Source organism: Streptomyces phaeoluteigriseus, from assembly GCF_001896135.2.
Taxonomy (GTDB): Bacteria; Actinomycetota; Actinomycetes; order Streptomycetales; family Streptomycetaceae; genus Streptomyces; species Streptomyces phaeoluteigriseus.
In genome coordinates, this window is sequence record NZ_MPOH02000009.1 from 652,423 (window position 1) to 710,093 (window position 57,671).

The window sequence follows — 57,671 nt, forward strand, 5'->3', positions numbered from 1 at the left end:
ACAACCGCCGCCCTGCCCGCCCCCACCGGGCCCGCCGCTCGGCATGCCGGAGGAAACACCGGTCGGCACACCCGTCGCGGCGCCGGTGAGGGCACCCGTCGGAGCCCCCGCGGCCGCGGACCCCGTAGGCGCACCGGACGGCACTGCGCTCGGTCGCCCGCCAGGCGTCCCGCTCGGTGCCCCGCTCGGCGGCCGGCACGCCTCCTGCCCGGTCGTGCCCCCGCTCGACGACGCCGAGTCGCCCGAACCGCAGGCCGCAAGGGCGAGCGGCGTGAGCACCAGCAGGGCGGCCGCGGGAAGGAGACGTACCGGCATCGTCGGCGCACGCTTCATGAGAGACAGCTCCAGAAAGGATGAGGAAGGTCTGAGACCGCCACCCAACCAACGCCCCTTGAGCCTTCCTTGGGACCGCTCTGTCCGCCGCCTGTCAATCAGGCAAAGCGCGCTTCAAGTGACCGCGCCGAACCGGTGGTTGACGGACGGTCGTCAGGCCCGCCGTACGCGCGCCAGTTGGCGCGACTGTGCCACCAGCCGGTCCTGGCTGTCCCACACCTCGCCGTCCTCCTCCAGGAAACCGCCCGCGAGGTTGCGGGTGGTGAGGGAGACGCGCACCGGGCCGGGGGCCGGGCGGCAGCGGACGTGGACGGTCAGCTCGATCGTCGGGACCCAGCCGGCGATGCCGAGGTCGAAGGCGGTGGGCGGCAGGGCGTCCACCGCGAGCAGCAGGGAGAGCGGGTCGGCGTCGCGGCCGTCGGCGAGCCCGAACCAGGCCCGCATCTCGCCCTTGCCGGAGGGCTGTCCGAGGGCCCAGCCGACGGTGGACGGATCGAGCTTGAGCATCAGCCGCTCGGCGATGGGCTGTTGGTCGGCGTCGGGGGCGGGCCCGTCCTCGGGCCCGAAGCACTGGCCGATCGGCGCGAAGGCGGGCGGTCTGGCGGCGGTGCGGACGTCGTCGGGGAGGGCGTCGAGGTCGCCGTAGGAGGCGAGGACGCGGATCCGCTCGACCTCGCGGCCCTCGTCGTCGTACTGGAAGAGGGAGGCCTGGCCGGTGGAGAGGGTGCGGCCGGCGCGGACGGTCTCGGTGCGGACGACCGCCGGGCCGGGGCGCGAGGCGCTCAGGTAGTGCGCGGTGACGGTGAACGGGTCGCTGTGCGGCAGGGCGTCGGCGAGCGCACGGCCGAGCACGGCGAGCAGGTAGCCGCCGTTGACGGCACCGAAGACGGTCCAGCCGGCCGAGAGGTCTGTGTCGTACACGCCGGGCTCGCGGAGGGTGACGGCGGTGTCCCGGTCGAACTCGCTGTCGCCGAGGGCGGCGGGGGCGATGGCTGCTTCAGACATGCATGAACGGTACAACAGGCAATTACTAAGCGGTAGCTTTTCCGATCGCGCTGTACGTCTCCGGTCAGCCACACGGAGGGCACGAGGCGGCTCCGGCCCTCCGGCGGGCGGCGAAGACCCGGGCGGCCGGGCACCCCGTCCACGCCCCGGAGAACACGGGCGGCCACGACATGGCGCTGTGGCGGACACAGGTGGCGCCCGCCTTCCTCCGGCTGACCACCCAGCTCGACCAGCGGGCTCGGCCCGCGGGCTCGACCAGCGGGCTCGACCAGCGGGCTCGACCAGCGGGCTCGACCAGCGGGCTCGACCAGCGGGCTCGGCCCGCGGCGCTACTCCTCCCGCACCGTCGAGCGACGGTTCCACGCACGCGGCGCTCGCCAGTGGAACCGCATCGCGAGCAGCCGCAGGACGAAGGCCGTGAGCGCGGCCATGCCGCTGGCCAGCGGGGTGAGGACGTCGTAGCGGAGGCAGATCGCCACCATCGTGGCGCCGACGATCGCCGGTACCGCGTAGAGATCGCGGTCCCAGCGCAGCAGTGAGGGCACCTCATTGGCGAGGACGTCGCGGAGGACACCGCCACCGACGGCGGTCGCCAGGCCCAGGGCCGCCGAGGCGGTGAGGCCCAGGCCGTGGTCGTACGCCTTCACCGTGCCCGAGACGCAGAACAGGCCGAGGCCGGCCGCGTCGAAGACGTTCACGCCGGACTGGATGCGCTCCACGTGCGGGTGCAGGAAGACGACCAGGAGGGCGGCGAGCAGGGGGGTGACGAAGTAGCCCAGGTCCGTGAAGGCCGCGGGCGGCACGGCCCCGATGATCACGTCCCGGAAGATGCCGCCGCCCAGCGCGGTGACCTCGGCGAGCACGGCGATGCCGAAGACGTCGAAGTTCTTCCGCACCGCCAGCAGCGCGCCGGAGATCGCGAAGACGAAGATGCCGATCAGGTCGAGCGTGTGCTGGACGGATGGGCTGAAGAGTTGCTGGAGCACCCTACTATTCTCACCCAGCACAGAGCCCCTGCCTTACATTGCAAGGCAGGGGCTCGTTCGCTTCTTACTTCTCCTTGGCAGGAGGCTCCTCTTCGGAGACAGCGGCCTTGGGGGCAACGGCCTCGGGAGACTCGGAGGCCTCGGGGCTCTCGGCGGCCTCGGGAGACTCGGCGACCTCGGGGGCCTCCTGCGACTCGACGGCCTCGGAAGACTCCGGAGCCGCGGGCTTCGCCTCGACGTCCGCCTCGGCCTCCGCCTCGACCTCCGCCGCCACGGCCGCCGACGTCTGCGCCGACTCGGCGAGCACCTCGTCGGCCACCAGCGCCGCCGCCTCCTTCGCGGCCGTCAGCAGGACGGTGTCCTGCGGAGCCTGGTCCGCGAAGTTCTCCGGGTGGTGGCAGGCGACCTGCTGGCCCGGCCTCAGCTCGACGAGCTTCGGCTCGGCCGTCCGGCAGATCTCCGTCGCCTTCCAGCACCGGGTGTGGAACCGGCAGCCGGTGGGCGGCGAGATCGGCGAGGGCACGTCGCCCTTGAGCAGGATGCGCTCGCTCTTGGCGTTCTTCCGCCGCGGGTCCGGGATCGGCACCGCCGACATCAGCGCCTTGGTGTACGGGTGCATCGGCGCCTTGTACAGCAGGTCGCGGTCGGCCAGCTCGACGATCTTGCCGAGGTACATCACCGCGATCCGGTCCGAGACGTGCCGGACGACCGAGAGGTCGTGCGCGATGATCACGTACGTCAGGCCCAGTTCCTGCTGGAGGTCGTCGAGCAGGTTCACCACCTGGGCCTGGATCGACACGTCCAGCGCGGAGACCGGCTCGTCCGCCACGACCAGCTTCGGGTTCAGCGCGAGCGCGCGGGCGATGCCGATGCGCTGGCGCTGACCGCCGGAGAACTCGTGCGGGTACCGGTTGTAGTGCTCGGGGTTGAGGCCCACGACCGACAGCAGCCGCTGCACTTCCTTCTTGATGCCGCCCTCGGGCGTGACGCCCTGGAGCTTGAAGGGAGCGCCGATGATCGTGCCGATGGTGTGGCGCGGGTTCAGCGACGAGTACGGGTCCTGGAAGATCATCTGCACGTCGCGGCGCAGCGGACGCATGCCGGCGACACCGAGGTGCGTGATGTCCTTGCCCTGGAACTCGACCGTGCCGCCGGTCGGTTCGAGCAGCCGGGTGATCAGCCGGCCCATCGTGGACTTGCCACAGCCGGACTCGCCCACGACGCCGAGGGTCTCGCCGGAGCGGACCTCGAAGTCGATGCCGTCCACCGCGTGCACGGCGCCGACCTGCCGCTGGAGCAGGCCCTTCTTGATCGGGAAGTGCTTCTTCAGCCCGGTCACCTTCAGCAGGACCTCGCCGGGGGCGGCGTCCTTGGTGAGGGTGGCGGCGCCGCTGCTCGGCTCGCCGGTGGTCTGCGCGGGGATGGTCACCGCTTTCTCGTCACTCACAGCTTCGGCGCAATCTCTTCGGTCCAGATACGCTCCCGCTGCTCCTTGCCCAGGTGGCAGGCGGCCCAGTGCCGGCTGCCGACCTCGGCCAGCTCCGGGCGGACCGTGCGGGTGACGTTGTCCTTCGGGAGGTCCGCGTACGGGCAACGCGGGTTGAAGGCGCAGCCGGACGGGATGTTGATCAGGGAGGGCGGGGAGCCCTTGACCGGGATCAGGCGCTCCTGCTGGTCGCGGTCGAGTCGCGGCATCGACCCGAGCAGACCCCAGGTGTAGGGGTGGCGGGGCTCGTAGAACACCTTCTCCGCGGGGCCGCGCTCGACGCACCGGCCGCCGTACATCACCAGGAGGTCGTCGGCCAGTTCGGCGACGACGCCCAGGTCGTGGGTGATGACGATGACCGCGGAGCCGAACTCCTTCTGGAGGTCGCGGATCAGGTCGAGGATCTGCGCCTGGACGGTCACGTCCAGGGCGGTCGTCGGCTCGTCCGCGATCAGCAGCTCGGGGTTGTTCACCAGCGACATCGCGATCATCGCGCGCTGGCGCATGCCGCCGGAGAACTCGTGCGGGTAGTTGTCCACCCGCTTGTCCGGCTGCGGGATGCCCACCCGGTCGAGCATCTCCACCGCGCGGCGCTTGGCGGTCTTCTTGTCGACGTCGTGGTGGATGCGGTACGCCTCCACGATCTGCTGACCGATCGTGTAGTACGGGTGCAGTGCGGACAGCGGATCCTGGAAGATCATCGCCATCTGACGGCCGCGCAGCTTGCGTACGTGGTCCGGGTCGGCGGACAGCAGCTCGGTGCCGTCCAGCCAGATCTCACCGGAGATCTGGGCCTTGCGCTTGCCGTACTGGCCGGCGGTGTGCAGGCCCATGATGCCGAGCGAGGTCACGGACTTGCCGGAGCCCGACTCGCCCACGATGCCGAGGGTCTTGCCCTTCTCCAGCTGGAAGCTGAGCCCGTCGACGGACTTGACCAGGCCGTCGTCGGTCGGGAAGTGCACTTTCAGGTCGCGCACTTCGAGGAAGGCGCTCGGCGCGGGCGAGGCGGCGGTGGGTTCGCCCACGGCCGCTCCGCTCTTGCTGAGGTCGGTCATGTGAGCCTCACTCGGGGGTCGATCACGGCGTACAGGATGTCCACCACGAGGTTGGCGACGAGCACCGCGAGGGAAGTGATCAGGGTGACACCCAGGATGATGGGCAGGTCCTGGTTCTTGATGGCGTTGAGCACCGCCTGGCCGAGGCCGGGCAGGTTGAACGCCGTCTCGGTCAGGATCGCGCCGCCGATCAGGGCACCCAGGTCCATGCCCAGCATGGTCAGCAGCGGCGTCATCGTGGAGCGCATGGCGTGCTTGCCGATGACGGTCCGCTCCTTGAGGCCCTTGGCCCGGGCGGTGCGGATGTAGTCCTCGCCGAGGATCTCCAGCATGGTGGCCCTGGTGATGCGTGCGTACATCGCCGCGTACAGGAACGCCAGGGTGATCCACGGCAGGATCATTCCGCCGAACCAGGCCGAGAAGCTCTCGTCCAGGGGTACGAACTGGCCGTCGAAGAGGTCCAGTCCGTACACGAAGATCGACAGCGCGACCATGCCGGTGAAGTAGATCGGGAGGGAGACGCCCGAGAGCGCGATCACCATCGCGCCGCGGTCCCACAGGCTGCCCCGCTTGAGCGCGGAGAGCACACCCGCCGAGACACCGAGGAGCAGCCACAGCACGGCGGCGCCGAGCGCGAGGGCCAGGGTGACCGGGAAGCGGTCGGTCAGCACCGGCCAGACGGCCTGCTCGCTGCGGAAGGAGTAGCCGAAGCACGGCGCGGCGCAGTGGATGGAATCGCCACCGCCCGTGTAGGTGCGGCCGGCGAAGATCCCCTTGAAGAACTCCCAGACCTGGGCGTAGATCGGGTCGCCCAGACCCAGCTTCTCGCGCACACCCTCGACCGCGGCCGGGTCGGCCTGCTTGCCCACGAAGCTCAGGGCGATGTCGACGCCCGCCCACTTGGGGATGAGGAAGAAGATGCCGAAGACCACCATGACGATGACCACAAGCATCACTACGGCGGCGAACAGCCGCCTGATGAGGTAAGCGAGCACAGCTCTCGGCCCGCCGCGGACCGCGGGCCACCGGAGGTCCTCCGGTGGCCCGCGCTCCCGCTGCGCCGGCCTTCACCTGCCTTTCGTGCCGTTCGGCGGGTGTGCCGGGACTACTTCTTCGGGTTCTTCAGACCGAGGTTGACGAAGTCGTACTGACCGCTGTAACCGTCGGTGGTGTAGACGTTCGCCAGGTTGTCCGAGCGCCAGTTGATGAACCGCTCGAAGACGAAGGGCAGGTAGTACGCGCCCTCCATCACCTTGTGGTTGATCTCCGTGGCGATCTTGGTCTTGCCGGCGTCGTCCAGGGTGGTGACGTACTGGGCGAACAGGCCGTCGATCGCCTTGTCCTTGATGAGCGCGTAGTTGTTGTTACCGCTCTCCGAGATGTACTTGCTGCTCCACAGCGGCAGACCGAAGCCCTGGACGGACGGGAAGTCCGGACCCCAGCCCATGATGATGATGCCGTAGCCCTTCTTCTTCACGTTCGAGGGGCTGCCGATGATGCCGGCGGTCTGCGAGCCGTCGTACTGGTCGATCTCGACGGTGATGCCGATCTTCTTCAGCGAGGCCTGGAGGGACTGGGCCGTGGCCACCTCGACCGGCTTGTTGTTGCGGACCGCGATGGTGGTCTTGAAGCCGTTCGGCTGACCGCAGGCCTTCAGGGCCGCCTTGGCCTCGGCGACGTTGCCGCTCTTGTTGGCACCGGCGAGCTTGTAGGGGTCGTACTTCTGACCCTCGGCGCCCGGGACGGACGGCGGCAGCATGTTGGTGCCGATGTCGCCACCGGCGATCGGGCCACCACGGGCGGTCTGGAGCGACACGTGGTCGGCACCGAGGATGACGGCCTTGCGGCACTCGATGTTGTTGAACGGCGCGACGCTCTGCGGGAAGACCGCGTAACGGACGTAGCCGGAGACCGGGTTGTCCAGGTTGGCCTTGTGCTGCTTGAGGGCGGTGGTGCGGCCCTGCGGCGACATGCCGGTCTGGTTCAGGTCGAGGTCCAGGTCACCGCTGAGCAGGCGCTGGTCGAGCTGGTTGGCGTCCGAGAAGAACTGGATCGTGATCTCGTCCGGGTAGGCCTTGCGGACCGGGTCCGAGGCCTGCTTCCACTCGGTGTTGCGGACCAGCTTCAGGTCCTTGCCGGGGCTGTAGGACGCGAACTTGTACGGACCCGAGGAGAACGGCTTGAGGCCGTACTTGGACTTGGTGTCCTTGTCCTGGCGGACCGGCGAGGCCGAGACCAGGGCGAGCATCTCCTCGAAGTCCGAGTTGGCCACGGGGAGCTTGAAGACGATGGTCTTGTCGTCCGGCGTCTCGATGGCCTTCAGACCGAGCTTGTCGGCGGAGGTGTCCTTGTAGGGACCCTTGTACTCGCCCTTGGGGTCGAGGACGTCCTTCAGGTACGTCGGACCGCCGGACAGCACGTCCTGCGCCCACACGCGCTCGATGCCGTACTTCACGTCCTTGGACGTGATCGGCTTGCCGTCCTCCCACGTGATGCCGTCACGCAGGGTGTACGTGTAGGTCTTGCCGTCGTCCGTGACCTTGGCGGTCTCGGTGGCGAGGTCCGGAGTGATCTCGGCACCCGCGGCGCCCGGCTCGGCCTTGTTCGTGACCAGCTGGCGGCTGTAGTAGCGGGCGAAGTTCCACATCATGCCGTAGTAGCCGCGCGTGGTGTCCCACGAGTCGGCGTCCTGCGCGGCACCGAACTTCAGCGTGCCGCCCTTCTTGGCCAGGTCGGCCTGGGCGACCTTGTTGTTCGCGGCGTCGAAGCCGGCGGCACCGGTCTTCGAACCGTTGTCGCCGTCGTCCGAACCGCCGCCGCACGCCGCCGTGGTCAGCAGCGCGGCGACCGCGGCAGCAGCGGCAAATGCCTGCTTCCGCCGCCCTGAGGTGCGTTGGGTAGTCACGATCTCGGATCCTCCGGATAGATGAGAGACCCCGTGTAGATGCCACGGGAGGCTTGGGTGCGGCTCAGCGGGATGCCTTCGGGTCCAGCGCGTCCCGGACGCCGTCGCCGAAGAGGTTGAAGGCGAGAACGGTGATGAAGATCGCCAGGCCCGGGACCACCATGTACATGGGGTCGGACTCGTAGTAGTCGATCGCGCTCGAGAGCATCTGCCCCCACGAGGCCGTGGGCGGCTTGACGCCCACACCCAGGAAGCTGAGTGCCGCCTCGGTGAGGATGTTGGTGGGGATCATCATCGTGGTGTAGACGACGATCGGGGCCACGAGGTTGGGCAGCAGTTCCTTGAACAGGATGTACAGCCGCCCGGCGCCCAGCGATCGGGCGGCCTCCACGTACTCGCGCTCTCGCAGGGAGAGGGTCTGACCGCGCACCACACGCCCGATGTAGGGCCAGCCGAAGAAGCCGATGACCAGGATCATCACGAAGACCCGCACGTTGGAGCCGGTGAGGCCCAGCAGGTCGCTCGGCATGACGGAGACCAGCGCGATGATGAACAGCAGCTGGGGGAAGGCGAGCAGACCGTCCATGACCCGGCTGACGACCGAGTCGACCCAGCCGCCGAAGAAGCCGGCGAGGATGCCCAGGACGGTTCCGAGGATCACGGCGACGACGGCGGACAGGAAGCCGACCAGCAGGGAGATGCGGGCGCCGTAGAGGATGCGGGCGAAGATGTCGCGCCCGTTGACCGGCTCGACGCCCAGCAGGTGCTCGCCGCTGATGCCCCCGAGGGAGCCCGTGGGAGTGCCGAACAGCGGGTCGATGAGGTTCTCGTGATACTCGTTCGGGTCCTGGCCGAGGATCGAGGTGATCACGGGAGCCAGCAGCGCGACCAGGACGAGGAGGAGCACCACGACGCCGCCGGTCAGGGCGAGTTTGTCCCGCTTCAGGCGCTCCCAGGCGATCCGACCCAGGGAACGGCCCTGTACGGCCTTCGCGTCGGCGGTGGCCACCGCCGCTTCCTCGGCCGGGCTCGGGGCCGCTTCCGCGGTCGGCTCGTGCAATGGTGCCGTCATCTGGCAGGGACCCCTCTCAACCGGCGGTAGCCGGCCCGCACTTGCCGCTGTAGCGGCGTGATCAGTCCGTCGTACACAGGGGCGAAAGCACCCCTGATGCGGGAGTCTTCAACGCTTTGGCGATCTGTAGCCAGACTTGACGGGGAAAGGATGCGCAAACGTGATGCTCTCAGGAGGATTCCGTTATCCGGACGGCGGGTAACGAGGGGCGGACGCACACGAGTTGGGACATAAGACCCTAAAAAGGGACTTAACGCCCTGATCTACGCGCGAAGACTCACTGCGCCGACCCGGAGGGACGCGCGGCTGTGCGCATCAGAAGCGACCGGTCGGCGGGAAGCCGTAACCGCCCGCCGGAGCCTGGGCGGCCGGGGGCGCGGGAGCGTGCGCCTCCCGGTCGTAGAAGGGGCGGGCGTGGGCGCGCATCCACAGGACGACCGGGTCGTAGTCGTCGCTCATGGTGACCGTGGACACCGGCAGTCCGTCCGGCACCGCGCCGATGGACTGCTGCATCATCCCCCGCACCGCGTCCACGGCCTGCGGCGAGGTGTCGTAGACGTCGAGCCCGAGGGCGAGGTAGGGCGCGCCGACGGCCGGCTGGACCCAGGCGCGGCGCAGCGAGCGCAGGGCGGGGGTGCGGTGCGCGTTCTGCGCGAGCAGGGCGTAGAACTGCGGGATCTCGATGGCCGGCTCGGACAGCCGCAGCGGCCCGGCCGGCTGACGGTCCAGGCCGGTGGCGATCCGCCGCAGGTCGAGCCAGGGGATGCCGACGCCGCCACCGGGGGCGTGCGGGTTCAGCCAGAGGCCGTAGTGGTCGGGGTAGAGGGTGCGGGCCACGTCCAGCCCGTCGACCACCTCGTACGACCGGTTCCAGCCGCTCGCGGACAGCTCCTGGGCGGAGGTGACACAGGGGGCGTAGCCGTGTCCCTCGACCTCCATCGTGCCGTACTGGGCGTCGGGGGAGCCGGCCTGACCTTGCCACAGCAGCATCCACACCTGGCCGGTGCCCGGGGCGGCGAGGGCGCGCAGGAGGGCCTCGTAGGCGTCGTAGCGCCCGGGGGTCACCTGGCGCAGCATGTGCTCGACCTGCCCGGCCGCGATGCCGCTGGCGCTCACCTGTACCGCCCCTTCGATAAGTTGCCCCGCTTTCGGGAGACCAGCTTAGGTCTCTTCACCGACAACGGGTGCCCCGGAGGGGACGGGTCGTCCGCCGCCTCCGGGACCGGACCGAGGACGGGTCGTCCGCCGCCTCCGGAGCCGGACCGGGGACGGCCCGCCGCGCCCTCGCGACCCCGCCGCACACCGGTACGGACCGCCCCCGCACGGGGTGCGTTCAGCCGACCCTGGAGTAGAAGGGCCGGACGTGTTCCTTGAGCCAGCGGGCCACCGGGTCCTCCGTCATGTCGAGCAGGACGAGGTTGACCGGCCAGGGCGCCTGGGCCCGGGCGAGTGCCTTGCCCAGGGCCTCCAGGGGAAGCGCCCGCAGATCGCCCTCCCACCGGGACAGTTCGACGCCGACGAACATCACCGGGTCGGCCGTCTCGACCGCGGCGAGGCAGCGGCGCGCGGTGAGGACGACGCCGATCGCCTCGAACTCGGCGGAGGCGGCGGACAGGAAGTCCACCGGGTCGTGCTGCCAGTCGGGCTCGTGGAGTCGGACGCGGCCGCCGCTCGCCGGGCCGTCCAGCGCGGTGCGCCCGGTCCGGCACAGCTCGGCCACGGCCACCGGGGGCAGCGGGATGCCGACCGTGCCGTCCGGGTTCACCAGGATGCCGACCTGCGGCGGCAGGCCGCGGGCGAACTCGACGGCCGGGGCGATCGTGAACGACATGTGCGCGCCGACGACCTGCCGGAACTGTTCCTCGGAGCTGAACACGGGCACGTACGCCTGCCCCTCCAGCTCCAGCGTGGGCAGGTCCAGGGGGCCGCTGTGCGGGCCGCCGCCGCCGGGCAGCGGCACCCAGACGAAGCTGCGGCCGAGCACCTCCACGATGCGTCCGCCGGCCCCTTGCACGCCGAGGGAGGCGGAGAGCACCTCCTCCAGCTCGTTGCCGGGCCATCCGCCGTGCGGGTGGGGGTGCGCCTGTGCCGGGAAGTCCGCGGGGAAGTCCGCCGGGGGGAAGTCCATCTGCCTACCGCCTGCTGGGAGCCACTGGATGTGGCTCAAAAGGCTATCGGGTGCGGCGGCGCGCCCTCGGCCACGGGCAACCGGACCGGTGGCGTGGGCGGTGGGCGCTGGGCGCTGGGCGGTCAGCCGGTGAAGCCGATACGGCGGAGGGTGTCGGCCGCGGCCCGGTCCAGGAGGACCGTCGAACCGCAGCCCTTGGGGAGGCGGCCCTTCTCCGCCGCGCGCAGCAGGTGGGAGGCGGCCCGGCGGTGACGCCGGAACGCGTACCGGGACACGCCCCGGCCGCGCTCGCGCTGGCCCTCCAGGGCGGTGTCCACCGTGACGTCGAGCAGCACCATGTGCAGCGTGCCGCCACGGCGGCGGGCCTCGCGGGCCAGCCAGGCGCGCACCCAGGCCTGCGTACCGCAGTCGTGGACGACGACGCCCTCGCCGGAGCGCAGGGCACGACGCAGACCGGCGTAGTGCGCGAGGCGGACGAGGGGACGGTAGAGGGCGTACGGCAGGGCGCGCGGCACGCGGGCGTCCCAGCGGTCGCGGGTGTCCTGGGAGTCGATGCGGGTGCCCGTCACCGCGCGCTTCATCAGCGTCGACTTGCCGCTGCCCGGCAGCCCGGTGACCACGACCAGGTCCCGGGGGCCGAACAGCAGGCCGTGCGGGCTGTGGCCGGCGCGGTCGCGCAGGTCGCGGACGACCGGGGCGGGCGCCGCGCCGCATGCCTCCCGGCCCGGGACCTGCGGCTGTGCGGGCAGTCCGAGCGCCGGGCCGGCCGCGAGTGCCGAGCCGGTCGCGAGTGCCGTGGTCCTGTTCACCGTGTTCGTCCTCCCCTGGGGTCAGACAAGTCTTCTCCCCGTCGAGCGTAAAGAGAAGGTAATGCGCACTGTCTTGCGTTTTCATGCGCTTACCGCCACAGGCCGGTTACAGATGCGGCCTGCCGTGATCGGGCCTGGCGTGCGATGATGGCCGCGCCAACTGCATACCGGCCGTTTGAATCCGCGCGGGAGAGTCCCCACCGACAGTTTCGCTGGGGCGCCGAAGGAGCAAGTCCCTCCCTTGAATCTCTCAGGCACCGTTACCGCGCGGGCGAGGCACATCTGAAAAGCGAGTCACCCCGCGGTGGCTCCACCCAAGGTGCAACCCGTGACCGACCCTCTCGCGGACGGTCATGGCGAACCTCTCAGGTTCCGATGACAGATGGGGAGGAACGACCTCGCCGTCATGCCCTGGGAGACGAACGCCCGATGAGCAGTACCCCGCTCCGCCACACCGCCCTCGACGCCCTGCACCGTTCGCTCGGCGCGACCATGACCGACTTCGCCGGCTGGGACATGCCCCTGCGCTACGGCTCCGAGCGTGACGAGCACAACGCCGTACGCACCCGGGCCGGTCTCTTCGACCTCTCGCACATGGGCGAGATCACCGTCACCGGACCGCAGGCCGGCGCTCTGCTGAACTTCGCCCTGGTCGGCAACATCGCGGCCGTGGGCGTGGGCCGCGCCCGCTACACCATGATCTGCGACGCCGACGGCGGCATCCTCGACGACCTCATCGTCTACCGGCTCGCCGACTCCGAGTTCATGGTCGTCGCCAACGCCTCCAACGCCCAGGTCGTCCTGGACGCGCTCACCGCGCGCGCCGAGGGCTTCGACGCCGAGGTCCGCGACGACCGCGACGCCTACGCGCTCCTCGCCGTCCAGGGCCCCGAGTCCCCCGGCATCCTGAAGTCGCTCACCGACGCCGACCTCGACGGCCTGAAGTACTACGCCGGCCTGCCCGGCACCGTCGCCGGCGTCCCCGCGCTCATCGCCCGCACGGGTTACACCGGCGAGGACGGCTTCGAGCTGTTCGTGAAGCCCGAGCACGCCGTCGAGCTGTGGCAGGCCCTGACGAAGGCCGGCGAGGGCGTCGGCCTGATCGCCTGCGGCCTGTCCTGCCGGGACACGCTCCGCCTGGAGGCGGGCATGCCGCTGTACGGCCACGAGCTGTCGACCGCGCTGACCCCCTTCGACGCCGGCCTCGGCCGGGTCGTGAAGTTCGACAAGGACGGCGACTTCGTGGGCCGCGAGGCCCTCGCGCGGGCCGCCGAGCGCGCCGCCACGAACCCGCCGCGCGTGCTGGTCGGCCTGGTCGCCGAGGGCCGCCGCGTCCCGCGTGCCGGGTACGCCGTGGTCGCGGGCGGCCAGGTGATCGGCGAGGTCACCTCCGGCGCCCCCTCCCCCACACTGGGCAGGCCGATCGCGATGGCCTACGTCGACGCCGCCCACGCGGCCCCGGGCACGCCGGGTGTCGGCGTGGACATCCGGGGCAGCCACGAGCCGTACGAGGTCGTGGCCCTGCCGTTCTACAAGCGCCAGAAGTAGAGACTGACGTACGGCCCGACAGGCCGGGCCGAGGTCCCCGCGCGTGACCCTGCGCACATGCGCGCCGCTCACGTGCGGTTCCAGCAGTCCCCCATTCACCAGCACTCCCCCGCGTACAGGAGAATTCAGGCCATGAGCAACCCCCAGCAGCTGCGCTACAGCAAGGAGCACGAATGGCTGTCGGGCGCCGAGAACGGCGTCTCGACGGTCGGCATCACGGAGCACGCGGCCAACGCGCTCGGCGACGTGGTCTTCGTCCAGCTCCCCGAGGCCGGTGCCACCGTGACCGCGGGCGAGTCCTGCGGCGAGCTCGAGTCGACCAAGTCGGTCAGTGAGCTGTACGCACCGGTCACCGGCGAGATCGTCGAGGTCAACCAGGACGTCGTGGACGACCCGGCACTGGTGAACTCCGCCCCCTTCGAGGGGGGATGGCTGTTCAAGGTGCGCGTCACCGACGAGCCGGACGAGCTGCTCTCCGCCGACGAGTACACCGCCTACACGGCCGGCTGAGAGGTCGAACGACGTATGTCTGTCCTGAACACGCCCCTGCACCAGCTCGACCCGGAGATCGCCGCGACGCTCGACGGCGAGCTGCGCCGCCAGCAGTCCACGCTCGAGATGATCGCCTCGGAGAACTTCGCTCCGCTCGCCGTCATGGAGGCGCAGGGCTCGGTCCTGACCAACAAGTACGCCGAGGGCTACCCCGGCCGCCGCTACTACGGCGGCTGCGAGCACGTCGACGTCGCCGAGCAGATCGCGATCGACCGGGTCAAGGAGCTGTTCGGCGCCGAGTACGCCAACGTCCAGCCGCACTCGGGCGCCTCCGCCAACCAGGCCGCCCTGTTCGCGCTGGCCCAGCCCGGCGACACCATCCTGGGCCTGGACCTGGCGCACGGCGGTCACCTCACCCACGGGATGCGGCTGAACTTCTCCGGCAAGCAGTTCGACGTGGTCGCCTACCACGTGGACGAGGCCGGACTGGTCGACATGGCCGAGGTGGAGCGGCTCGCCAAGGAGCACCGCCCGAAGGTGATCATCGCCGGCTGGTCGGCGTACCCGCGGCAGCTGGACTTCGCCGCGTTCCGCCGGATCGCCGACGAGGTCGAGGCGTACCTGTGGGTGGACATGGCGCACTTCGCCGGTCTGGTCGCGGCGGGCCTGCACCCGAACCCCGTCGAGTACGCGGACGTGGTCACCTCCACGACCCACAAGACGCTGGGCGGCCCGCGCGGCGGCATCATCCTGGCGAGGAAGGCCTTCGCGAAGAAGCTGAACTCGTCCGTGTTCCCGGGCTTCCAGGGCGGTCCCCTGGAGCATGTGATCGCGGCGAAGGCGGTCTCCTTCAAGGTCGCCGCCTCGGACGACTTCAAGGAGCGCCAGCGCCGTACGGTCGAGGGCGCGCGGATCCTCGCCGAGCGGCTGACGGCGCCGGACGCCCGCGAGGCCGGGATCAACGTCCTGTCCGGCGGCACCGACGTGCACCTGATCCTTGTCGACCTGCGCGATTCCGCGCTGGACGGGCAGCAGGCCGAGGACCGTCTCCACGAGGTCGGCATCACGGTCAACCGCAACGCGGTCCCGAACGACCCGCGGCCCCCGATGGTCACCTCGGGCCTGCGGATCGGCACGCCCGCGCTGGCCACCCGCGGCTTCACGGCCGAGGACTTCGCCGAGGTCGCGGACGTGATCGCGGAGGCGCTCAAGCCGGTCTACGAGGTGGAAGCCCTCAAGGCCCGGGTCGTCGCCCTCGCGGAGAAGCACCCGCTGTACCCCGGTCTGAACAAGTAGTTCCCGTTTTCCGAGGGGTTTTCGGGGGGTGTCCCGCACACTGGTCAGTGGCCGGGCACCCCACCGGAAACCTTCTGCACCATCCGTATTGAGGAGTCCCCCGTGGCCATCTCGGTCTTCGACCTGTTCTCGATCGGCATCGGCCCGTCCAGCTCCCACACGGTCGGTCCGATGCGCGCGGCCCGCATCTTCGCTCGGCGGCTGCGCAACGAGGACCTGCTGGGCTCCGTCGCGTCCGTGCGCGCGGAGCTGTACGGCTCCCTCGGCGCGACCGGCCACGGCCACGGCACGCCGAAGGCCGTCCTCCTCGGCCTGGAGGGCGACTCGCCGCGCACGGTGGACGTGGAGACGGCGGACGCACGGGTGGAGCGGATCAAGGACTCCGGCCGCATCCGGCTGCTCGGCGAGCACGAGGTCCCGTTCTCCTTCGACGACGACCTCGTCCTGCACCGCCGCAAGACCCTGGACTACCACGCGAACGGCATGACGCTCTGGGCGTACGACGCCGGGGGCGCGGAGCTGCTGTCGAAGACGTACTACTCGGTGGGCGGCGGGTTCGTCGTCGACGAGGACGCGGTCGGAGCGGACCGGATCAAGCTGGACGACACGGTCCTGAAGTACCCCTTCCGCACGGGAGACGAGCTGCTGCGTCTGACGCAGGAGACGGGTCTGTCGATCTCCTCGCTGATGCTGGAGAACGAGCGGGCCTGGCGCACCGAGGAGGAGATCCACGAGGGCCTGCTGGAGATCTGGCGGGTGATGCAGGCCTGCACGGCCCGCGGCATGTCCCGCGAGGGCATCCTGCCGGGTGGCCTGCGGGTCCGCCGCCGCGCCGCCATGACGCCCGTCAACTCCGGGCCGAGGGAGACCCGTTGGCCCACTCCATGGAGTGGATCACGCTGTACGCGATGGCCGTGAACGAGGAGAACGCGGCCGGCGGCAGGGTGGTCACCGCCCCCACCAACGGCGCGGCGGGCATCATCCCCGCGGTCCTGCACTACTACGTCAACTTCGTCCCCGGAGCCGACGAGGAGGGTGTCGTCCGCTTCCTCCTCGCCGCCGGCGCGATCGGCATGCTCTTCAAGGAGAACGCCTCCATCTCCGGCGCCGAGGTCGGTTGCCAGGGCGAGGTCGGCTCGGCCTGCTCGATGGCGGCGGGCGCGCTCGCGGAGGTCCTCGGCGGCTCCCCCGAACAGGTCGAGAACGCCGCGGAGATCGGCATGGAACACAACCTCGGCCTCACCTGCGACCCCGTGGGCGGCCTGGTCCAGATCCCCTGCATCGAACGCAACGGCATGGCCGCGGTGAAGGCGGTCACGGCGGCCCGCATGGCCATGCGGGGCGACGGCACGCACAAGGTGTCCCTCGACAAGGTCATCAAGACGATGAAGGAGACCGGCGCGGACATGTCGGTCAAGTACAAGGAGACGGCCCGGGGCGGGCTGGCGGTGAACATCATCGAGTGCTGAACGCCCGGCGCCGCACGGGAGAATGGAAGCGGAGGTTCCGCCGCCGGCGTGTCGGGGCATAAAGCAACTCCCGTCCGTTCTCCTGCACTTCCGGGAGTTGCCCCATGCTCCGTGGTGTCGACGTCAGCGCGTATCAGTCCTCCAGCTACTCCACGGCAGGTCTCTCCTTCGTCTTCGTCAAGGCGACGGAGGGCCGTACCTACGTCAACCCGAAGCTCGCCGCCCAGACGAAGCGGGCTCGTGACGCCGGCCTGGTCGTCGGCTTCTACCACTTCCTGTGGCCCGGCAACCTCAGCGCCCAGGCGGAGTACTTCCTCGCCAAGGCCCCGGACCGTCCCGGCGACATCCTCGCCGTCGACTGGGAGACGACCGGCGAGGGAAGCCACGCGAGCAACGCGGAGAAGGACCGCTTCATCCGGAAGGTGAAGGAGCTGCGGCCGAAGAACCGGGTCGTCCTGTACTGCAACAGGAACTACTGGCTGAACGTCGACGACACCTCCTACGCCGGCGACGGGCTCTGGATCGCCGACTACGTCACCGCGGGCAAGCCCCGCATCAAGGCGAAGTGGCGGTTCCACCAGTACACCGACGAGCCCCTCGACACGAACGTGGCGAACTTCGCGAGCCGGGCGGCGCTGCGGGCGTGGGCGACGGTGGACTGAGCGGTCTCAGCCGCTGAACTCCGGCTTGCGCTCCGGGCTCGCTCCGGCCAGGGCGCGGGTGACCTCGTCGACCCCGCCCCGCAGGCCGTAGACCGGGGTGTCGGGCTGCTGGCGCCAGGAGTCGTCGATGCCGCCCGCGTCGACGGTGTCGAAGCCGAGTTCGTCGATCAGGGCCCGGACCTTCGCCTTGGCCGCCTCGTCGTCGCCCGCGACGGGCAGGGCCACGCGGTCGGGGGCGCCGGCCGGGAGCGGGCGGTCCAGGATGTCCTGCGCGTAGGTGCCGTTGAACGCCTTGATCACCGGGTGGCCGAGCTGGCGTTCCGTCCAGCGGCTCTCCGTGATGCCCTCGTCCTCGATGGCGTCGATCCGGCCGTCGCGCTGCTGCGGGTAGTAGTTGCCCGTGTCGATGACGGCGACACCCTCGGCGGCCTCGTCGAACAGGCCCTCGGGGAGGTCCGGGACCGCCTTCAGCGGGATGGTGACCACCACGATCTCGGCCCCGCGGGCCGCCTCCTCGACCCGTACGGGGGTCGCGCCCGTCTCCTCGGCCAGCTCCTTGAGCGTGTGCGGGCCACGGGAGTTGGCCACGGAGACGTCGTGGCCGAGGGCGGCGAGCCGCCGGGTGAGGTTGCCGCCGATGTTGCCCGCCCCGATGATGCCGATCTTCATGACACACCCTTCTCAGGTGACGTTGATACATGCATGCGCATGCGACTGACGATCGGGGTCAACCTCGCCGGAGGACTGGCTATTCCTCGGGGGCGCTCGGGTGAGGCGGGGGCGCTCGGGTGGGGCGGGACCGTCCCGCACCGGCCTCGACCAGGGCCGTGCGGATCCCGTCGACGTGGTTGCGACCTCGGCCGCACGGCGTTCTCCGGCACCCGCCGGAACGCGTCAGCGAGGGCTCGGCCCAGCATTCCCGTAGGGCGGCCCGGGGAGCGTGCGGATCGAGCGGCGCGCGCGTGGCCCGCGGGTGAGGGGCCGGGAACGAGAAGGGGCGCCCCGGCGGACCGGGGCGCCCCTGCGGCCTCACGTGCCGAGGCGGACCCTCGTCACTTGCTCAGGTGGCCCCAGAACTCGTCGAACGACAGAACCTTGTCGCCGTCCAGGTCGCGGCTCTTGATGAGGGCTTCGGCGACCGTCTCGGTGACGTTCCAGTCGCCCCCCTGGGCCAGGGCGGTCTTGAACTCGGCCGCGGTGATGAAACCGTCACCGTCCGTGTCGATCCGCTGGAACTGCTTGCGTGCTTCTTCGATGTCCGCCACCGGTCCGCCCCTCTTCGTCATACCTTGCGGTGCTGCGTTTCCTTCGTACTGACGCAGGTCAGATTAACGGTCCGGGTGAGCGCGCAGTGCGGCCACCACCCAGGCGAACTCCCGCTCGTGGCCCGCGGCGGGTTCCAGACCGTTCAGGACGGCCGACAACTCGCGGTAGCGGGCGACCCGGACATCGGCCGCCGCGGTGAGCCGGTCCAGTACGGCGGCCCGGTCGGCGTCCCCGAGGAGACCGCGCAGGACGCCGTCGGCCGCCGGGGAGTCGGGGGCGGTGCCGGCGCGAAGGGCCTCACCGGCGAGCTGGATCAGCCGGCTCATGAACCACAGGGAGGTGCCGGCGGGGACCTCGGGCCCGCGGTCGGCCGCGTTGAACTCGACCATCGCGCGCATCAGGGTGCGGAAGTCCGGGTCCTGGATCAGCTCCGCCAGCTCCACCCAGGCGTCGACCTGTTCGGGGGTGGGGTCGTCGGGCAGGTGGGCGGTGTGGAAGCGCAGCCGGGTACGGATGTCGGGGTCGGCCGTGTCGAGGCCGTCGAAGACCTCGGCCAGGAACTCCTCGACGATCCGCCTGCGCTCGGCGGCGGACAGTCGTGCCAGCTTGTTCATCAGGGTCGTCTCCTCGGCGGTCGAGCCGCGTCGCGCCACGGTCGACAGCACCGCACGGGTCACCTTCAGCGAGCTGATCTGCGCGTCCAGGGCGCTCACGTGGGCCGCGGCGACCTGCGCGACCGTCGTCTCGCCCGCCAGCACCCGGCGCACGGCGTCCAGGCCGAGGCCCAGCTCGCGCAGGGTGCGGATCAGCTCCAGGCGGGCGACGGACTCGGCGTCGTAGAGCCGGTAGCCGCCCGCGCTGCGGGTGACCGGGGTCAGGACGCCCTCGTCGGACCAGTAGCGGATGGTGCGCACGGTCAGGCCGGTGGTCCTGGCCAGCTCGCCGATGGTGAGAAGTGCGGTGCCGTCGTCGATCACGTGTGTGAGTGTGGGCCTTCCAGTGGGTGGAGACTCAAGGAGCGGCACGAAGTGGCGAGGGGCGCTGTGGAGACGTTGCGGGACATTCTCGACGCGGCGGCGCGGGGCGTCTTCCCGCCCGCGGACGGCCGTACGACGATCGTGCCCCAGGCGTGCCGGCGGGACGCGGGCGTGCTGTCCTTCACCGCGCACTCGGTCGTGTTCACCGACGAGGACCCTGAGTGGGTGCGGGCGGCGCTGCGCGCGACCGGCTGCGACGCTCTGGCGGCGACGCTGAACGCCCGCTTCCTGACGGCGTTCATGGACCGCACGGGCCGCCGGTCCGACACGGTCGACGCGATGGTGGTGGGCTCCCCGCTCACGGGCCGCCGGCCGTGGAACTGACGGAGATCGACGATCCGGACCATCCCCGGGTGACCAGTTCGCGCAGGCGGCGCGACGACGTGCGGGTGTGGGCGGCGGACGGCGGGGTGCTGGTCCTGGGCCGCGGGATCGCCGGACGGCTGGAGGCCGCGGTCGAGGTCGACGCGGACGTACGGCACCGGGGGCTGGGGCGGGCCCTGGTGACGGCGGCCCGGCATCTGGCCGGGGGCGAGCCGGTGTGGGCGCAGATCTCGCCGGGGAACGCCCGCAGCATGCGGGCGTTCCAGGCGGCGGGGTACGTGCCGGTGGGGGCGGAGGCGCTGCTCACCCCCCGCTAGCCGGTGGCGGGACGGATCAGTGCCAGGCCTCGTAGTGCGGGTTGCTCTCGCAGCCGCTCATGTTCTCGACCTTGGTGGTCTTGTTCACCGGGCAGACGCCGATGATGTACTTCCGGTCGACGCCGCCGGGGAAGGCGACCTCTACCTGGTCGGCCCATTTGTGGGTGTCGCCGATCGTCCTGTTGACGTCGATGCCGCCGGGGGCGTCGATGTAGTAGTTGTAGCCGGACTTCCACCACGTCTTGTAGAGGTCGTGGTCGTACGTCGTGGACACGTAGGGGGAGGGCTGGTTGACCAGGACGTACTTCTCGATGTCGTACTGCCCGTTCACCACGTCCCTGGGGTGGAAGCCCTCCTTGAAGACGATCTCCGGGCCGCGGCCGTCGCTGCGGTAGAGGGTGCCGCAGGTGGTGCGCCAGACCGGGGCGGGGGTGATCCGGCCGAGGTCGACGTCGCGGTTGACGGCGGCCTTGAGCTTGTCGTCGAACTGGGGGCAGGCCGGCGCCGCCTTGGCCGGGGCGGCGGCCGGGGCGGTGGTGGAGGCGGTGGAAACGGTGGCCGCCGAGGTGGCGAGGACGGCGGCGAGGGAGAGGGTGGCGGCAGCGGCCCGGCGACGCAGACGAGTTGTGATCATGCGGGGCACGATCCCGCTTCCGGGGCGGCCGGTTGTGGATCATCACCCGTTGGCGGCGTGTCCGCTGACCGACCGTCAACACGGCTGCGGCCAAAGGCGGATGCCCTCAGGACGTCACCCTGAGGAGGAGCACCGAACGGGCCGGGACCGTCACCCCCGTCCCCGCCCGGTGCGTGACCGCCGGGGCGGTCGTCTGGTCCTCGCGGGAGGTGTCCACCACGACCTCGTAGCGGTCCGCCCACGGGGGGCCCGGCAGGACGAAGTCCGCCGGGCGGTCCCCCGCGTGCAGCAGGGCGAGGAAGCTGTCGTCCGTGATCGGGGTGCCGCGTTCGTCGCGGCCGGGGATGTCCCGGCCGGAGAGGTACATGCCGAGCGTCGCCGCGGGCGCGTACCAGTCCCGTTCCGTCATCTCGGTGCCGCGCGCCGTGAACCAGGCCAGGTCGCGCAGCCCGTCCACCGAGTGGGCCCGGCCGGAGAAGAACGCCCGGCGGCGCAGGACGGGGTGGCGGTGGCGCAGGGCGATCAGGCGGGCGGTCAGGTCGTACAGCGCCTTCCAGCCGGGGTCCTCCAGCAGGGTCCAGTCCAGCCAGCTGATCTCGTTGTCCTGGCAGTACGCGTTGTTGTTGCCGCCCTGGGTGCGGCCCAGTTCGTCGCCCGCGACCAGCATCGGCACGCCCGTCGACAGCAGCAGGGTGGTGGTCAGGTTGCGCAGTTGCCGCCGCCGCAGCGCGCGCACCCGCTCGTCGTCCGTCTCGCCCTCGGCGCCGCAGTTCCAGGAGCGGTTGTCGTCCGTGCCGTCCCGGTTGCCCTCGCCGTTGGCCTCGTTGTGCTTGCGCTCGTAGGAGACGAGGTCGCGCAGGGTGAAGCCGTCGTGGGCCGTGACGAAGTTGACGGAGGCGTAGGGGCGCCGGCCGCCCCAGGCGTACAGGTCGCTGGAGCCCGACAGGCGGTAGCCCATCTCGCGGACGTCCGGCAGGGCGTGCCGCCAGAAGTCCCGTACGGCGTTGCGGTAGCGGTCGTTCCACTCCGTCCACAGCGGGGGGAACGCGCCCACCTGGTAGCCGCCCGAGCCCACGTCCCAGGGTTCCGCGATCAGCTTCACCCGGCGCAGCACCGGGTCCTGGGCGATCACCGCGAGGAACGGCGACAGCATGTCCACGTCGTGCATGGACCGGGCGAGGGCGGCGGCCAGGTCGAAGCGGAAGCCGTCGACGCCCATCTCGGTGACCCAGTAGCGCAGCGAGTCAGTGATCAGGCGCAGTACGTGCGGCTGGACCACGTGCAGGGTGTTGCCGCAGCCCGTGTAGTCGGCGTACCGGCGGGCGTCCGACTGGAGCCGGTAGTAGCCGCGGTTGTCGATGCCCTTCAGGGACAGCATCGGGCCCAGCTCGCCCGCTTCCGCGGTGTGGTTGTAGACCACGTCGAGGATGACCTCGATGCCGGCCGCGTGCAGCGCGCGCACCATCCGCTTGAACTCGCCGACCTGTTCCCCGGTCGTCCCGGCGGAGGCATATCCGGCGTGCGGGGCGAAGTAGCCGATGGAGTTGTAGCCCCAGTAGTTGCGCAGTCCCCGGCGCAGCAGATGGTCCTCGTGGGCGAACTGGTGGACCGGGAGCAGTTCGACGGCCGTGACGCCGAGGTTCACCAGGTGCTCGATCGCGGCCGGGTGCGCCAGGCCGGCGTAGGTGCCGCGCAGTTCCTCGGGGATGCCGGGGTGCCGCATGGTGAAGCCGCGCACGTGCAGCTCATAGATGACCGAGTCCGCCCAGGGGGTCTTGGGGCGGCGGTCGTCGGCCCAGTCGTCGTCGTCGTGGACGACGACGCCCTTGGGGACGTACGGCGCGGAGTCCCGTTCGTCGCGGACGGTGTCGGCGACGTGCTGCTGCGGCCAGTCGCGGACGTGCCCGTACACCTCGGGCGGCAGCCGGCTGTAGTCATTGCCCTTGGCGCCGTCCACGGCGCGGGCGTACGGGTCGAGGAGCAGCTTCGCCGGGTTCCAGCGGGCGCCGGTCCACGGGTCCCAGCGGCCGTGCACCCGGTAGCCGTAGCGCTGGCCGGGCATCACGCCGGGCACGAAGCCGTGCCAGATCTCGTGCGTGAGTTCGGTCAGCCGGGCGCGGGTCTCACGGCCCTGTTCGTCGAAGAGGCACAGCTCGACGGCCTCCGCGCCGCCCGCCCACAGGGCGAAGTTGGTGCCGGCGACGCCGTCGGGGCCGACCCGGAAGCGGGCGCCGAGCGGCATGGAGGCGCCGGGCCACACGGGCACGCCGGGCGTCCTTCGCGGTGCCCTGTTCACGACGGCGGACGCGGCGGGGCGCTCCTCCGCCACCGCCTCCTGCTCGGCTGCGCTGGACACCGTTCAGCCTCCCGCGGCTCATGGCACGACGCGGGTCCGGGGCGTACGGCGTCCCGGCCGCTGCTCCCCTTGGCGTCGTCCTCCCCCCTGTTCTGCCCAGCCCGTGCCTCGCACTCACGTTTCCCCGGACCGGGGCCCGTCGTTGGGTACCGCGTGAGGCACGTAACTGGGCGCGCACGGCGCGCGGGGGTCGCACTGGCCGCCGTACTGACATGGGCAGGACTGCTGGCGGGAGCCGCCGGATGCAGCGGGGACGGCCGGAGCGGGCTGGACCGGGTGCTGGGCAAACCCCCGGCACCCGAGGACGCCATCCGGATCACTCCACGGGACGGCGCGAGGGAGGTGCGCCCGAACCAGGCGCTGCGGGTCCGCGTGCCGGACGGGCGGCTGGAGTCGGTGAAGGTCGTCAGGTCGCAGGACGCGCAGGAGGCCGAGGTGCCGGGCCGGATCTCCGCGGACGGCCGCAGCTGGAGTCCGCGGGACGGCCGGCTCGCGCTCGCCGCCCGCTACGAGGTCGACGCGGTCGCGGTGGACGGCGACGGGCACCGCTCGGCCCGGCACACCACGTTCACGACGCACGTCCCCGAGGAGCGGTTCATCGGCTATGTCACGCCCGAGAACCGGGCGACGGTCGGCACCGGGATGATCGTGTCCCTGGAGTTCAACCGGGAGATCGAGAACCGGGCCGCCGTCGAGCGGGCCGTCCGCGTGACCGCCGACCCGGCCGTCGAGGTCCGCCCGCACTGGTTCGGCACGTCCCGGCTCGACTTCCGTCCCGAGCACTACTGGAAGCCGGGCACCCGCGTCACCGTCTCCCTGCGCTTCCGGGACGTCGAGGGCGCGCCCGGCGTCTACGGGCTCCAGCACCGGACGTTCTCCTTCGACGTCGGCCGTCACCAGGTCTCCGTCGTCGACGCCGCCGAACACACCATGCGGGTGCGGCGCGAGGGTGAGTTGCTCGCCACCGTGCCCATCACCGCGGGGGCACCGAAGACGACGACGTACAACGGCAAGATGGTGGTCACGGAGATGCTCGACGTGACCCGGATGAACGGCGCCACGGTCGGCTTCAAGAAGAAGAACGGCAAGGGCGAGTACGACATCCCGGACGTGCCGCACGCCATGCGGCTGACCGAGTCCGGCACCTTCCTGCACGGCAACTACTGGGCGTCCCCGGAGGCCTTCGGCCGGGTCAACCTGAGCCACGGCTGCGTGGGCCTCAGGGACGTGAAGGGCGGCGGCGCCGACACGCCCGCGGGCTGGTTCTTCGACCGCAGTCTCATCGGTGACGTCGTCGAGGTGGTCCGCAGCGAGGACAAGACGGTCGCCCCCGACAACGGGCTCGGCGGCTGGAACATGAACTGGAGGGAATGGACCGCCGGCAGCGCGGTGAACTGACCTCCTGAGCGACTCTCCCCTCCCATGGTCCAACTTGGGACTGAACGGTGACATTCCGGGGTCACCAGGGCCCCTGACCATGTGGTTAATATGCGCGCAGCGCAGGGGTAGTGCCTGCGTGCGGGCCTGACGGGCCCGGGGGAGGGGAGAACGGACTTGAACGTGCGACCGATATCGGGGGCATCGGTTGGCGGTCGCTCACGCGGCCGTGACAAGCGGTTGGCATTGATCGTCGGAGGGCTGCTGCTGGCCGTCACGGCCTGCGGCGGAGGCGGGGACTCCGGCTCGGGGAAGACCAAGGACGCCAAGGGCGCGGGCGCCACGGCCGTGGCGGGCGGGCAGTCGGAGGCGGTCGTCTCGATCGCCCCGAAGGACGGCGCCAAGTCCGTCGACACCAGCGGCGTCCTCAAGGTGACGGCCGCCAAGGGCAAGCTGACCGAGGTGGTCGTCAAGGACGCCGAGGGGGCGAAGGTCGACGGCACGATCTCCGCGGACGGCGCCGGCTGGACGCCGAGCACCCACCTGGCCGCCGCCACCAAGTACCAGGTGCACGCGGTCGCGAAGGACGCCGAGGGCCGTACGGCCGCCGAGGACGCGTCCTTCACCACGCTGACGCCGGAGAACACCTTCGTCGGCACCTTCACGCCCGAGGACGGTTCCACGGTCGGCGTCGGCATGCCGTTCTCGGTCCGCTTCACGCGGGGCATCACCGCGCCGGACGACGTCGAGAAGGCCATCAGGATCAAGACGGTTCCGGCCGTCGACGTGCAGGGCCACTGGTTCGGCAACGACCGCCTGGACTTCCGGCCCGAGAAGTACTGGAAGGCCGGTACCAAGGTGACGGTCGAGCTGAACCTCGACGGCGTCGAGGGCCGCAAGGGCGTCTACGGCAAGCAGTCCAAATCGGTGTCCTTCACCATCGGCCGCGACCAGGTGTCCATCGTGGACGCCAAGAAGCGCACGATGCAGGTCACCCAGGAGGGCAAGGTCGTCAAGACCATCCCGGTCACCACCGGCAAGCCCGGCTACGCCACCTGGAACGGCCAGATGGTCATCAGTGAGAAGTTCACGGTGACCCGCATGAACGGCGACACGGTCGGCTACGACGGCGAGTACGACATCAAGGACGTCCCGCACGCCATGCGGCTGACCGACTCCGGCACCTTCGTGCACGGCAACTACTGGGGCGGCGACGCCTTCGGCAACTACAACGCCAGCCACGGCTGCATCGGCCTGCGGGACGTGCGCGGCGGCTACGACAGCGGCGCGCCGGCCGCCTGGTTCTTCGACCACTCGATCACCGGCGACGTGGTGGTCGTGAAGAACTCCACCGACCCGACCGTCGAGGCGTCCAACGGCCTCAACGGCTGGAACATCCCGTGGGCGGAGTGGACCGCGTAGGTCCCGCCCGACGACGCCCGGTGCTGTGACCCACGGCACCGGGCCCGTCGTCGTTAGTGCCCGTTAACCTGCTGCGCATGACCGTGAATCTCGAAGTCGCCGAGGGCGTCGGCACGCTGCGCCTGGACCGCCCGCCCATGAACGCGCTGAACGTCGCCACGCAGGACAGGCTCAAGGAACTCGCCGAGGAGGCGGGCCGCCGTGAGGACGTGCGGGCCGTCGTCCTGTACGGCGGCGAGAAGGTGTTCGCGGCGGGCGCGGACATCAAGGAGATGCAGCCGATGGACCACACGGCGATGGTGCTGCGCGCCCGCGCCCTCCAGGACGCCTTCACGGCGGTGGCCCGCATTCCCAAGCCGGTGGTGGCGGCCGTGACCGGTTACGCACTGGGCGGCGGCTGCGAACTGGCGCTCTGCGCCGACTTCCGCATCGCCGCGGACAACGCGAAGCTGGGCCAGCCGGAGATCCTGCTCGGCCTGATCCCGGGCGCGGGCGGCACCCAGCGGCTGTCCCGGCTGATCGGCCCGTCCAAGGCGAAGGACCTGATCTTCACCGGCCGTACGGTGCGGGCGGACGAGGCGCTGACGCTGGGTCTGGTGGACCGGGTCGTCCCGGCCGCCGAGGTGTACGCGCAGGCCCACGCGTGGGCGGCGAAGCTGGCGCAGGGTCCGGCGATCGCGCTGAGGGCGGCCAAGGAGTCGATCGACACGGGCCTGGAGACGGACATCGAGACCGGCCTCGCGGTGGAGCGGAACTGGTTCGCGGGCCTCTTCGCGACCGCCGACCGGGAGAGCGGCATGCGCAGTTTCGTGGAGGAGGGGCCGGGCAAGGCGAAGTTCCGGTGACGCCGCGCTCCTGGCTCCGCCGGGCGGGCCCGATGAGACTCGTCTCGCCGGACCAGCGCGAAAACCCCTGCCGTTGACAGGGCGTCTCACCCGGGTCCCTCGATGGGGCGGTTCACGGGAACCTTAAGGCCGCCTCAAGCCTGCCGCGTCGAGGGCGCCCGGCGACTGTCCGGAACTGTCCCCACACCAGCCGTCGTCGCAGGCCAGCCGGGCTGCACCCGACTCCGGACCGGCTCAGGCACATGCCGCTCCACCCATACGGAATGGTCGCTTCCGGGGGGCGTATTCCCCCGGAACGGCCCCGTGGGAAGTCCCGGGCCGCCATGATGGGGGCATGGCGGGGCTGGAGGGTATCGAACAGCCGCGGGGGCACGAGCGTGTGGCCGCGGCACGCTGGTCGCCTGCGGCCGAGGACGAACAGGCGCTCAGAGCCCTGGAGTTGTTCGGCGACCCCACGGAGACCGAGATCCAGTTGCCGTCCCGCCCCGAATCCGCCGCCACGGCCCGGCGTCTCACCCAGGTCGTCGTCCTGCGCCGCTGGCAGCTCAGCCCCAAGATGACCGAGGACGCCGTCTTACTCGTCTCGGAACTCGTCGGCAACGCCGTACGCCACACCGGTGCCCGCGTCTTCGGCCTGCGCATGCGCAGGCGGCGCGGCTGGATCCGGGTCGAGGTCCGAGACCCCTCACGAGGGCTGCCCTGTCTGATGCCGGTCCAGGAGATGGACGTCAGCGGCCGGGGGCTGTTCCTCGTCGACAAACTGTCCGACCGCTGGGGCGTCGACCTGCTGCCCCGTGGGAAGACGACCTGGTTCGAGATGCGGGTGGCCGACCGCTGAGCGGCCGAACCCCTCCGGATCGCCCATTGACCCCGCTCACCCCGATCACGGCGACCGGCACACCGGCCGTCCCGCTCGAAGAGGCATCGGCCGATCGGATGACGGTGTCCTGCGACCGGGCCCCGGCCCACCCGGTTCGGGGGCCCGAACGCGCAGGTCGTAGGTCCGAGGACCGAGCCGGGTCCCGCCGAAACTCGGTGGGCGATGTCAGTGGCGATCCGTAGGCTCGCCCCTGATGCCCACGACACCTGCCCCCACCGAGGACCGCTCCGCCGTACGGACGTTGCTGCGCCTGTGGCCGTATGTGCGGCCCGTCCGGGTGCGGTTGTTCACCGCCGCCGTCATAGCGGTCGTCGCCTCCTGTACGGGGCTGGTGATCCCGCTCGTGCTCAAGTGGATGGTGGACGGGCCGGTCGCGGACCGGGACTCGGCGGGCGTCTGGCTGGGCGCGCTGTCCCTGCTGCTGCTCGGGGCCGCGGAGGCGCTCCTGTTCGGGCTGCGGCGCTGGCTGGTGGCGCGGCCCCTGTCCCGGGTCGAGGCGGACATGCGGGCCGATCTGTACCGGCACCTCCAGCGGCTGCCGGTGGCCTTCCACGACCGGTGGGCGTCGGGGCAGCTGCTGTCCCGGGGGACCACGGATCTGATGCTGCTACGCATGTTCCTCGCCTTCCCGCTGACGTTCCTGCTGGTCAACGCGGTGACGATCCTCGTCGGCGTCACCATCATGCTGCTCCAGGACTGGACGCTCGGGCTGGTCGTCCTGGGGCCCGCGATCCCCGTCGTGGTGACGTGCGTGTTCTTCGAGAACCGGTACGCGCGCGTGGCGCGCCGCGCCCAGGACCAGGTCGGCGATCTGACGACGGTCGTCGAGGAGAGCGTCCTCGGCATCCGGATCATCAAGGGCTTCGGCCGGCACCGCAGCCAGGCGCGGGCGTTCCGCGACCTGTCCGCGGGCCTGCGCGGCACGGAACTGCACAAGGCGCGGCTGCTGGCCACGATCTGGGCGGTCATCGTGACCCTGCCCGAACTGGCCATCGGCGCGGCGCTGGTGCTGGGGACGGTGCAGGTCGCGGACGGCGAGCTGTCCGCGGGCACGCTGGTCGCCTTCCTCTCCACGGCGCTCGCCCTGCGCTGGCCGGTGGACTCCATCGGCTTCCTGCTCGCGATGAGCCAGGAGGCGGCGACGGCGACCGAGCGGTACTTCGAGGTGATGGACGCGGAACCGGAGGACGAGGGGGTGCCCGGCGGGCGGGCCCCGCGGGATCGGGGGTTCTCCGGCCGGAGGGTGTCCGCCGGGGACGAACCGGCGGCGTCCTCGCGGAGGGTGTCCACCGGGGAGGGCCGGGCGGAGTCCGACGGACCGGCGTCCGCACCGACGTCCGCCCCGGCATCGGCATCGGCATCGACCTCGGCATCGACCTCGGCCTCGTCGGCCTCCGCTCCCGAAGGCGGCCTGCGCTTCCACGGTGTCAGCTTCCGCTACCCCGACGCCGACCCCGGCTCCCCTCCCGTTCTCGACCGGATCGATCTGCATGTCAGGGCCGGGGAGTCCATGGCGCTCGTCGGGGCCACCGGCAGCGGGAAGACCACGCTCACCGCGCTCGTGCCCCGGCTGCACGAGGTGACCTCCGGGTGGATCACCCTCGACGGGGAGGACATCACCGCGATGCCCCGCGAGGAGCTGCGGGCGAAGGTCGCCGTCGCCTTCGAGGAGCCGACGCTGTTCTCCGCGAGCGTCGGGGAGAACGTGCTGATGGGGGCCGGCGGCGACGCGGACGACGGCGACCTGGAGCGCGCGCTGGCCGTCGCGCAGGCCGAGTTCGTGCACGCGCTGCCGCAGGGCACCCGGACGCAGGTCGGTGAGCAGGGGCTGAGCCTGTCCGGTGGGCAGCGGCAGCGTCTGGCGCTGGCGCGGGCGGTCGTGGGCCGGCCCCGGTTCCTCGTGCTCGACGACCCGCTGTCCGCGCTGGACGTCCACACGGAGGCCGCCGTGGAGGCCGCGCTGCGCCGCGTCCTCGCCGACACGACGGCACTGATCGTCGCCCACCGGCCGTCCACCGTGCTGCTCGCCGACCGGGTGGCCCTGCTGTCCGGCGGCCGGATCACCGCCGTCGGCACGCACCACGAACTGCTGCGCACCAACGCCGAGTACGCCCATCTCATGTCCGGGGACCAGGAGGCCGACCACCGATGACCGCGCCCACCACCGCCTCCCCCACCGCCGACGACGACCAGGACCTGACGGCCGCGAAGGAACACGTCGACGCCTTCGACCGGGACGTCCTGCCCACCCCGCCGGGCGCCACCGGCACGCTGCTGCGCTCGCTGCTCGCCCCCATGAAGGCGCGCGTCGCCCTCACCACGTTCCTGCTGCTGCTCCAGCAGCGGCCGTGCAGGCGGGCCCGCTGCTGGTGGCGTACGCCATCGACCGTGCCGTACCGGCGCTGCGCGAGGACGACCTCGGGCCGCTGGTCGCGGTGGGCGTCGGCTATCTGGGGTGCGCGCTGGCGGGCGGCTGCCTCCAGTACGCGTTCCTGACCGCCTCCGCCCGCGTCAACCAGGACGTACTGCTGGACCTGCGCGGGCGGATCTTCCGGCACGCGCAGGCGCTGAGCATCGACTTCCACGAGCGCTACACCTCGGGCCGGCTCATCTCCCGTTCCACCACCGATGTGGAGTCGCTGCGCGAACTGCTCAGCGAGGGCCTCCAGGAACTGGTCACGGTGGTCCTGTCGTTCCTCTACATCTGCGCCCTGCTGCTCTGGCTGGACCTGGGTCTCGGCGCGGTCGCGGTGGCGTCGTTCGGGCCGCTGTACCTCCTCGTCCGGGTCTACCAGCGGCGCGCGGGGCGGGTGTTCCGGGCGCGGTCCACCGCGATCGCGGCCGTGATCGTGAAGTTCGTGGAGACGGTGAACGGCATCCGGCCGGTGCGCGCGTTCCGCCGCGAGGCCGTCAACGAGGCCGACTTCAAGGTCCTGAACCAGCGGCACGAGCGGACCAACGGCGACGCGCTCCTGGAGATGGCCCGGTACGTCGTCGGCTCACGGCTGGTCGCCAACACCGCCGTCGCGCTGATCGTGCTGTGGGGCGCCCAGCGGGTCGCCGACGGCTCCCTCGCGCTGGGCGTGCTGGCGGCGGCGGTGCTGTACCTGCGGCGGCTGTACGACCCCATCGACCGGCTCGGCATGTTCCTCAACTCGTACCAGTCGGCGGCGGCCTCCCTGGAGAAGATCGCCGGGCTGCTGGCCCAGGAGCCGTCCGTGCCCGAGCCGGCCGCGCCCCTGGAGCTTCCGGCCCGCCGGCCGGGCATGCCGGGCCGCGAGGTCGTGTTCGACGGCGTCGCCTTCGGCTACCGCACCGGCGGCGAGGTGCTGCCCCGCTTCGACCTCACCCTGGCCGCGGGCCGGACGGTCGCCGTGGTCGGCTCGACCGGTGCCGGGAAGTCCACCCTGGCCAAGCTCCTCGCCCGCTTCTACGACCCGACGGCGGGCCGGGTCCTCCTCGACGGCGTCGACCTGCGTGATCTGGCCGTGACCGAACTGCGGTGCGGGGTGGTCATGGTGACGCAGGAGGCGTTCCTGTTCTCCGGGACGGTCGCCGAGAACATCGCGATCGGGCGGCCGGACGCGAGCCGGGAGGACATCGAGCGGGCGGCGAAGGCGCTCGGCGCGCACGAGTTCATCAGCGCCCTGCCCGACGGCTACGACACGGACGTCCGCAGGCGCGGCGGCCGCATCTCCGCCGGACAACGGCAACTCGTCGCGTTCGCGCGGGCGTTGCTCGCCGACCCGGCGGTGCTGATCCTCGACGAGGCGACCAGCTCCCTGGACGTGCCCGGCGAACGGGCCGTCCAGGCGGCGATGGCGACGGTCCTGAAGGGCCGTACGGCGGTGGTGATCGCGCACCGGCTGTCGACCGTGGAGATCGCCGACCGTGTGCTCGTCATGGAGCACGGAAGAATCGTCGAGGACGGCACCCCGGCCGAACTCGTCGCGGGCACCGGCCGGTTCGCAGGCCTGCACCGCGCCTGGCGGGACAGCCTCGCGTGAGGGCGCGGCGGACACGGAGGCAGCCGATCGACGCCTACGCCGACCCCGGCACGCCCGACTGCCGGGGCGGCTGGTCGTACCTGTGGTGGCTGACCTGCCGCCAGCCGGGGCGGGCGCTGGCGGGGGCGGCGCTGGCCAGCGTCTGGATGGTGCTGATGGCGGTCGCGCCGTACCTGCTGTCGCGGGCGGTCGACGACGGGCTGGAGCGCGGTGACACGGCCGCGCTGGCGCGCTGGACCGCCGCACTGTTCCTGGTGGGGGCCTTCAACGCCTGGGTGAGCATCATGCGGCACCGCACGATGACCCGGCTGCGCATGGACGCCAACTTCCGCACGGTCAAGGTCGTCGTGGGGCACGCCGTCCGGCTGGGCGCCGCGCTGCCGCGCCGGATCGGGGCCGGGGAGGTCGTCACCATCGGCGTCGGCGACGTGCAGACGATCGCGACGTCCCTGACGGTGATCGGGCCGGGCATCGGCTCGGTCGTCGTCTACGTCGTCGTCGCCGGGGTGCTGCTGTCGATCTCCCCGCTGCTCGCGGCGGTCGTCCTGCTGGGGATGCCGGTCATCGCCGTGCTGGTCGGCCCGCTGATGGGGCGGCTCCAGGGCGCCGAGGGCGAGTACCGGGAGCGGCAGGGGGTGCTCACCGCACGGATCGGCGATCTCGCGGGCGGACTGCGCGTGCTCAACGGCCTGGGCGGCAAGGGCCTGTTCGCGGAGGCCTTCCACCGCGACTCCCAGCGGCTGCGTGCCCAGGGCTACCGGGTCGGCTCGGTCACCAGCTGGATGCAGGCCCTCGGGGTGGGCCTGCCGACGGTGTTCCTCGCCGTGGTGACCTGGCTGGCGGCCCGGCTCGCGGCCCAGGGCGAGCTGACGGTGGGCGAACTGGTGGCGGTGTACGGCTATGTGGCCGTGCTGGTCGGCCCGGTGGCGTTCATCGTCGACATGGGCTATCAGCTCAGCCGGGGCGTGGTCGCCGCCCGCCGGGTCGTACGGCTGCTGCGGCTGGAGCCGGACCCGGACGTCGCCGCCTCCGGCACCGCGGAGCCGCCCGACGGGCCCGCGGTGCTGTACGACCCCGCCTCCGGTGTGCGGGTCGTGCCCGGCCTGCTGACGGCGCTGGCGGGCGCTCGGCCCGCCGACACGGCCGCCGTGATCGACCGGCTGGGCCGGTACGGGCCGACCGACGTCACCTGGGGCGGCGTACGCCTCGACGAGGTGCGCTCGGCTCGGGTCAGGGAGCGGATCCTGGTGGCGGACAACGAGGCGGACCTGTTCGCCGGCAGCCTGCGCGAGCTGGTGGGCGGGCGGCACGAGCCGTCCCCCGCGGAGATCGACCGGGCGCTGCGGGCGGCTGCCGCCGAGGACATCGTGCCGGGCCTGCCGGACGGGCTCGACTCCCCCGTGGCCGCGCAGGGCCGCAGCCTCTCGGGGGGTCAGCGGCAGCGCGTACGGCTGGTGCGGGCGCTGCTCGCCGACCCCGAGGTGCTGCTCGCCGTGGAGCCGACCTCGGCGCTCGACGCGCACACGGAGGCGGCGATCGCGAGGCGGCTGCGGGAGGCACGGGCCGACCGGACGACCGTGGTGACGAGTTCCTCCCCGCTGCTGCTCGACCACGCCGACCGGGTGCTGTACCTGGTCGACGGGAAGGTCGCGGCGAGCGGCCGGCACCGGGTGCTGCTGGAGACGGAGCCGGGATACCGGGCGCTGGTGGCGCGCGACGCGGAGGGTGCCGAGGGTGCCGAGGGCGGCGCCGATGCCGAGGAGGCCGTGCGATGACGTCCGGTGCGAAGACGGCACAGGTGGCGGAGGAAGTCGGCGGAGGGCGGCTTCCGGTGGCCGCACGGGCCGATGTGCGGCGGGCCACCGGCCGGCTGGTGCGGGCCGACGCACGGGTCTTCACCGGCGTCCTGGCGCTCAACGTGCTGGCCGCCGCGGCCGGTCTCGCCGGGCCCTGGCTGCTCGGCCGGATCATCGACGAGGTGCGCTCCGGGGGCGGGACCGCGGCGGTGGACCGGTTGGCTCCGGCCATCCTGGTGTGTGCGCTGGCGCAGTTGCTGCTGGCCCGCTGGGCCCGGTACGCGGGGCACCGGTTCGGGGAGCGGACGCTCGCGCGGGTGCGCGAGGGCTTCGTCGAGCGGACGCTGGCGCTGCCGGCGTCGGTCGTGGAGCGGGCCGGCACCGGCGACCTCACCACGCGTGGCACCGCCGACGTGGCGGCCGTGGGCACGACCCTGCGGGACGCCGGGCCCGATCTGCTGGTCTGCGCGGTGCAGGCGCTGTTCCTGCTGGGCGCGGTGTTCGTGATCGACCCGCTGCTCGGCGCGGTGGGGGTGCTGGGGCTGACGCCGATCTGGTTCGCGCTGCGCTGGTATCTGCGGCGGGCGCGGGCCGCGTATCTCGCCGAGGGGGCGGCCACCTCGGAGGTCGCCGACATCCTCGCGGAGACCGCGAGCGGGGCCCGCACGGTGGAGGCGTTCCGGCTCGGGGAGCGGCGGACGGCGGCGAGCCGGGACGCGCTGGAGGTCTCGCGTCGGACGCGCTTCCGTACGCTGTTCCTGCGGAGCGTGTTCTTCCCGGTGGTGGAGGTGTCGTACTCGCTGCCCGTCGCGGGGGTCCTGCTGCTGGGCGGGATGCTGCACGCGCGGGGTGCGCTGAGCCTCGGGGCGGTGGTGGCCGCGGCGCTGTACCTGCGGCAGTTCACCGAGCCGCTCGACCAGATCCTGATGCGTGTCGAGCAGTTCCAGAGCAGCGGCGCCTCGTTCGCGCGGGTGGAGGGGCTGGCCCGGGCCCCGCGGTCCGAGCCGGAGGACGGGGCGCCGGTCCCGGTGGACGACAGGATCGACGTGCGGGGCGTGCGGTACGCCTACGACCGCGGCGGCGAGGTGCTGCGCGGGGTGGACCTGACCGTGCGGCCGGGGGAGCGGCTCGCCGTGGTCGGCCCGTCGGGTGCGGGCAAGACGACGCTGAGCCGGCTGCTGGCGGGCGTGGACGCGCCGACGGCGGGTTCGGTCACGGTGGGCGGGGTGCCGGTCGCGGACCTGGCCCCGGAGACGCTGCGCCGGCAGGTCGTCCTGGTCACCCAGGAGCACCACGTCTTCCTCGGCACCGTCCGCGACAATCTGCTGATCGCCGAACCGGCCGCCACGGACGAGCAGTTGTGGGCGGCGCTGGCCGCGGTCGGGGCCGCTGGCTGGGTGCGGGAGCTGCCCGGCGGTCTCGACGCGGAGGTGGGCGCGGACCGGCGCCGTACGGACGGCGCGCAGGCGCAGCAGCTCGCGCTGGCGCGGGTGGTGCTGGCGGACCCGCACACGCTGATCCTGGACGAGGCGACGGCCCTGCTGGACCCGGCGACCGCCCGGCACACCGAGCGCGCGCTGGCCGCCGTACTGCGCGGCCGTACGGTCATCGCCATCGCGCACCGGCTGCACACCGCGCACGACGCGGACCGGGTCGCCGTGATGGAGAACGGCCTGCTGACCGAACTCGGCACGCACGAGGAGCTGGTGCGGGCGGGCGGGGCGTACGCGTCGCTGTGGGGGACGTGGCACGGGGAGCGCCCGGACCCCTGAGGCGTCCTTCGGTGATCGGATCCGTATATCGAACATGAACTCCCGGACAACGAACCGTTTCCGGCCAACTTTCTGACGCGCTCCTGACAGACAGCGCTGTCGGCTGCCACTCTTCCCACTGCTACTGCACAGCAACCCCACAGCGTCACCCGTTCTGCGTACGGCCCTAGTTGTGCCCGCGCGGCCCACCCGCCGTGCGGTCTCCCCCGGCCGCGTGACCCGCGGCCGCGCAGAAGGAGTCAGTGTTGAGCAGCAGTTCCTCTCCTCGCAGACGCACCTCCCACACCCCCTCCCGCAGAGCCGCGGCCTTCGCCCTCGTCGGCGTCTCCGCGCTCATCGCCGCCGCCGTGCAGTCCGGCGCCGCGACGGCCGCCCCGGAGAAGGCACCGCAGGCGGCCGGCCAGGCGATACCGGGCTCCGAGTCGGTCCGGCTCAGCCCCGCCCAGCGCGCCGAGCTGATCCGCGACGCGAACGCCGACAAGGCGCAGCAGGCCAAGGAACTGGGCCTCGGCGCCCAGGAGGCGCTGGTCGTCCGGGACGTCGTCAAGGACGCCGACGGCACCGTCCACACCCGCTACGAGCGCACCTACGCGGGCCTGCCGGTGCTCGGCGGCGACCTGGTCGTCGAGTCCACCCCGGCCGCGCGACGGAGTCCGTCGTCAAGGCCACCCGCGCCGCCATCAAGCCGGCCACCACCACCGCCAAGGTGCCCGCGGCCGAGGCCGAGGCACAGGCGCTGGCCGCCGCGAAGGCGGAGGAGGCCAAGAGCCCCGACGTCAACCGCGCGCCCCGCAAGGTCATCTGGGCCGCGAGCGGCACGCCGACCGTGGCCTACGAGACGGTCGTCGGCGGGTTCCAGCACGACGGCACCCCGCAGGAACTGCACGTCGTCACGGACGCCACCAGCGGCGCCAAGCTGTACGAGTGGGAGGCCATCGAGACCGGCACCGGCAACACGGTGTACAGCGGTCAGGTCACCATCGGCAGCACGCAGTCCGGTTCGACGTACAACCTCACCGACGCGTCCCGCGGCAACCACCGGACGTACAACCTCAACCGCGGTACCTCCGGCACCGGCACCCTCTTCTCGGGCCCCGACGACGTCTGGGGCAACGGCAGCCCCTCGAACCTGGAGTCGGCCGGCGCCGACGCCGCCTACGGCGCCCAGCTGACCTGGGACTACTACAAGAACGTGCACGGGCGTTCCGGCATCCGCGGCGACGGGGTCGGCGCGTACTCCCGCGTCCACTACGGCAACAACTACGTCAACGCGTTCTGGTCGGACAGCTGCTTCTGCATGACGTACGGCGACGGCTCCGGCAACGCCAACCCGCTGACGTCGATCGACGTGGCCGCGCACGAGATGACGCACGGCCTCACCTCCAACACGGCCGGCCTCAACTACAGCGGCGAGTCCGGCGGGCTGAACGAGGCGACGTCCGACATCTTCGGCGCCACCGTCGAGTTCTACGCCAACAACCCCTCCGACGTCGGTGACTACCTCATCGGCGAGGAGATCAACATCAACGGCAACGGCACGCCGCTGCGGTACATGGACAAACCGAGCAAGGACGGCTCGTCCAAGGACAGCTGGTACTCCGGCATCGGCTCGATCGACGTGCACTACTCCTCGGGCCCGGCCAACCACTTCTTCTACCTGCTGAGCGAGGGCAGCGGCACCAAGACCATCAACGGTGTCTCGTACAACTCGCCCACCTCGGACGGACTGCCGGTGACCGGCATCGGCCGGGACAAGGCCGAGAAGATCTGGTTCCGCGCGCTGACCACGAAGTTCACCTCGACCACCAACTACGCGGGCGCCCGCACGGGCACCCTCGCGGCGGCCGGTGAGCTGTACGGCACGACGAGCGCCGAGTACACGGCGGTGCAGCACGCGTGGGCGGGCATCGCGGTCGGCGCGCGGCCCGGTGGCGGCGGTGGTGGCGGCACCTCCTTCGAGAGCACCACCGACGTGTCGATTCCGGACAACGGCGCGGCGGTCACCTCGCCGGTCACCGTCTCCGGCCGGACGGGCAACGCGCCGTCGAACCTCGCGGTGGCGGTCGACATCGTCCACACCTACGTCGGTGACCTCCAGGTGCAGTTGCTCGCGCCCGACGGCACGGCGTACACGCTGAAGGCGTACGGCACCGGCGGCAGCGCGGACAACCTGAACACCACGTACACGGTGAACGCGTCCTCCGAGGTCGCCAACGGCGTCTGGACGTTGCGCGTCCAGGACAACGCGGCCGTGGACACCGGCTACATCAACGGCTGGAAGCTGACCTTCCCGTAGGTCGCCGCCACGCCGAGCCAGGGGGCCGCAGGCGGGCCCACCCCCCACGCACAGGACGCCGCTTCGGAGCTTCGGCTCCCGGGGCGGCGTCCTCTTTTTGCCAGTCGATTGCCCTGGCTGTGTTGGTCTTTGACCGAGGTCACGCCCGTTCACATGACCGCAATATTCATCAGCCGGTCGACTTTCGGCCAACATCACTTGAGGGTCATGACATGTACGCGACCTTGATGCCACTCTTCCTGTCACCCGCCGCACAACTTCACCGCCGTCACGGCCGGCCTCCCCACGCCGGCCGGGCACCCCCCACTCCCAAGGAGCTTGTGTGTCCTCCCTCTACGCGCGTCACAAGCGCACCACCCTGGCCATCGCGACCGCCGTCGCGGCCGGAGCCCTCGTCACCACCGGACTCACCTCCGGTACGGCCGCCGCCCAGGCCCCCGCCGACACCACGGCCGCCAAGCCCCTCGCCGTGCCGACCGCGCTCGCCCCGGCCGTCCGCACCGCCCTCATCCAGGACAAGCAGGCCGACGCCGGCGCCACCGCGCGGGAGATAGGCCTCGGCGCCCAGGAGAAGCTGGTCGTCCGGGACGTCGTCAAGGACGCCGACGGCACCGTCCACACCCGCTACGAGCGCACCTACGCCGGGCTGCCGGTCCTCGGCGGCGACCTGGTCGTCCACGAGTCGGCCACCGGCGCGGACCAGGGCGTCACCAAGGCGACGACGGCCACCATCAAGGTCGCCTCGACCGCCGCGACCGTCGGCACCGCCAAGGCCGAGAACCAGGCGCTGTCGCTGGCGAAGGCGGCGGGCTCGAAGGACACGGAGGCCTCGCAGGCGCCCCGCAAGGTGATCTGGGCGGGCAACGGCAGCAAGCCGGTCCTGGCCTACGAGACCGTCGTCGGCGGCCTCCAGGAGGACGGCACCCCCAACGAGCTGCACGTCATCACCGACGCGGCCACCGGCGCGAAGCTGTACGAGTACCAGGGCATCGAGACCGGCAGCGGCAAGAGCCTCTACTCCGGCACGGTCGCCCTCGGCACCGCCCTGTCGGGTTCGACGTACCAGCTGTACGACACCTCGCGCGGCGGCCACAAGACGTACAACAAGGCGCGCAGCACGACCAGTTCGGCGGGCACGCTGTTCACGGACGCCGACGACGTCTGGGGCACCGGCGCGGCCTCCAGCTCGACCTCGGACCAGACGGCGGCGGTCGACGCGGCCTACGGCGCCCAGACCACCTGGGACTTCTACAAGAACACCTTCGGCCGCAACGGCATCAAGAACAACGGCGTCGCCGCGTACTCCCGGGTCCACTACGGCAACGCGTACGTCAACGCCTTCTGGTCGGACGCCTGCTTCTGCATGACGTACGGCGACGGCGAGTCCAACACCAACGCGCTGACCTCGCTCGACGTGGCCGCCCACGAGATGACCCACGGCGTCACCTCCAACACGGCGGGTCTGAACTACTCGGGTGAGTCCGGCGGCCTGAACGAGGCCACGTCCGACATCTTCGGCACGGCGGTCGAGTTCTTCGCGGCGAACACCTCGGACCCCGGTGACTACCTCATCGGCGAGAAGATCGACATCAACGGCGACGGCAGCCCGCTGCGCCACCAGGACAAGCCGAGCAAGGACGGCGCGTCGGCCGACTACTGGTCGTCCACGCTGAAGAACCTGGACGTGCACTACTCGTCCGGCCCGGCGAACCACTTCTTCTACCTCCTCTCCGAGGGCAGCGGCGCCAAGACGATCAACGGCGTGGCCTACAACTCCCCCACCTACAACGGCTCGACGGTCACCGGCATCGGCCGCGCCAAGGCGGTCCAGATCTGGTACAAGGCGCTGACCTCGTACATGACGTCGACCACGAACTACGCGGGCGCCCGCACGGCGACCCTGAGCGCCGCGTCCGCGCTCTACGGCTCCACCAGCACGGAGTACAAGGCGGTCGCGGCCGCCTGGACGGCGGTCAACGTCGCCTGACGGCCGACCGACCGATGTGGGGCGGCACCCGGGAAGAAGGCGTTCCGGGTGCGCCCTACTCTTGGGTCCCATGTCAGTTGCGGACTTCACGTACGAGGACGTCGGCGCCACGCGCGAGCCCGGCTTCTGCCCGCCCGGCTTCCACGCCCTGCACGTGCGTACGCGCCTCGGCGAGGGCGAGGAGGTGTTCCGACGCGCCGCCGAGGCGGTCCTCACCTGGGAGATGCACCGCGTCCTCGGCGTCGGCATCGAGACGAGTGCCGAGCGCGCGGCCCCCGACGTGGACGTCACGGTCACCCTGGGCGGCCTGATAAAGGCGCCCTGCCGCGTCGTCTGGACCCTGGAGGAACGCCGCCGCGCCGGCTGGGCCTACGGCACACTGCCCGGCCACCCCGAATCCGGCGAGGAGTCCTTCGTCGTCGACCGCACGGGAGACGGCACGGTCTGGCTGACGGTGTCCGCCTTCAGCCGCCCCGCCAAGTGGTACGCCCGGGCGGGCGGCCCGGCGACGCGCGGCCTGCAACAGGCGTACGCCCGCCGTTGCGGGACGGTGCTGCGGGGGTTGGCCACGGCCGGACTGCAGGAGTAGCCCGCACGGAGATCCAGCGATCCGTCCGTACCGGCGACAGCGTCCGTCCGTAATGGCGACAGCGGCGGGCGGCATCTGTGCGAACGCCCCCCGGCCGCGTCGTCGAGCCGACCCTCGAGTCACGGCGCGATACCGGTCCGAGCGGGTCCGGCCGAGGGAGAGACCGTACGGTGGCCGGCCGCCCGCGGGGTCGCCGTGGCCGCGATGCCCACGAGGGTGCCCCGGAGCAGCGCGGCGGTCACCCCTTCTCCGAGGCCGGACGCCGTGTACGGCAGCCCCGAGTGCGTCTGTGACCCGTCATGTGCCGTGCGCGGCTCGCCCGGACGTCACTGAACTCCCGGACGTCACCGAACTCCGGGGCGTCACCGATCTCGGTGGGCGAAGCTCATGCCGGGCGTCTCCGCCGTGTTGAAGTTGATGAACCCGGCCACCTCGACGGCGCTCGCACCGGCCAGCGGGCTGTCCGCCCCTTGGAGGGCGACCTCCGGGAGCCGGTGGGCTTCCTCGGGGCCCGCGACGACCATGGCCCACGCGGCGTTGAAGCCGTCAGGACGCCGGGGTTTCTCCTCCGCCGCGAGCACCCTGACGCCCTCCTCGTGCTCAGCCAGCCTCAGCGCTCCCAGCTCGCGCAGCGCCTCCGGGGCGAACCCTCTGGCAGCCACCACGCACCAGCCGGACGGCTCCGTCCTGCCCACCGCCTCCACGAGGCTCCGCTCGCTGCCGGGGCCCACGAGCGTGATGTCCGGCAGCACCAGGGCGACCCGTCCCTCGGCGAGCGGCAGTGCGGTGCGGATGGCCCCGCTGAGGCTGTCCTCGAAGGAATCGTCCTGGTACACGAAGACCATGTTCAGGTCCCGGGTGTAGTCGGCGAGATGGCCGACCACATCCAGCTTGTGCGTCCTGAAGACGACCACCAGCCGGACGCTCAGTCCGGACCTGGCGAGTTCGACGACCGTCTCCAGGCTCCGGTCGATCACGGAGACACCGGGCGCCAGGCAGTGCAACTCCTTGGAGTACGGGGCGCCGAAGCGCACGCCGAAGCCCGCGCAGGGGAGGATGACGGTGACATCGGGGGATGACGTACTCACTCATGGCCTCCCGGTCGGCGGTGCCGCTTCAGCGCACTTCGGCCTCGAGCAGATCGGCGGCCCGGCGCGCCCCGCCCTCCTGGACCATTTCCTCCTTGAGCCGGCTCAGACGATCGGCCACCTCAGGGTCGTCGACCAGCCCCGTCACCGCCGAGCGCAGCGCCTCGGCGGTCACTTCCTCGGCTGGGATCTCGCGGGCCACGCCGAGTTCCCGCAGCGTCTGCGAGTTGAGGAACTGATCGGCGCCCCTGGGGATGGTGACCATGGGCACCTCGCAGTCCAGGGCCTCCAGGACGGCTCCCATGCCCCCGCGGCTGATGAAGGCGTCCGCCTGGCGCAGGATGGCCAGCTGGGGGATGCGGCCGTGCACCTCGATGTTGGCCGGCACCGTGCCCAGAGCCGCCCGGTCGGAGTCCCGCCAGACGTGCAGCACCACGTGCCAGCCCGGCAGGTTCCCGAACGCCTCGACGCAAGTCTCGAAGAAGCCCGGCTCGTCCGAGTACGAGGTGCCGAGGGTGATGAGCAGGAGCCGGTCGGCCTCGGCCATCCCGGGTGGACGCTCCCACCCTCCCTGGTGGGACCGGTCCCCCAGGCACGCCCCGACGAACGTGTGGACGGCGGGATCGATCCTGTCGGCGTACGGCTGGAGGAATCTCGGGATGAGGCCGAGGGACCGGTCCGGTTCGTTCGCGAAGGTGTAGACGGCCATGTCGGCGAAGCCCTGCTGGTCGAGCCAGTCGCGATAGCGACGCTCATGCGCCTCGTGGCGGGGGTCGGACGAGTACAGGGCGGCCTCGGCCCGCTGCTCCTCCGTGGGCTCCCAGGACGACATCTGCGCCAGCATCACCGCGGGCACTCCCCACCGACGGGCGAGGATGCGCGCGTAGGGGGTGAGCCAGTCGTACAGGACGAGGTCGGGCGGGTCGTCGTCCGCATAGGCGGCGGCGAGCTGCGGAAGGGCCTGCATGCTGTCCGCCAAGCCGGCCTCCATACAGCCGACGGGCCCCTTCTTCAGCCAGTCCCCGGTGTCCATACCCAATGTGCAGTGGTAGAGCCTGGGTTCCGCCCCCACGGAGGAGACGATGTCCGCGTATTTTTCGGGTATGGCATAAGTGACCCGGTGCCCACGAGCGGCCAGCTCCCTGATGACTTCCAGACTTGTATAGATGTGACCAGGCGCCGCCGCATTGAACATCGCAATACGGAGAGGTCTTCCCAACCGCGAGGAATGCATGCCCACATGCTAATCAGCACCTCCTCTCGGCGGCAAGAGCGCACCTCCGCCAATCAGCTTGCGTCACAAGCCAGTTGAGCAGTTTCGGGCCTCCGTCGAACTGTCGAATAAATTCGACTGTGACGGGACTCGGGGGCTGCTGTTAGCATCGCCGAATGGCATCGTGAATCAGAGGGCGGAGCGTGATGGGAACCGGGGACGCACTGATATCTGCCCAGGGCCTGATGAAGCGTTATGGCGATTCGAAAGTGGTCGACGACATCCACTTCGAAGTCCGGACCGGCGAGGTCTTCTCGCTGCTGGGGCCGAACGGCGCCGGAAAAAGCACCACCATGCGTATGCTCAGCGGAACTTCCACGCCCTCCGGTGGAAGCCTGCGCATCCTCGGTATGAATCCCGTGAAGGACGGTCCCGCCATCCGGGCGCGGTTGGGCGTGGTGCCCCAGAAGGACAATCTCGACCGCGAACTGACGGTTCTGGAGAATCTGACGACGTATGCCCGTCTCTTCGGGCTGAGCCGAAAAGCCGCCCGGGAACGCTCCGTGGAACTCCTGGAGTTCGTCCAGCTCACCGACCGGGCGAAAGACCTCATCGACTCGCTGTCGGGCGGCATGACGCGCCGGCTCACCATCGCGCGCGCCCTGGTGAACAAGCCGGACGTCATCCTGCTGGACGAGCCCACGACCGGGCTGGACCCCCAGGCCCGCCATCTGCTGTGGGACCGGCTGCGGGAGTTGAAGCGGAACGGCGTGACCGTGGTTCTCACCACCCACTACATGGACGAGGCCGAGCAACTGAGCGACCGGATCACCATCGTGGACCGCGGACGGATCGTGGCCTCCGGCACGCCCGCGCAGTTGCTGCGGGCCCATGGCACCCCCGAAGTCGTCGAACTGCGTCACGACGACGGCTGCGACCCCTCGCACCTGCCCGCACTCCGGTCGCTGGCCGAGCGGGTCGAGGTCCTGGGGAGCCGGGTCCTTCTCTACGTGAAGAGCGCCGAGGAGACGGTGGCCGCGGTCCACCGCGCCGGGCTCCGGCCGAGCGGGACACTCGAGCGCAGATGCACCCTGGAGGACGTCTTCCTGCGCCTGACCGGGCGCTCACTCGTGGAGTAGCGACGATGCTGAACGGCACGCTGCGCGTCGCGCGTTTCCACCTCACCCTCTACCGCAGGACCTGGCGGGCCACCACCTTCACCAGCTTCCTCATGCCGCTGCTGTACCTGGGTGTCGTCGGCATCGGAGCGGGCAGCTACGTGGAGAACGACGTCGAGGGCTTCTCCTACGTCCAGTTCCTGGCGCCCGGACTCCTGGCCGTCGTCGCCTTCCAGACGGCCGCGGAGGAGGCGGGCTTCCCCCTGTACGCCGCGATCCGGCTGACCGACCGGTACCAGCGGATGCTCACTGCCCCCCTCAGCCTGGGCCAGGTGCTGGCCGGTCACCTGTTCTTCATCACCATCCGCGCGGCCGTGTCGGCCGCGGTCTTCTGCGCGGTGGCCGCACTGCTGGGCGTGTTCGACAGCTGGCTGTGCCTGCTGCTGGTGCCGGTCGCCATGGTGGTGGCCCTGGCGGCGGCGGCCCCCCTCTTCGCCTTCACCGCCCGGCTGACCAGTTCGGCCAACCTCATGACCGTGTCCCGGCTGGTGGTACTGCCGCTGTCGATGTTCTCCGGGGTGTTCTTCCCCGTCGAGGACCTGCCGGCGGCCGTGCAGCCGCTGATCCGGATCTCTCCCCTGTGGCACGGAGTCGAACTGTGCCGCGGCCTCTCCGGCGCGTTCACGGCCGGTTCCGGTACGGCCCCGTCGTTCCTCGCCGGCCACCTGGGGGTCCTGCTGCTGTGGGCGGCGGTCGGCTTCGCCCTGACGCTGCTGGTGTTCAGACGCCACCTTTCCGACTGACCGCACACCGACCGAAAGCAGAGGTTGCCGCCCATGCCCACCTTCGCGACAGCGGGCGCGAAGCTCCACCGCTCCGGCACGTTCGTGCTGCGGGGCCTGCTGCTGAACCGCCGGGCCTGGCCCAACTTCCTCTCCACGCTCCTGGAGCCGGTGATTCTGCTCCTCGCCCTCGGCATGGGGATGGGCAGGCTGATCGGCGAGGTCACCGTCCACGGGCAGATCATGAGCTACGAGCAGTTCGTCGCCCCGGCGATGCTGGCCACAGCCGCGGTCTCCGGCGTGGTCAACGAGACCACCTACTCCTTCTACGCCAAGCTCACCCAGCGGCTGTACGAGGGCTACCTGGCCACTCCGCTCACGATCGGCGAGCTGGCCGCGGGCGAGACCGCCTGGGCACTGCTGTGCGGAGGGGTCTACTCGTCCGCGTTCCTGGTCTCCATGGCGGCCCTCGGCCTGGCACCCTCCTGGTGGGTCCTCCTGGCGCTGCCGGGTGCGGCACTGATCAGCCTGGCGTTCGCAGCCGTCAGCATGGCCGCGACCACGTTCATGCGCCGGTGGGAGGACTTCGAGCAGGTGAGCATCTGGATGCTCGTGATGACCATGTGCTCGGGAACCGTGTTCCCCCTCGAGACCTACCCGGGCTGGGGACAGGCGATCGTACGGCTCACTCCTCTCTACCAGGGCGTGGAACTGCTGCGGGACCTGTCCGTCGGCCGCCTCACCTCGGGGACGGCGGGCCATGTCTGCTATCTGCTGGCCATGTCCGTGGCCGGATTCGTGCTGGCTCGGCGCCGGCTGAACCGACTGCTGGCCAATTGATCGTTCCGGGAAACCCGAGTCGGGCTCGGCGCACCACTCTGGCGCCTCGGCGCGGAGGGTCGCGGGGAACGCACGGACCGCGCATCCGGTCGGCCCGCGCGGCAGTGGCGAGCAAGACCTTCGCGACGCCGTCGTGGAGCCGCCTTTCCGAGCCGAGCCGACCCGGCTCCTGAACGGAGGACGCGTCATGCCGGTGCTCGAACGCTCGGGCCCTCTGCAGTCGGGGCTGTGCCAGGTGGAGTGGATCCACACGGTGTGTGAGGGATCGGAGCCGTTCGGGGGTCCCAGCGTCGACGTGGAACTTCCCGACTCCCTCGGCGAGCGGCAGGTGGAGGAGGCTGTCAGCCTCCTTGTCGCCCGCCACGAGGTGCTGCGCACCACCTTCGCCCAGGACGAGAGTGGTCAGGCGGTGCAGCGGGTGTGGCAACCGGAGCGGGTGCGCCTCCACCCGTCGGACGACTCCCTGCGGGCGCCGTTCCGCATCGAGAGCGAGTGGCCGATCAGGGCAGCCCTCACACAACAGGGCGATGGCCGCAGGGAGTTGACCCTGGTGATGGCCCATATCGCGATCGACGCCTGGTCGATGGACGTCATGCTGCGGGAACTGCGGACGATCCTGGACGCGCTCGCGTGCGGTGAGCTGCCGGAGCTGCCTCCCGTGGTCCACCACCCCGTCGACCAGGCGCGACTCGAACGATCGGAGCGGATGAGGGCCGTCCGGGCGCGGAACCTGCGCTTCTGGGAGGAAGAGTTCCGGCACCTTCCGAGCGGCCCGTTCGCCGTCCCGGTGATCCCGCCCGAGGTCGGATACCACCACGTCCACCTGGACTCCTGGGCGCTGGGTCCCGCGCTCACCCGCATAGGACGGCGGCTCTCGGTGCCCTCCGCCTTCCTCGCGGCGGTGGCCCTGGCCGTGTCCGCGGTGTCCGGGCAGGACCGCGTCGCGTTCGCCACCGCATGGTCGTCCCGGGCCAGCCGGCCCACCCGGCAGATGATGGGTTCCGTCACGAGGGACCTCGTTCTGGCCGTCGGCGTTCCCCGCGACGGCCGGTTCCAGGACCTGGCCGCGGCAGCGATGCACGCCAGTCTGCGGGCCGCGAGACGAAGCGACTGCGACGTCCTGGAACTGCTGGAGGCCGAGGCGCGCGCGGGACGTCACCGAGGGGCGCGCACCCACCCGGGTGTCTTCGTCAACTTCCACTACCACGCGGAGGCGGAGGGCGCGGACGGCGACGGCGGCTCCTCGCCCGACCTCGCCCCGCTGCTCACCCGAGGCCGCACGGAGCGCACACACCTGCCCCCGGTGCCTTTCGAGGACGGCCCGCACCTCCTGTACATGTCCGCGCTCCCGGCCCCGAGGGCCGTCCGCAGGTGTTCCTCTCCGCCAACGACGCCGTGCTGGACGCGGACGGCGCCCTCGCCTTGATGCTGCGGGTCGAGCGCATCCTCGTCCGATTCGCCGACGACCCCGATCTCGCCAGCGCGGAGTTCCTGCCGGACCGGGGCGCCCGGGACGGTGTGCACGGTGTCCGGGACGCCGGGTGGGTGACGGTCGACGGGTCCTGGGCCGATCTCCGCCTGATCGAGACGGCTCTGCGGGAACACCCGGGCGTCACCGCGGCCCGGCCTTCACCGACGACGGCTCACTTCGCGCCGCGGTCACCGCCGAAGGCCCGGACTCGGATGCCTTCGCACTGCGCCGGTTCCTGCTCAACAAGGTCGGGCCGCGGCACGCCCTGGTCGTCCCGGACCGCTTCCTGATCAACGGCGAGCCGGCCGAAACCGGCTCCGATCCCGGCTCCGGCTCCGGCTCCAAGCCTTCCTCCGCCCGCTTCGCCCGCCCCGCCCCGGGCCGCGAACAGGCCCTGCACGATGCCGCGATCCGAGCCGGCGGTCTGGAGGCGGTGAGCATGCACGAGGGGTACGTGGAGGCGGGCGGACGCCTGGCGGCCGTACCCAAGGTGCTGGAACTGCTCGCGCGCCAGGGGCTCACCGGGCTGCGGTTCGACGACTTCCGGCTACCCTGCGACCTTTCCGCGCTGGCCGCGCGCCTGCGCTCACAGGGCAGCCCGCCCCTGGAGCGCCCGCGCCGCTGATCGCCTGATGCTCATCGTGCGCGGGACGCCTTCCGGTAGAGCGTCTGGTCAAGGACGAGGAAGTCCAGGTCCATGGAACGGAACGCCGCGAGGGCGTCCGTGGCGCTGTTGACGATGGGCTCGCCCTTGTCGTTGAAGGACGTGTTGAGGAGGACGGGGGGCGCTCCGCGGCCGGCGAGCCCCTCCAGTACCGCCTCGACCGCCGGAGCCGCGCCGGAGGCCAGGACCTGCGGGCGGGTCGTGCCGTCGACGTGCACGACACCGGGAGCGACCCGCCGGGCCTCGTCGGTGACGCGGGCCGCGCCGAGCATGTAACGGCTGAGGTGCTCCTGCCGCTCCCACAGCCTGGCGCCGTACTCCGCGAAGGTGACGCCGGCGAACGGGCGCCACCGCTCGCGTGCTTGATCCGGTTGACCCGGGCGTGTACGTCCGCGGTGTCCGGCACCGCCAGGATGGAGCGGTGGCACAGGGCGCGCGGGCCGATCTCGGCCCTGCCCTGGGCGACCGCGCCCACCTGTCCGTCGAGCAGGAGGTCCGTGACCTGGTCGGCGTCGAAGTCGGTGCGGAGCAGACCGGACATCTCCGGGTGCGCGACGCCGGGTGCCCGCACGTCCTCCCCCAGATAGGGGCTCATCGCCTCGCCCGTCCTTCGCGGGGGACACACCGTCCACGCGGCGCCCAGTGCCACCCCGGCATCGTGCGGGACGGGCGGGACGAACACGGGCCCCGGCAGTACGCCGTTGGCGCTGCAGTTGAGTGCCACACCTCCCGCCAGGCAGAGTTCCTCCACGCCCGCGAGCCCTCTGGCCGTGGAGGCGAGGGACGTCACCGCGTCCTCGATCAGGCGCTGTGCGGTGTAGGCGACGAGCACGGCGGCCGGGTCCTCGGGCAGCCGGTGCACCGGGACGGTGGGGCCGTCGGCTCCGGCAAGCTTGGAGTAGAGGTCGCGCCAGGCGGCCACCGTCGCGCCGTAGTGGCGCCCGATCTCGTCGATCGTCGCCTGTCCGTGGCTCTCCGGCAGCGAGGGGACCGCCGGCCGGAGGTCACCGCCGTCGATGTCGAGCAGTGTCTCCACGGAGAGCCCCTGAGCCCGTCCGTAGGCGGCCAGCCCCATGGTCTTGCCGGCGTTCAGATGGTGGAAGCCGAGCCACTCCGAGGCGCCGTCGTACGCGTATCCCAGGGAGGCCGTGCGCGGCCAGGCGCGCTTGAGTTCGGGCGCACGGCCGTAGGAGAACGACCAGATGCTGGTCGACTCGTTCTCGCCGTTCCCGTCGATGACCAGTACGCCTGCCTCGGAGAACGGTGAGGCGTAGAAGGCCGACGCGGCGTGCGCCTCGTGGTGGGGGACGCGGACGATCCTGGGAAGCCGTCCCGGAAAGTCGAATCCGGTGGCGTGCGTGGCCAGCTCACGCTCGTCCGCGAAGAACCCGGGGAACATCTGGTCGACGTTCCAGCCGATGGCGATCACGTCGATGTCGTCGATGGTGATTCCGGCCTGGTCGAGGCAGAACCGCGCGGCCCCGACGGGCTTGTTGAAGCCGTCACCGATCGCATGGCGGACTCTGTTGTGGCGCTCCTGCTCGGAGTAGGCGATGACGTTCCCGCTGCCGTCCACGAGGCAGGCGGCGGCGTCGTGCCACCCGGCGGGTGGGGCGTTCACACCAAGGATCCACATCTGGGTTCTCCCATGGCTCGTCGGGACGGGGGCGGGTGGTGATCGCGGGAACCGGGGCCCGTCGCTCATTCGCGGGCGAGCGCTCGGCGCGACGCTCGCAGCAGCGGGAGTGTGCGCAGGCTGCACGGCCGCAGGAAGTCACCGGCGACGAAGCCCTCCACCCCCTGCTGCCGCAAACGGGCGAGAACCACGGGGACGCGCCTCAGCAGGCCGCCGGCCTCCACGTAGCTGAGGGACATGTCCACGTCGCCGAGTTCGTTGGCTTCCCGCACCGACGCACGGACGGCTCGTTCCACCGTGCTCTCCCCGTATTCGGCGGCGGTCCGCCCTTCGGCCCCGGCGGCTTCCGACACGACGACGCGCTCGGGCACCACCAGAGCGTGGCGGAAGTCCAGGTGTGCCAAGAGGAACTCGCGGAGTTCGGCGGGCGACGGGCCCCCGGGGCGGGTGACGACGTACGCGACTGTCGTTCCGTCCGGTTCCACCCGCGCGCTCGCGGAGGCCACCCCCTCGTGCCTGCGCAGGATCTCCTCGGTGAGCCCGTGGTGGAACCACGACCCGTCGAGCGAGATCCAGTCCTCGCCGACCAGCCTTGGCGTCAGACCGCTCACCCGTTGGGCCTCGGCCATGGACAGGTCGTCGGCCAGTGCGAGTTCGACGAGCATCGCCTCGATGCCCCGGGCGAGGGAGACGGCCTCGGACTCGGTGAGGATGGCTTGGTTCGCCGCGAGGAAGATCTCCGGACGGCCACCCTCGCCAAGGGCGAGGGACATGTACAGGTTGAAGTCGTCGTAGTGTTCCTCGGCTCCCGTCTCGGCCGTCACCGAACTGCCGGGGAGCAGGTCGCGCGGATCGGCGGCGTGCGGCACGGGCGGTGTGCGGGGCCACCCGGAGTCCGGGCCGGGTCCGAGGTTCACGAAGACAGCGGATCGGCGCCACGCGCCGCGCCGGCGGTTGATCAGGGAGTCGGCCTGAAGGAGGCCGTAGACGTCATATTGGCTGTGCAGCGCGCACAAGCGCATCGCCTCGTCGGTCCGGTGGACGGCCTGGACGAAGGAGGGGGCGTCCGAGAGGTCGATGTTCAGGATGATGTCCCGCATCACCGACGCGACGAGTCTCCTCGTGCGCTCGGGCTCGCGTGCGGGCCAGGTGTACGAGAGGGGTATGACGGGCTGTCGGCAGATCGTGGCGAGGCAGATGGCCAGGGCTGTGAGGAGTACCGGTTCCAGCGGCAGACGGTGCTCGCGGTGAAGGAGGGGAAGGGCCTCCCCGAGCGCCGGCGACGCCAGTCCCACCCTCGTGTAGCGGACCTGTTCCGGGATGACGGCGGTGGGGAAGATCCCGGCCGGCGCGGCGGAGATGACACTCCGCCAGTGATCGAGACAGCTGCCGTCGTCGGCGCCCGCCTCCGCGAGGGCATGGTCGAGCGGCTGGCATACGACGGGAGGAAGCACCACGGGTCGGCCTGACGCCGCCGCTGACAGGGCCTCGGTGAGTTCTTCGCACAGGACCTCCTGCCCCCGGTAGTCGATTGCGATGTGGGCGATCACCAGGAGGAGTTGGCGGTGCCCCGCGTCCCGCAGGATCACAGCGGCCCGCAGGGGCGTCTCGGCGAACACGTCGAACGGGGCGTCGCAGAAGGCGTCCAGTTCGGCAGCCCGAGGGCGAGCACCGGAGAGGTCGAACCGCCGCAGGGGGACAGGAACCGGCGGCCAGACGGTCTGCACCGGGTCGCCCTTGTGGTCGGCGGGGAAGGTGGTGCGCAGCACCTCGTGTCGCTCCACCATGAGGGCGACGGCTCCACCGACCTCCTCCGAGGACAGACCGGCGGGGAGATCCAGCCACAGGCACTGGCGTGGGTGGCGGGCCCGCCCGTGTTTCCGGTAGTAGAGCCACTCCTGCTGGGCTATGCCGTACTGGAGAGGGCCGCGCCGGACGGGAGTGCCGACATCCGGTCGCCGACGCTCTGGTCGCGTCATCCCTGAACGGGTGGGTGAGAGTGTCCCGTCCGCCTCGGGTGAGAGTGTCTCGTCTGCCTCGGGTGAGAGTGTCCCGTTGACCTCGGCTGAGGGCGCCCGACCGCGCACCGCCGCCCGAGACCGGCACGTCCGCACCACACACTTCTCTGGACCATGGGCTCCACACCTCAGCGAGTTGTCACGGCCGTGCAAGATCGAGCGCCACGTAGCCTGACACAGGAAGGAGGGGTGGACAAGCGCTTTCTACCGCACGGCGTCGGCGTGACACTGGGGGAAATCACCTCCGCCACGGAGGTCTCTGGGACCTGGCTGCGGACGGCGGCCTCGACACCGAAGCCCTTCTCGACGCGCGAAGCGCGGTGACGCCCCCCGCTGAGCGTGGCCGACCACCTCGTGGTGAAGGAGGATGCCGGAACGCACGTCCGGCGAACCACCCATGTACACCCGATCAGGTACATTGATATACGCCTGCGTATACATGGAGGAGAGTCATGAGCCGTACGGTGATCGACCTCGACGACGAAGCGCTGGAAGCTGCGGCCAGGGAACTCGGGACCACGACCAAGCGCGACACGATCAACACCGCCCTGCGCGAAATAGTGGCACGCAACCGCCGCCTGCGCGCCCTCCATGAGCTGCAGGACCTGGCGGCGGACGGCGGCCTCGACGCCGAAGCCCTTCTCGACAAGCGCACCTACCGCGGTGGTACCGCCCGTTGAGCGTGGCCGACTACCTCATCGACACCTCCGCCCTCGCCCGCGTGCTGCTGCGCCAGGCGACCGAGGACTGGGAGCGTCGCATCGGCGCCGGGCTGATCGCTCTGTGCGACCTCACCGAACTCGAGGTGCAGTACTCGGCACGCTCCACGAAGGACCGCGAGATCATCGCCTCGCGCCTGAACGAGCTGACCTGGTGCCCGATGCCGGACGGAGTCTTCCGGCGCGCTCGTGTCGTCCAGGAGCAGCTCACCGCCAAGGGCGAACACCGCAGCGCGGGACCGGTCGACCTGCTGATCGCGGCCGTCGCGGAGGAAGCGGAACTGACACTGCTCCACTACGACCGCGACTTCGAGACGATCGCCCGCACGACCGGGCAACCCGTCCGGATGATCGATCTCAGGTAGCGACGGAGGCAGCCGACCGGCACCGTCTGCGAACACACGGCCCTCGGCGCACCCACCGCGAACCACGACAGCCTCCCGCCACCGCGCCCGAGCCGCCCGCCCCCCACGGTCCACGCCGGTGGACGGCCCCCGGTCCCCGTGCGGCTCGGCGAAGGACGCGGGAAGGTACGGATGGCCGCCCCGCGCCGACCTCGACCCGCCCGCCACCGTGGGGCGCCGTGGCCTCAGGAATTCTTCAGGTACGCCGCCAGCTTGCCGATGAGCCGGGCGGCGTCGTCCAGGCCGCGGGCCGTGTCGCCGAGGTCGCCGGCGAGCAGCTGCGGCAGGGCCTGCCCCGCTTCCTTCCCCTCCTCCCGGCCGGGCACGTCGGACCAGGGGCCGGGGACGCTCGTACCCCGGTATCCGACGGGATCGCCCCCGCGCGGCGCCCGGTAACCGGTGAAGTCGGCGGCGCTCCGCGTCGGCGCGGCGGCCGGGACCTCGGCCGCGAGGAACTGGACCCGGGACAGCTGGGTCTGGTCGGAGCCGTGGTTGCAGGTGATGCTCAGGCGGTAGCGGGCGTAGGACGCGGGTGAGGCGACGGAGTACTCCTTCGTCTCGTGACGCTGCCGGAAGCGTTCACCGGTGCGGGAGTCCACGGTCGTCCAGTGGCCGCCGTCGTGCGAGCCCTGCAGCTCCCAGTCCTGCGGGTCCCGCTCGGGGGCGTCGTTCGCCGAGGTCAGCCGGTAGACGGTGATGGCGGCGGGGCGTTCGAGGGTGAAGTCCAGCTCGGCGGTCTCGTCGTTCGCCAGCCACTTGCTCCAGGACTTGCCGAGGAGGTTCTCCGCGACCTCGCCCACCACGTCGAACTCGTCGCTCGCCTCGATGCCCACGACCGTACGCGTGATGTCCCGCGGCTCACCGGCGGGTTCCGTCGGGCCGGGCCCGTCGGCGGAGCCGAGGACGACCGAGGCGGTGGTGCCCCGCCGGTCGGTCCAGGACACGCGCTCCACGGGCGCCCCTCCGTCGTCGAGCAGCAGCCGCAGCTCGCCGGAGGGGGACCAGGTGCCGTCGTGCCCCTCCTCGGTGGAGAACCGGTGCAGGGGGGCTCCGACCGTGCCCTCGGGGTAGGCCCAGCGGTCGGCGGGAGAGCCGCGGTACTCGGTCACCGCACCCTCGGCGGTCGTACGGTGGCCCAGGAAACCGGACAGGTCCGCGCGCAGCCCGATGGCCGCCTCCGATCCGTCCGTCCCGCGCCAGGAGAGGTGGGCGGGCAGGGCCCGTTCGCCGCTGTCGATGCTCTCTATGTGGAAGAGCAGCCGGGAAGCGGGCTGCCAGGCGGTGGAGCCGGGGGCGCGGACCTCGGTGGTGAAGGCGACGACGGACCGTCCGGCCGCCCGGGCCGCCATGGCGCGCTCCGACCGCTCCCGGTCGTGCGCGGGGTCCACGGTCACGGCGCGCAGCCGCAGCAGCCCTTCCGCGCCCTCCGGGTTGCGTATCTCGAGGAGGTTGTCACCCGCGGCCAGGAGTTCCCCCGGCACACTGAGAATGGTGACCCGCGGGTCGCTGTGTCCCCTGTGTCCCTCGTCCCCTGGTGTCGCCAAATTCTCGGCCAGGGCCTTGCCGTTGAGCAGGACGTCCATCGGAGCGCCCGCACCGAGCACGGTCACCCTGACGACGGCCTCGGCGACCTCCTCCCCCTCACCCACCGTGAAGTCCAGCCGGATGTGCCCGCCGGCGCCCAGCGCGAGGTGCGAGGGGGCGATCCCGCAGCGGTGGTGGGCGACCACGGCGTTCGACAGCTGGGCCGGAGTGATGGAGAAGTCGGCGAATACGGGTTCCATGGGTGTCCCTACGTCGTCCGGGGCATGCCGGTCGTACCGGTCACGGTGTGCGCGGCGCGGCCCTGCGGCCCGTGGCGCATGCAGAACCTATCGGGGGCCACTGACAACAGGTCACTCAAGTCACCTCATGTGCAAGGCAGTTACTCTTCCGGTCACCGACAATGCTCAGCCTTCGAGGCCACCGCGCCCTCCCCCGACCTCGAACCACAGCAGCTTCCCCCCGCCCCGCCCGAGCCTGCCACCCTCCAGCGGCCACCCGCCCCACCAGTCCGCGTACTCCTGCACGAGGTACAGCCCGCGCCCGCCCTCACGGTTCACGTCGGCGGGCGGAACCCGATCTCCGGGCAGCTTGGCGAAGGGCGCGGGGATGTACGGGTGGCTGTCCCACACGCCGACCCTGACCCGCCCGTCACTCAAGGCGGTCATCCGCAGGGAGGCGGGCCCCCTGGTGTGCAGGTAGGCATTGGTGACCAGCTCGGAGGCCAACAACTCGACGGCTTCGAGCACTTCCTCCCTCCCGTGCCCGCGGAGCACCGCCCGCACGGTCATACGTGCGACCCGTGCGGCGCGGGGGTCATGCGGCAGCCGAAGGGCGTACACCCAGGTGTCGGGCGGGGCTACGGTGACCATGAGAACTCCTCCGGAGAAAAAGGGGAATCGAACGGCTCGCTCATGGCCCGCGCCGGGCGGTGGCAGTGCCTGGTGGGTGCGCTTCCGACTTAGGGGCGGGGCTGTTGAGCGGCTTGTGCTGCACAACGTAGCGTCGCCAATGTAAGACCTTCCATTGAACCTGCGAAGTTCTACCAATTGCCACTCGCGTGGGTGACGTTGAAGGCCCACACCGAGCAGAGAAGCGAACAACCATGTCACCCGACCTCGCCGTGACCCTGCGCCAGCAGCGTCTGGGCTCGGAGTTGCGCAAGCTCCGTGAGCGTGCCGGACTCACGTCGACCGCGGCTGCGGCGCTCCTCGGCGGCCCGCAAGCTCGGATCAGCAATATCGAGGCGGGCCGCTACGCGGTCAGCGCCGACCGCGTGCGCACTCTCGCGCACCACTACAGCTGTGCGGACGAGGCCTACGTCGACTCCCTGGCCGCTATGACCGGTGGCCGTAAGCGGGGGTGGTGGGACGAGTACCGGGACACATTGCCTTCCGGCTTGCTCGACCTGGCTGAACTGGAGCACCACGCCGTGACTTTGCGCGTGGCAGTGACGGTCCACATGCCGGGCCTGCTACAGACCGCTGACCATGCCCGTGCCACGATGCGCGAAGCGGTTCCGCCCCTGCGCCCGTACGAGATCGAGCACCGCGTCTCCTACCGAGTGAAGCGACAAGCCGTCCTGTTCGAGGGCACTCCCACTCCCTACACGGCCATCGTTCACGAAGCGGCCCTACGCATGAGTTTCGGAGGACCGGACATCGCTCGTGCTCAGCTCAGCCACCTCCTGGAGATGAGCGAACAGCCCACGATCACGGTCTTGGTGATCCCCTTCGGCCAGACAGGCTTTCCCGCCGCGGGCCAGCCCATCACGCTCGCTACCGGACCCGTCCCCCAGCTCGACACCGTCGTCCTGGACACCGACCACGGTTGCGAATTCCTCGACGCGGAGGCCCAGTTGGGCCGCTACCGTGCCGTACTGGACCGCATGAAGTCCCGCGCACTCCCGGAGCCGAAGTCCCGGGACCTCATCCACCACATCGTCAGCACCCAATGAGGAACCCCGCCATGCCCGAACTCACCTGGCAAAAGTCCACGTACAGCGCCGAGGCCGCGAACTGCGTCTACGTCGCCACCTCCCTCACCGGACCCGTCCACCTCCGCGAGAGCGACAACCCGGATGTCATCCTCACCACGACTGCACCTCGCCTGCGGGCCTTGATACGCAGCCTCAAGGACCACCCAGGGAACTGAGGACTGTGTACGTGAAGCGTCACCCGTCGAGGTCGTCGGGCAACAGCCGAAACGCGTCGTGACGGGTCAGGGGCGCATGACTCGGAAGTGCTTGTCCGTGGTGAGGACGGTGTCAGTCCGATAGGCCGCGGCGAGGGCTGCGTTCATGGCGTCCGTCAAGCCCGCACCTTTGCCGCCGCCAACGTCCTGATACGCCTGCGCCACACTGACGGCCGTCCGGAAGTGCGGGCCGACATCCGGAATCTCGAATCGCTGAAGATCGGCCTGCTTGCCGATGAAGTCCGGGGCGATGCCGGCCGCACGGCTCCCGCTCTTCTCGCTGATGAGGTAGTCCAACTCCGCGAAAACCAGGGGCGAGATCGCCAGGTGGCCGACACGGGCGAGCGCGGCGGAGTGCTCAGCGTGACGTGCATCCTTTTTCGCGAGGACGCGATAGAGGCCGTTGGTGTCGGCGATGGCGACCGGCACGCTAATCATCGAGGCCGCCTCCCATGCCGCGCAGGCTGGCGCGGATCTCCCTTCCGTGATGGCGGGTAGTTCGAGGTCGGGGATGTCCAGGTCCCCATGGGATCGGTGCGGAACTGATGGACAGGCTCGTCCAGGCGCTCTATCGGAACGATGCCCATAATCGGCCCACCGTGCCTAGTGACGATCAGGGTCGCTCCCGCCTCAACCTGCTGCGCAATGCAAGAGCCTGTCGCCCCTCGGACAGCGGCGCGGGATCAGCAATAAGAAACGGGCCCCGCGGCAACCACACCCGCCGCGGGACCCGTCGTCACCTCACCCCATCCCCTACCGCATCAACACCCCCGCCCCCTCCACCAGTTCCTCCGAAGGCCCCGCCACCAGCCCCAGTTCCGCCCCCGAGGCGATCAGCGGGTGGTCCGGGAGGATGCGGACCGTGTAGCCGTACGGGCCCGTGCGGTCGAGGGAGAGGGGGCCCTCGTAGACCCAGCGGCCCTCCAGGTCGGGGCCGCCCGCCGGTTTCAGCGGGACCGTCGTGCCGTCCGTGATGCGGTCCTCCGCGTCGACGCGGCCGGAGACGGCCTGGACCTCGACGTCGTCGGGGGTGAGGTCGCCTAGGCGCAGGCGGACGCGGAGGGCGAGCGTCGTGCCGAGTTCGGCGGTCGGGGTGGCCGCGGAGGTCTCGACGTGGTCGACGGTGACGGCGTGCCAGACGGCGCGCACCTTCGCCTTCCAGGCGGCGAGGTCGCGGGCCGAGTCCGGGTCGAGGGCACGGTGGGCCAGGGCCGCCGGGGTGTAGAGCCGTTCGACGTACTCGCGGACCATGCGGCCGGCCAGCACCTTCGGGCCGAGGAGGGTGATGGTCTGGCGGACCATCTCGATCCAGCGGTCGGGCAGTCCCTCCCGCCCGTGCTCGTAGAAGCGCGGCGTGACGCGCTGCTCCAGCAGGTCGTACAGCGCCGCCGCCTCGATGTCGTCGCGGTGGTCGGCGTCGGTGCCGGAGCCGTCCGCGGTGGGGATCGCCCAGCCGAAGTCGGGCTGGAACCACTCGTCCCACCAGCCGTCCAGGACGGACAGGTTGAGACAGCCGTTGAGCGCCGCCTTCATGCCAGAGGTGCCGCAGGCCTCCAGCGGGCGCAGCGGGTTGTTCAGCCAGATGTCGCAGCCGGGGTACAGCTTCTGCGCCATCGCCATGCCGTAGTCGGGGAGGAAGACGATGCGGTGGCGCACGCGCGGGTCGTCCGCGAAGCGCACCAGTTCCTGGACGAGCCTCTTCCCGCCGTCGTCGGCCGGGTGCGCCTTGCCCGCCACGACGATCTGAATCGGCCGCTCGGGGTGCAGGAGCAGGTCCATCAGACGGTCGCGGTCCCGCAGCATCAGCGTCAGCCGCTTGTACGACGGGACGC

Annotated in this window: 44 protein-coding genes, 5 pseudogenes and 2 riboswitches (1 of these 51 running past the window's edge); of the genes and pseudogenes, 26 read left to right on the forward strand and 23 right to left on the reverse strand. The window is 71.1% G+C overall.

Going from position 1 to position 57,671, the window contains the following annotated elements; all coding sequences use genetic code 11:
• Window positions 1–486: 486 nt before the first annotated feature.
• From BM536_RS10615 to BM536_RS10660, 10 genes are all read right to left on the reverse strand, one after another.
• The gene (locus BM536_RS10615; RefSeq protein ID WP_073497459.1) at window positions 487–1,338 is read right to left on the reverse strand and encodes a thioesterase family protein; all 852 of its coding nucleotides are present in this window, start codon (window positions 1,336–1,338) and stop codon (window positions 487–489) included.
• Window positions 1,339–1,667: 329 nt separating this feature from the next.
• Window positions 1,668–2,324, reverse strand: coding sequence for a trimeric intracellular cation channel family protein (locus BM536_RS10620; RefSeq protein ID WP_073497461.1), 657 nt, complete (start codon window positions 2,322–2,324; stop codon window positions 1,668–1,670).
• Window positions 2,325–2,388: 64 nt separating this feature from the next.
• Window positions 2,389–3,771 carry an ABC transporter ATP-binding protein gene (locus tag BM536_RS10625; RefSeq protein WP_094102843.1) on the reverse strand — a complete coding sequence of 461 codons (1,383 nt, stop codon included), beginning with the start codon at window positions 3,769–3,771 and terminating at the stop codon, window positions 2,389–2,391.
• Window positions 3,768–4,865 carry an ABC transporter ATP-binding protein gene (locus BM536_RS10630; protein ID WP_073497465.1) on the reverse strand — a complete coding sequence of 366 codons (1,098 nt, stop codon included), beginning with the start codon at window positions 4,863–4,865 and terminating at the stop codon, window positions 3,768–3,770. The genes BM536_RS10625 and BM536_RS10630 overlap by 4 nt, the downstream gene beginning before the upstream one ends.
• Entirely contained in the window at window positions 4,862–5,860 is a 999-nt protein-coding gene (locus tag BM536_RS10635; RefSeq protein ID WP_073497467.1) for an ABC transporter permease, read from the reverse strand. The genes BM536_RS10630 and BM536_RS10635 overlap by 4 nt, the downstream gene beginning before the upstream one ends.
• 110 nt (window positions 5,861–5,970) lie before the next feature.
• Window positions 5,971–7,770, reverse strand: a complete 1,800-nt coding sequence (locus BM536_RS10640) for an ABC transporter substrate-binding protein (RefSeq protein ID WP_073497469.1) — start codon at window positions 7,768–7,770, stop codon at window positions 5,971–5,973.
• Window positions 7,771–7,834: 64 nt separating this feature from the next.
• The gene (locus tag BM536_RS10645) at window positions 7,835–8,842 is read right to left on the reverse strand and encodes an ABC transporter permease (protein ID WP_073497471.1); all 1,008 of its coding nucleotides are present in this window, start codon (window positions 8,840–8,842) and stop codon (window positions 7,835–7,837) included.
• Between the two features lie 315 nt (window positions 8,843–9,157).
• Complete coding sequence (locus BM536_RS10650) at window positions 9,158–9,958, reverse strand: enhanced serine sensitivity protein SseB C-terminal domain-containing protein (protein WP_073497472.1); 801 nt, start codon at window positions 9,956–9,958, stop codon at window positions 9,158–9,160.
• A 217-nt stretch (window positions 9,959–10,175) separates the two neighbouring features.
• Window positions 10,176–10,970 carry an enhanced serine sensitivity protein SseB gene (locus tag BM536_RS10655; protein ID WP_073497474.1) on the reverse strand — a complete coding sequence of 265 codons (795 nt, stop codon included), beginning with the start codon at window positions 10,968–10,970 and terminating at the stop codon, window positions 10,176–10,178.
• A gap of 122 nt (window positions 10,971–11,092) precedes the next feature.
• Window positions 11,093–11,779, reverse strand: a complete 687-nt coding sequence (locus tag BM536_RS10660) for an AAA family ATPase (protein ID WP_094102844.1) — start codon at window positions 11,777–11,779, stop codon at window positions 11,093–11,095.
• 176 nt (window positions 11,780–11,955) lie between these two features.
• Window positions 11,956–12,055, forward strand: a riboswitch (glycine riboswitch).
• Window positions 12,056–12,171: riboswitch (glycine riboswitch) on the forward strand.
• Between the two features lie 37 nt (window positions 12,172–12,208).
• Between BM536_RS10660 and gcvT the strand changes: the two genes are divergently transcribed.
• The 5 genes and pseudogenes from gcvT to BM536_RS10685 all read left to right on the forward strand — a co-directional run bounded on the left by gcvT (window position 12,209) and on the right by BM536_RS10685 (window position 17,246).
• Window positions 12,209–13,327: a glycine cleavage system aminomethyltransferase GcvT gene (gene gcvT / locus BM536_RS10665; protein ID WP_094102845.1), complete on the forward strand. Its 1,119-nt coding sequence runs from the start codon at window positions 12,209–12,211 to the stop codon at window positions 13,325–13,327.
• A gap of 132 nt (window positions 13,328–13,459) precedes the next feature.
• On the forward strand, window positions 13,460–13,837 hold the full coding sequence (gcvH, locus tag BM536_RS10670; protein WP_073497475.1) for a glycine cleavage system protein GcvH: 378 nt from the start codon (window positions 13,460–13,462) through the stop codon (window positions 13,835–13,837).
• A gap of 15 nt (window positions 13,838–13,852) precedes the next feature.
• Window positions 13,853–15,115, forward strand: a complete 1,263-nt coding sequence (glyA, locus tag BM536_RS10675) for a serine hydroxymethyltransferase (protein ID WP_073497477.1) — start codon at window positions 13,853–13,855, stop codon at window positions 15,113–15,115.
• A 102-nt stretch (window positions 15,116–15,217) separates the two neighbouring features.
• Window positions 15,218–16,584 (forward strand): annotated as a pseudogene (locus BM536_RS10680) (L-serine ammonia-lyase).
• Between the two features lie 104 nt (window positions 16,585–16,688).
• Window positions 16,689–17,246: a glycoside hydrolase family 25 protein gene (locus tag BM536_RS10685; protein ID WP_073497479.1), complete on the forward strand. Its 558-nt coding sequence runs from the start codon at window positions 16,689–16,691 to the stop codon at window positions 17,244–17,246.
• A gap of 6 nt (window positions 17,247–17,252) precedes the next feature.
• On the opposite strand, the gene BM536_RS10690 is transcribed toward BM536_RS10685, so the two are convergent.
• The 3 genes from BM536_RS10690 to BM536_RS10700 form a co-directional block, all read right to left on the reverse strand.
• Window positions 17,253–17,915 (reverse strand): NADPH-dependent F420 reductase, encoded by a 663-nt coding sequence (locus BM536_RS10690; RefSeq protein ID WP_094102846.1) that lies wholly within the window; start codon window positions 17,913–17,915, stop codon window positions 17,253–17,255.
• 383 nt (window positions 17,916–18,298) lie between these two features.
• Window positions 18,299–18,511: an EF-hand domain-containing protein gene (locus BM536_RS10695; protein WP_073492839.1), complete on the reverse strand. Its 213-nt coding sequence runs from the start codon at window positions 18,509–18,511 to the stop codon at window positions 18,299–18,301.
• Window positions 18,512–18,574: 63 nt separating this feature from the next.
• Window positions 18,575–19,489 (reverse strand): helix-turn-helix domain-containing protein, encoded by a 915-nt coding sequence (locus tag BM536_RS10700; protein ID WP_094102847.1) that lies wholly within the window; start codon window positions 19,487–19,489, stop codon window positions 18,575–18,577.
• A gap of 66 nt (window positions 19,490–19,555) precedes the next feature.
• On the opposite strand from BM536_RS10700, the pseudogene BM536_RS10705 reads away from it, so the two are divergent.
• Window positions 19,556–20,190, forward strand: a pseudogene (locus BM536_RS10705) (GNAT family N-acetyltransferase).
• A gap of 16 nt (window positions 20,191–20,206) precedes the next feature.
• Here the strand turns inward: BM536_RS10705 and BM536_RS10710 are convergent.
• Both BM536_RS10710 and glgX read right to left on the reverse strand, forming a co-directional pair.
• A complete protein-coding gene (locus BM536_RS10710; protein WP_073492833.1) occupies window positions 20,207–20,824 on the reverse strand; it encodes an ADP-ribosyltransferase in 618 nt (205 codons plus the stop codon).
• Between the two features lie 106 nt (window positions 20,825–20,930).
• Entirely contained in the window at window positions 20,931–23,180 is a 2,250-nt protein-coding gene (gene glgX / locus BM536_RS10715; RefSeq protein WP_073492831.1) for a glycogen debranching protein GlgX, read from the reverse strand.
• 153 nt (window positions 23,181–23,333) lie between these two features.
• Between glgX and BM536_RS10720 the strand changes: the two genes are divergently transcribed.
• From BM536_RS10720 to BM536_RS10770, 11 genes and pseudogenes are all read left to right on the forward strand, one after another.
• On the forward strand, window positions 23,334–24,578 hold the full coding sequence (locus tag BM536_RS10720; RefSeq protein ID WP_073492830.1) for a L,D-transpeptidase: 1,245 nt from the start codon (window positions 23,334–23,336) through the stop codon (window positions 24,576–24,578).
• Window positions 24,579–24,734: 156 nt separating this feature from the next.
• Complete coding sequence (locus BM536_RS10725) at window positions 24,735–25,979, forward strand: L,D-transpeptidase (RefSeq protein ID WP_079274981.1); 1,245 nt, start codon at window positions 24,735–24,737, stop codon at window positions 25,977–25,979.
• A gap of 77 nt (window positions 25,980–26,056) precedes the next feature.
• Complete coding sequence (locus tag BM536_RS10730; RefSeq protein WP_073492826.1) at window positions 26,057–26,824, forward strand: enoyl-CoA hydratase/isomerase family protein; 768 nt, start codon at window positions 26,057–26,059, stop codon at window positions 26,822–26,824.
• 334 nt (window positions 26,825–27,158) lie between these two features.
• Complete coding sequence (locus BM536_RS10735) at window positions 27,159–27,662, forward strand: ATP-binding protein (protein ID WP_073492824.1); 504 nt, start codon at window positions 27,159–27,161, stop codon at window positions 27,660–27,662.
• A 235-nt stretch (window positions 27,663–27,897) separates the two neighbouring features.
• Entirely contained in the window at window positions 27,898–29,856 is a 1,959-nt protein-coding gene (locus BM536_RS10740) for an ABC transporter ATP-binding protein (RefSeq protein WP_094102849.1), read from the forward strand.
• Window positions 29,853–31,711: pseudogene (locus BM536_RS10745) on the forward strand (ABC transporter ATP-binding protein). Before BM536_RS10740 ends, BM536_RS10745 begins: the two are co-directional and overlap by 4 nt.
• Complete coding sequence (locus BM536_RS10750) at window positions 31,708–33,486, forward strand: ABC transporter ATP-binding protein (protein ID WP_245873360.1); 1,779 nt, start codon at window positions 31,708–31,710, stop codon at window positions 33,484–33,486. Before BM536_RS10745 ends, BM536_RS10750 begins: the two are co-directional and overlap by 4 nt.
• Window positions 33,483–35,279: an ABC transporter ATP-binding protein gene (locus BM536_RS10755; protein WP_094102850.1), complete on the forward strand. Its 1,797-nt coding sequence runs from the start codon at window positions 33,483–33,485 to the stop codon at window positions 35,277–35,279. The genes BM536_RS10750 and BM536_RS10755 overlap by 4 nt, the downstream gene beginning before the upstream one ends.
• Before the next feature lie 245 nt (window positions 35,280–35,524).
• Window positions 35,525–37,575: pseudogene (locus BM536_RS10760) on the forward strand (M4 family metallopeptidase).
• 322 nt (window positions 37,576–37,897) lie between these two features.
• Complete coding sequence (locus tag BM536_RS10765; protein ID WP_073492822.1) at window positions 37,898–39,562, forward strand: M4 family metallopeptidase; 1,665 nt, start codon at window positions 37,898–37,900, stop codon at window positions 39,560–39,562.
• A 70-nt stretch (window positions 39,563–39,632) separates the two neighbouring features.
• The gene (locus tag BM536_RS10770; RefSeq protein WP_073492820.1) at window positions 39,633–40,151 is read left to right on the forward strand and encodes a DUF1990 domain-containing protein; all 519 of its coding nucleotides are present in this window, start codon (window positions 39,633–39,635) and stop codon (window positions 40,149–40,151) included.
• Between the two features lie 362 nt (window positions 40,152–40,513).
• Here BM536_RS10770 and BM536_RS10775 read toward each other — a convergent pair whose 3' ends face one another.
• Together BM536_RS10775 and BM536_RS10780 are read right to left on the reverse strand one after the other, a co-directional pair.
• Window positions 40,514–41,239: a glycosyltransferase family protein gene (locus BM536_RS10775; RefSeq protein ID WP_073492818.1), complete on the reverse strand. Its 726-nt coding sequence runs from the start codon at window positions 41,237–41,239 to the stop codon at window positions 40,514–40,516.
• 28 nt (window positions 41,240–41,267) lie between these two features.
• Window positions 41,268–42,473 carry a macrolide family glycosyltransferase gene (locus BM536_RS10780; RefSeq protein WP_073492837.1) on the reverse strand — a complete coding sequence of 402 codons (1,206 nt, stop codon included), beginning with the start codon at window positions 42,471–42,473 and terminating at the stop codon, window positions 41,268–41,270.
• A gap of 224 nt (window positions 42,474–42,697) precedes the next feature.
• Here BM536_RS10780 and BM536_RS10785 point away from each other — a divergent pair, with 224 nt between their 5' ends.
• The 5 genes from BM536_RS10785 to BM536_RS10805 all read left to right on the forward strand — a co-directional run bounded on the left by BM536_RS10785 (window position 42,698) and on the right by BM536_RS10805 (window position 47,288).
• Window positions 42,698–43,591: an ABC transporter ATP-binding protein gene (locus tag BM536_RS10785; RefSeq protein ID WP_245873363.1), complete on the forward strand. Its 894-nt coding sequence runs from the start codon at window positions 42,698–42,700 to the stop codon at window positions 43,589–43,591.
• 5 nt (window positions 43,592–43,596) lie between these two features.
• Entirely contained in the window at window positions 43,597–44,373 is a 777-nt protein-coding gene (locus BM536_RS10790; RefSeq protein WP_073492814.1) for an ABC transporter permease, read from the forward strand.
• Window positions 44,374–44,406: 33 nt separating this feature from the next.
• Window positions 44,407–45,192: an ABC transporter permease gene (locus tag BM536_RS10795; protein ID WP_073492812.1), complete on the forward strand. Its 786-nt coding sequence runs from the start codon at window positions 44,407–44,409 to the stop codon at window positions 45,190–45,192.
• A 187-nt stretch (window positions 45,193–45,379) separates the two neighbouring features.
• Window positions 45,380–46,618 (forward strand): condensation domain-containing protein, encoded by a 1,239-nt coding sequence (locus tag BM536_RS10800; protein WP_073492810.1) that lies wholly within the window; start codon window positions 45,380–45,382, stop codon window positions 46,616–46,618.
• 115 nt (window positions 46,619–46,733) lie between these two features.
• A complete protein-coding gene (locus BM536_RS10805; RefSeq protein ID WP_094102851.1) occupies window positions 46,734–47,288 on the forward strand; it encodes a hypothetical protein in 555 nt (184 codons plus the stop codon).
• An 11-nt stretch (window positions 47,289–47,299) separates the two neighbouring features.
• Here the strand turns inward: BM536_RS10805 and BM536_RS42695 are convergent.
• Window positions 47,300–49,032 (reverse strand): annotated as a pseudogene (locus BM536_RS42695) (carbamoyltransferase C-terminal domain-containing protein).
• Entirely contained in the window at window positions 49,029–50,942 is a 1,914-nt protein-coding gene (locus BM536_RS10815; RefSeq protein ID WP_073492806.1) for a condensation domain-containing protein, read from the reverse strand. Before BM536_RS10815 ends, BM536_RS42695 begins: the two are co-directional and overlap by 4 nt.
• 491 nt (window positions 50,943–51,433) lie before the next feature.
• Here BM536_RS10815 and BM536_RS10820 point away from each other — a divergent pair, with 491 nt between their 5' ends.
• Both BM536_RS10820 and BM536_RS10825 read left to right on the forward strand, forming a co-directional pair.
• On the forward strand, window positions 51,434–51,661 hold the full coding sequence (locus BM536_RS10820) for a type II toxin-antitoxin system VapB family antitoxin (protein ID WP_073492804.1): 228 nt from the start codon (window positions 51,434–51,436) through the stop codon (window positions 51,659–51,661).
• Window positions 51,658–52,065, forward strand: a complete 408-nt coding sequence (locus tag BM536_RS10825) for a PIN domain nuclease (protein WP_073492802.1) — start codon at window positions 51,658–51,660, stop codon at window positions 52,063–52,065. Before BM536_RS10820 ends, BM536_RS10825 begins: the two co-directional genes overlap by 4 nt.
• A gap of 224 nt (window positions 52,066–52,289) precedes the next feature.
• On the opposite strand, the gene BM536_RS10830 is transcribed toward BM536_RS10825, so the two are convergent.
• Together BM536_RS10830 and BM536_RS10835 are read right to left on the reverse strand one after the other, a co-directional pair.
• A complete protein-coding gene (locus tag BM536_RS10830; RefSeq protein WP_073492800.1) occupies window positions 52,290–53,888 on the reverse strand; it encodes a discoidin domain-containing protein in 1,599 nt (532 codons plus the stop codon).
• Between the two features lie 165 nt (window positions 53,889–54,053).
• Window positions 54,054–54,518 (reverse strand): ATP-binding protein, encoded by a 465-nt coding sequence (locus BM536_RS10835; protein ID WP_073492798.1) that lies wholly within the window; start codon window positions 54,516–54,518, stop codon window positions 54,054–54,056.
• Window positions 54,519–54,751: 233 nt separating this feature from the next.
• Here BM536_RS10835 and BM536_RS10840 point away from each other — a divergent pair, with 233 nt between their 5' ends.
• Window positions 54,752–55,603: a helix-turn-helix domain-containing protein gene (locus BM536_RS10840; RefSeq protein ID WP_073492796.1), complete on the forward strand. Its 852-nt coding sequence runs from the start codon at window positions 54,752–54,754 to the stop codon at window positions 55,601–55,603.
• Window positions 55,604–55,614: 11 nt separating this feature from the next.
• The gene (locus BM536_RS10845; protein ID WP_073492794.1) at window positions 55,615–55,800 is read left to right on the forward strand and encodes a DUF397 domain-containing protein; all 186 of its coding nucleotides are present in this window, start codon (window positions 55,615–55,617) and stop codon (window positions 55,798–55,800) included.
• Between the two features lie 66 nt (window positions 55,801–55,866).
• On the opposite strand, the gene BM536_RS10850 is transcribed toward BM536_RS10845, so the two are convergent.
• Window positions 55,867–56,268: a PIN domain-containing protein gene (locus BM536_RS10850; RefSeq protein ID WP_342748791.1), complete on the reverse strand. Its 402-nt coding sequence runs from the start codon at window positions 56,266–56,268 to the stop codon at window positions 55,867–55,869.
• 324 nt (window positions 56,269–56,592) lie between these two features.
• Window positions 56,593–57,671: the 3' end of a glycosyltransferase family 1 protein gene (locus BM536_RS10855; protein WP_073492792.1), read on the reverse strand. Its footprint extends 1,540 nt past the window's final position; the window shows 1,079 of its 2,619 coding nt (coding positions 1,541–2,619); its start codon lies off the right edge, out of view; the stop codon is at window positions 56,593–56,595.

What these genes read in the sequence shown, in the direction of transcription:
- BM536_RS10645 (WP_073497471.1), bottom strand. Translation starts at nt 8,842, where the DNA reads ATGACGGCACCATTGCACGAGCCGACCGCGGAAGCGGCCCCGAGCCCG.
- BM536_RS10755 (WP_094102850.1), top strand. Translation starts at nt 33,483, where the DNA reads ATGACGTCCGGTGCGAAGACGGCACAGGTGGCGGAGGAAGTCGGCGGA.
- BM536_RS10790 (WP_073492814.1), top strand. Translation starts at nt 43,597, where the DNA reads ATGCTGAACGGCACGCTGCGCGTCGCGCGTTTCCACCTCACCCTCTAC.
- BM536_RS10655 (WP_073497474.1), bottom strand. Translation starts at nt 10,970, where the DNA reads ATGGACTTCCCCCCGGCGGACTTCCCCGCGGACTTCCCGGCACAGGCG.
- BM536_RS10785 (WP_245873363.1), top strand. Translation starts at nt 42,698, where the DNA reads ATGAAGCGTTATGGCGATTCGAAAGTGGTCGACGACATCCACTTCGAA.
- BM536_RS10800 (WP_073492810.1), top strand. Translation starts at nt 45,380, where the DNA reads ATGCCGGTGCTCGAACGCTCGGGCCCTCTGCAGTCGGGGCTGTGCCAG.
- BM536_RS10820 (WP_073492804.1), top strand. Translation starts at nt 51,434, where the DNA reads ATGAGCCGTACGGTGATCGACCTCGACGACGAAGCGCTGGAAGCTGCG.
- BM536_RS10815 (WP_073492806.1), bottom strand. Translation starts at nt 50,942, where the DNA reads ATGACGCGACCAGAGCGTCGGCGACCGGATGTCGGCACTCCCGTCCGG.
- BM536_RS10795 (WP_073492812.1), top strand. Translation starts at nt 44,407, where the DNA reads ATGCCCACCTTCGCGACAGCGGGCGCGAAGCTCCACCGCTCCGGCACG.
- BM536_RS10730 (WP_073492826.1), top strand. Translation starts at nt 26,057, where the DNA reads ATGACCGTGAATCTCGAAGTCGCCGAGGGCGTCGGCACGCTGCGCCTG.
- BM536_RS10830 (WP_073492800.1), bottom strand. Translation starts at nt 53,888, where the DNA reads ATGGAACCCGTATTCGCCGACTTCTCCATCACTCCGGCCCAGCTGTCG.
- BM536_RS10840 (WP_073492796.1), top strand. Translation starts at nt 54,752, where the DNA reads ATGTCACCCGACCTCGCCGTGACCCTGCGCCAGCAGCGTCTGGGCTCG.
- BM536_RS10780 (WP_073492837.1), bottom strand. Translation starts at nt 42,473, where the DNA reads ATGCATTCCTCGCGGTTGGGAAGACCTCTCCGTATTGCGATGTTCAAT.
- BM536_RS10845 (WP_073492794.1), top strand. Translation starts at nt 55,615, where the DNA reads ATGCCCGAACTCACCTGGCAAAAGTCCACGTACAGCGCCGAGGCCGCG.
- BM536_RS10835 (WP_073492798.1), bottom strand. Translation starts at nt 54,518, where the DNA reads ATGGTCACCGTAGCCCCGCCCGACACCTGGGTGTACGCCCTTCGGCTG.
- BM536_RS10630 (WP_073497465.1), bottom strand. Translation starts at nt 4,865, where the DNA reads ATGACCGACCTCAGCAAGAGCGGAGCGGCCGTGGGCGAACCCACCGCC.
- BM536_RS10615 (WP_073497459.1), bottom strand. Translation starts at nt 1,338, where the DNA reads ATGTCTGAAGCAGCCATCGCCCCCGCCGCCCTCGGCGACAGCGAGTTC.
- BM536_RS10685 (WP_073497479.1), top strand. Translation starts at nt 16,689, where the DNA reads ATGCTCCGTGGTGTCGACGTCAGCGCGTATCAGTCCTCCAGCTACTCC.
- BM536_RS10770 (WP_073492820.1), top strand. Translation starts at nt 39,633, where the DNA reads ATGTCAGTTGCGGACTTCACGTACGAGGACGTCGGCGCCACGCGCGAG.
- gcvH (WP_073497475.1), top strand. Translation starts at nt 13,460, where the DNA reads ATGAGCAACCCCCAGCAGCTGCGCTACAGCAAGGAGCACGAATGGCTG.
- gcvT (WP_094102845.1), top strand. Translation starts at nt 12,209, where the DNA reads ATGAGCAGTACCCCGCTCCGCCACACCGCCCTCGACGCCCTGCACCGT.
- glyA (WP_073497477.1), top strand. Translation starts at nt 13,853, where the DNA reads ATGTCTGTCCTGAACACGCCCCTGCACCAGCTCGACCCGGAGATCGCC.
- BM536_RS10710 (WP_073492833.1), bottom strand. Translation starts at nt 20,824, where the DNA reads ATGATCACAACTCGTCTGCGTCGCCGGGCCGCTGCCGCCACCCTCTCC.
- BM536_RS10735 (WP_073492824.1), top strand. Translation starts at nt 27,159, where the DNA reads ATGGCGGGGCTGGAGGGTATCGAACAGCCGCGGGGGCACGAGCGTGTG.
- BM536_RS10690 (WP_094102846.1), bottom strand. Translation starts at nt 17,915, where the DNA reads ATGAAGATCGGCATCATCGGGGCGGGCAACATCGGCGGCAACCTCACC.
- BM536_RS10740 (WP_094102849.1), top strand. Translation starts at nt 27,898, where the DNA reads ATGCCCACGACACCTGCCCCCACCGAGGACCGCTCCGCCGTACGGACG.